At 51.7% G+C, this 57,671-nt stretch carries 56 protein-coding genes, 1 rRNA gene, 1 pseudogene and 1 riboswitch; of the genes and pseudogenes, 2 read left to right on the forward strand and 56 right to left on the reverse strand.

What is annotated here, in order from left to right; genetic code table 11:
* The 40 genes from NNL21_RS33740 to pth form a co-directional block, all read right to left on the reverse strand.
* Positions 1-254 (reverse strand): 16S ribosomal RNA (locus NNL21_RS33740); the annotation flags it as partial.
* 388 nt (positions 255-642) lie between these two features.
* Complete coding sequence (gene lysS / locus NNL21_RS33745) at positions 643-2,148, reverse strand: lysine--tRNA ligase (protein WP_373567631.1); 1,506 nt, start codon at positions 2,146-2,148, stop codon at positions 643-645.
* Between the two features lie 214 nt (positions 2,149-2,362).
* Entirely contained in the window at positions 2,363-2,839 is a 477-nt protein-coding gene (gene greA, locus NNL21_RS33750; protein ID WP_204822628.1) for a transcription elongation factor GreA, read from the reverse strand.
* A gap of 268 nt (positions 2,840-3,107) precedes the next feature.
* Positions 3,108-4,139 (reverse strand): tRNA dihydrouridine synthase DusB, encoded by a 1,032-nt coding sequence (dusB, locus tag NNL21_RS33755; protein WP_204822627.1) that lies wholly within the window; start codon positions 4,137-4,139, stop codon positions 3,108-3,110.
* Between the two features lie 105 nt (positions 4,140-4,244).
* Positions 4,245-4,460: a helix-turn-helix domain-containing protein gene (locus NNL21_RS33760; RefSeq protein ID WP_204822626.1), complete on the reverse strand. Its 216-nt coding sequence runs from the start codon at positions 4,458-4,460 to the stop codon at positions 4,245-4,247.
* Entirely contained in the window at positions 4,412-4,969 is a 558-nt protein-coding gene (gene folK / locus NNL21_RS33765; RefSeq protein ID WP_204822625.1) for a 2-amino-4-hydroxy-6-hydroxymethyldihydropteridine diphosphokinase, read from the reverse strand. Before folK ends, NNL21_RS33760 begins: the two co-directional genes overlap by 49 nt.
* Positions 4,970-5,335: a dihydroneopterin aldolase gene (gene folB, locus NNL21_RS33770; RefSeq protein ID WP_204822624.1), complete on the reverse strand. Its 366-nt coding sequence runs from the start codon at positions 5,333-5,335 to the stop codon at positions 4,970-4,972.
* Positions 5,336-5,382: 47 nt separating this feature from the next.
* Positions 5,383-6,237: a dihydropteroate synthase gene (gene folP / locus NNL21_RS33775; protein ID WP_373567632.1), complete on the reverse strand. Its 855-nt coding sequence runs from the start codon at positions 6,235-6,237 to the stop codon at positions 5,383-5,385.
* 46 nt (positions 6,238-6,283) lie between these two features.
* Entirely contained in the window at positions 6,284-7,186 is a 903-nt protein-coding gene (locus tag NNL21_RS33780) for an aminotransferase class IV (RefSeq protein WP_204822623.1), read from the reverse strand.
* Positions 7,183-7,764 (reverse strand): aminodeoxychorismate/anthranilate synthase component II, encoded by a 582-nt coding sequence (gene pabA, locus NNL21_RS33785; RefSeq protein ID WP_204822622.1) that lies wholly within the window; start codon positions 7,762-7,764, stop codon positions 7,183-7,185. The genes NNL21_RS33780 and pabA overlap by 4 nt, the downstream gene beginning before the upstream one ends.
* A gap of 187 nt (positions 7,765-7,951) precedes the next feature.
* On the reverse strand, positions 7,952-9,526 hold the full coding sequence (locus NNL21_RS33790) for an anthranilate synthase component I family protein (protein WP_204822621.1): 1,575 nt from the start codon (positions 9,524-9,526) through the stop codon (positions 7,952-7,954).
* Positions 9,527-9,528: 2 nt separating this feature from the next.
* Entirely contained in the window at positions 9,529-9,660 is a 132-nt protein-coding gene (locus tag NNL21_RS33795; RefSeq protein ID WP_256555664.1) for a hypothetical protein, read from the reverse strand.
* A gap of 101 nt (positions 9,661-9,761) precedes the next feature.
* Positions 9,762-10,700, reverse strand: a complete 939-nt coding sequence (gene cysK / locus NNL21_RS33800) for a cysteine synthase A (RefSeq protein WP_204822620.1) — start codon at positions 10,698-10,700, stop codon at positions 9,762-9,764.
* 106 nt (positions 10,701-10,806) lie between these two features.
* On the reverse strand, positions 10,807-11,760 hold the full coding sequence (locus tag NNL21_RS33805; protein ID WP_204822619.1) for a peptidyl-prolyl cis-trans isomerase: 954 nt from the start codon (positions 11,758-11,760) through the stop codon (positions 10,807-10,809).
* A gap of 15 nt (positions 11,761-11,775) precedes the next feature.
* On the reverse strand, positions 11,776-12,669 hold the full coding sequence (hslO, locus tag NNL21_RS33810; RefSeq protein ID WP_204822618.1) for an Hsp33 family molecular chaperone HslO: 894 nt from the start codon (positions 12,667-12,669) through the stop codon (positions 11,776-11,778).
* Between the two features lie 96 nt (positions 12,670-12,765).
* Entirely contained in the window at positions 12,766-13,533 is a 768-nt protein-coding gene (locus tag NNL21_RS33815; protein WP_204822617.1) for a type III pantothenate kinase, read from the reverse strand.
* The gene (nadC, locus tag NNL21_RS33820) at positions 13,530-14,429 is read right to left on the reverse strand and encodes a carboxylating nicotinate-nucleotide diphosphorylase (protein ID WP_204822616.1); all 900 of its coding nucleotides are present in this window, start codon (positions 14,427-14,429) and stop codon (positions 13,530-13,532) included. The genes NNL21_RS33815 and nadC overlap by 4 nt, the downstream gene beginning before the upstream one ends.
* Positions 14,404-16,044: an L-aspartate oxidase gene (gene nadB, locus NNL21_RS33825; protein WP_204822635.1), complete on the reverse strand. Its 1,641-nt coding sequence runs from the start codon at positions 16,042-16,044 to the stop codon at positions 14,404-14,406. The genes nadC and nadB overlap by 26 nt, the downstream gene beginning before the upstream one ends.
* Positions 16,045-16,084: 40 nt before the next feature.
* On the reverse strand, positions 16,085-17,023 hold the full coding sequence (nadA, locus tag NNL21_RS33830; RefSeq protein ID WP_204822615.1) for a quinolinate synthase NadA: 939 nt from the start codon (positions 17,021-17,023) through the stop codon (positions 16,085-16,087).
* A gap of 403 nt (positions 17,024-17,426) precedes the next feature.
* The gene (ftsH, locus tag NNL21_RS33835; RefSeq protein WP_204822614.1) at positions 17,427-19,436 is read right to left on the reverse strand and encodes an ATP-dependent zinc metalloprotease FtsH; all 2,010 of its coding nucleotides are present in this window, start codon (positions 19,434-19,436) and stop codon (positions 17,427-17,429) included.
* A gap of 139 nt (positions 19,437-19,575) precedes the next feature.
* Complete coding sequence (hpt, locus tag NNL21_RS33840) at positions 19,576-20,115, reverse strand: hypoxanthine phosphoribosyltransferase (RefSeq protein WP_204822613.1); 540 nt, start codon at positions 20,113-20,115, stop codon at positions 19,576-19,578.
* Positions 20,105-21,616: a tRNA lysidine(34) synthetase TilS gene (gene tilS / locus NNL21_RS33845; protein ID WP_204822612.1), complete on the reverse strand. Its 1,512-nt coding sequence runs from the start codon at positions 21,614-21,616 to the stop codon at positions 20,105-20,107. Before tilS ends, hpt begins: the two co-directional genes overlap by 11 nt.
* 24 nt (positions 21,617-21,640) lie before the next feature.
* A complete protein-coding gene (locus tag NNL21_RS33850; RefSeq protein WP_204822611.1) occupies positions 21,641-22,561 on the reverse strand; it encodes a protein kinase domain-containing protein in 921 nt (306 codons plus the stop codon).
* The gene (locus NNL21_RS33855) at positions 22,545-23,270 is read right to left on the reverse strand and encodes a VWA domain-containing protein (RefSeq protein ID WP_204822610.1); all 726 of its coding nucleotides are present in this window, start codon (positions 23,268-23,270) and stop codon (positions 22,545-22,547) included. Before NNL21_RS33855 ends, NNL21_RS33850 begins: the two co-directional genes overlap by 17 nt.
* A 281-nt stretch (positions 23,271-23,551) precedes the next feature.
* Positions 23,552-24,502 carry a phospho-N-acetylmuramoyl-pentapeptide-transferase gene (gene mraY / locus NNL21_RS33860; RefSeq protein ID WP_204822609.1) on the reverse strand — a complete coding sequence of 317 codons (951 nt, stop codon included), beginning with the start codon at positions 24,500-24,502 and terminating at the stop codon, positions 23,552-23,554.
* Between the two features lie 201 nt (positions 24,503-24,703).
* Positions 24,704-27,199, reverse strand: coding sequence for a stage II sporulation protein E (gene spoIIE, locus NNL21_RS33865; protein ID WP_204822608.1), 2,496 nt, complete (start codon positions 27,197-27,199; stop codon positions 24,704-24,706).
* Between the two features lie 518 nt (positions 27,200-27,717).
* Positions 27,718-28,287, reverse strand: a complete 570-nt coding sequence (locus NNL21_RS33870) for a S1 domain-containing RNA-binding protein (RefSeq protein ID WP_204822607.1) — start codon at positions 28,285-28,287, stop codon at positions 27,718-27,720.
* A 166-nt stretch (positions 28,288-28,453) separates the two neighbouring features.
* On the reverse strand, positions 28,454-28,762 hold the full coding sequence (locus NNL21_RS33875) for an FtsB family cell division protein (protein ID WP_204822606.1): 309 nt from the start codon (positions 28,760-28,762) through the stop codon (positions 28,454-28,456).
* A gap of 37 nt (positions 28,763-28,799) precedes the next feature.
* The gene (gene yabQ, locus NNL21_RS33880; protein ID WP_256555665.1) at positions 28,800-29,432 is read right to left on the reverse strand and encodes a spore cortex biosynthesis protein YabQ; all 633 of its coding nucleotides are present in this window, start codon (positions 29,430-29,432) and stop codon (positions 28,800-28,802) included.
* Positions 29,429-29,713, reverse strand: coding sequence for a sporulation protein YabP (gene yabP, locus NNL21_RS33885; protein WP_204822605.1), 285 nt, complete (start codon positions 29,711-29,713; stop codon positions 29,429-29,431). The genes yabQ and yabP overlap by 4 nt, the downstream gene beginning before the upstream one ends.
* A gap of 72 nt (positions 29,714-29,785) precedes the next feature.
* Positions 29,786-30,823, reverse strand: a complete 1,038-nt coding sequence (locus tag NNL21_RS33890; protein WP_204822604.1) for a hypothetical protein — start codon at positions 30,821-30,823, stop codon at positions 29,786-29,788.
* Positions 30,824-31,025: 202 nt separating this feature from the next.
* Positions 31,026-31,304, reverse strand: coding sequence for an RNA-binding S4 domain-containing protein (locus NNL21_RS33895; RefSeq protein ID WP_204822603.1), 279 nt, complete (start codon positions 31,302-31,304; stop codon positions 31,026-31,028).
* Between the two features lie 3 nt (positions 31,305-31,307).
* A complete protein-coding gene (locus NNL21_RS33900) occupies positions 31,308-31,580 on the reverse strand; it encodes an HU family DNA-binding protein (protein WP_204822602.1) in 273 nt (90 codons plus the stop codon).
* 337 nt (positions 31,581-31,917) lie between these two features.
* A complete protein-coding gene (gene yabN / locus NNL21_RS33905) occupies positions 31,918-33,468 on the reverse strand; it encodes a bifunctional methyltransferase/pyrophosphohydrolase YabN (RefSeq protein WP_204822601.1) in 1,551 nt (516 codons plus the stop codon).
* Between the two features lie 123 nt (positions 33,469-33,591).
* Positions 33,592-35,169 carry a polysaccharide biosynthesis protein gene (locus NNL21_RS33910; protein WP_204822600.1) on the reverse strand — a complete coding sequence of 526 codons (1,578 nt, stop codon included), beginning with the start codon at positions 35,167-35,169 and terminating at the stop codon, positions 33,592-33,594.
* Between the two features lie 267 nt (positions 35,170-35,436).
* Positions 35,437-35,979: a stage V sporulation protein T gene (gene spoVT / locus NNL21_RS33915; protein ID WP_204822599.1), complete on the reverse strand. Its 543-nt coding sequence runs from the start codon at positions 35,977-35,979 to the stop codon at positions 35,437-35,439.
* A gap of 278 nt (positions 35,980-36,257) precedes the next feature.
* Entirely contained in the window at positions 36,258-37,433 is a 1,176-nt protein-coding gene (locus tag NNL21_RS33920) for a peptidylprolyl isomerase (protein ID WP_204822598.1), read from the reverse strand.
* Positions 37,420-40,947 carry a transcription-repair coupling factor gene (gene mfd, locus NNL21_RS33925; RefSeq protein ID WP_204822597.1) on the reverse strand — a complete coding sequence of 1,176 codons (3,528 nt, stop codon included), beginning with the start codon at positions 40,945-40,947 and terminating at the stop codon, positions 37,420-37,422. Before mfd ends, NNL21_RS33920 begins: the two co-directional genes overlap by 14 nt.
* Before the next feature lie 202 nt (positions 40,948-41,149).
* Complete coding sequence (gene fin / locus NNL21_RS33930) at positions 41,150-41,380, reverse strand: anti-sigma-F factor Fin (protein ID WP_204822596.1); 231 nt, start codon at positions 41,378-41,380, stop codon at positions 41,150-41,152.
* A gap of 54 nt (positions 41,381-41,434) precedes the next feature.
* Positions 41,435-41,995, reverse strand: coding sequence for an aminoacyl-tRNA hydrolase (gene pth / locus NNL21_RS33935; RefSeq protein ID WP_204822595.1), 561 nt, complete (start codon positions 41,993-41,995; stop codon positions 41,435-41,437).
* Between the two features lie 210 nt (positions 41,996-42,205).
* Here pth and NNL21_RS33940 point away from each other — a divergent pair, with 210 nt between their 5' ends.
* Positions 42,206-42,406: a hypothetical protein gene (locus NNL21_RS33940; protein ID WP_204822594.1), complete on the forward strand. Its 201-nt coding sequence runs from the start codon at positions 42,206-42,208 to the stop codon at positions 42,404-42,406.
* 113 nt (positions 42,407-42,519) lie between these two features.
* Here the strand turns inward: NNL21_RS33940 and NNL21_RS33945 are convergent, their stop codons facing one another.
* The 14 genes and pseudogenes from NNL21_RS33945 to NNL21_RS34010 form a co-directional block, all read right to left on the reverse strand.
* Positions 42,520-43,170, reverse strand: coding sequence for a 50S ribosomal protein L25/general stress protein Ctc (locus tag NNL21_RS33945; protein ID WP_204822593.1), 651 nt, complete (start codon positions 43,168-43,170; stop codon positions 42,520-42,522).
* Between the two features lie 226 nt (positions 43,171-43,396).
* Positions 43,397-44,797 (reverse strand): bifunctional UDP-N-acetylglucosamine diphosphorylase/glucosamine-1-phosphate N-acetyltransferase GlmU, encoded by a 1,401-nt coding sequence (glmU, locus tag NNL21_RS33950; RefSeq protein WP_204822592.1) that lies wholly within the window; start codon positions 44,795-44,797, stop codon positions 43,397-43,399.
* A 274-nt stretch (positions 44,798-45,071) separates the two neighbouring features.
* Positions 45,072-45,356: a septation regulator SpoVG gene (gene spoVG / locus NNL21_RS33955; protein WP_018759486.1), complete on the reverse strand. Its 285-nt coding sequence runs from the start codon at positions 45,354-45,356 to the stop codon at positions 45,072-45,074.
* Between the two features lie 130 nt (positions 45,357-45,486).
* Positions 45,487-45,879, reverse strand: a complete 393-nt coding sequence (locus NNL21_RS33960; protein ID WP_204822591.1) for a RidA family protein — start codon at positions 45,877-45,879, stop codon at positions 45,487-45,489.
* Between the two features lie 17 nt (positions 45,880-45,896).
* A complete protein-coding gene (purR, locus tag NNL21_RS33965) occupies positions 45,897-46,721 on the reverse strand; it encodes a pur operon repressor (RefSeq protein ID WP_204822590.1) in 825 nt (274 codons plus the stop codon).
* A gap of 83 nt (positions 46,722-46,804) precedes the next feature.
* The gene (ispE, locus tag NNL21_RS33970) at positions 46,805-47,659 is read right to left on the reverse strand and encodes a 4-(cytidine 5'-diphospho)-2-C-methyl-D-erythritol kinase (protein ID WP_204822589.1); all 855 of its coding nucleotides are present in this window, start codon (positions 47,657-47,659) and stop codon (positions 46,805-46,807) included.
* A 318-nt stretch (positions 47,660-47,977) separates the two neighbouring features.
* Positions 47,978-48,151: pseudogene (locus NNL21_RS33975) on the reverse strand (small, acid-soluble spore protein, alpha/beta type); the annotation flags it as partial.
* 176 nt (positions 48,152-48,327) lie between these two features.
* Complete coding sequence (veg, locus tag NNL21_RS33980; RefSeq protein WP_204822587.1) at positions 48,328-48,600, reverse strand: biofilm formation stimulator Veg; 273 nt, start codon at positions 48,598-48,600, stop codon at positions 48,328-48,330.
* Between the two features lie 150 nt (positions 48,601-48,750).
* The gene (gene yabG, locus NNL21_RS33985) at positions 48,751-49,632 is read right to left on the reverse strand and encodes a sporulation peptidase YabG (RefSeq protein WP_204822586.1); all 882 of its coding nucleotides are present in this window, start codon (positions 49,630-49,632) and stop codon (positions 48,751-48,753) included.
* A gap of 192 nt (positions 49,633-49,824) precedes the next feature.
* A complete protein-coding gene (gene rsmA, locus NNL21_RS33990; protein ID WP_204822585.1) occupies positions 49,825-50,700 on the reverse strand; it encodes a 16S rRNA (adenine(1518)-N(6)/adenine(1519)-N(6))-dimethyltransferase RsmA in 876 nt (291 codons plus the stop codon).
* Complete coding sequence (gene rnmV, locus NNL21_RS33995) at positions 50,697-51,266, reverse strand: ribonuclease M5 (protein ID WP_204822584.1); 570 nt, start codon at positions 51,264-51,266, stop codon at positions 50,697-50,699. The genes rsmA and rnmV overlap by 4 nt, the downstream gene beginning before the upstream one ends.
* Positions 51,267-51,379: 113 nt before the next feature.
* Positions 51,380-52,528, reverse strand: a complete 1,149-nt coding sequence (locus NNL21_RS34000; protein ID WP_204822583.1) for a resuscitation-promoting factor — start codon at positions 52,526-52,528, stop codon at positions 51,380-51,382.
* A 223-nt stretch (positions 52,529-52,751) separates the two neighbouring features.
* A riboswitch (cyclic di-AMP (ydaO/yuaA leader) is annotated at positions 52,752-52,959 on the reverse strand.
* A 184-nt stretch (positions 52,960-53,143) separates the two neighbouring features.
* Positions 53,144-53,911, reverse strand: coding sequence for a TatD family hydrolase (locus NNL21_RS34005; protein WP_204822633.1), 768 nt, complete (start codon positions 53,909-53,911; stop codon positions 53,144-53,146).
* A 25-nt stretch (positions 53,912-53,936) separates the two neighbouring features.
* Entirely contained in the window at positions 53,937-55,241 is a 1,305-nt protein-coding gene (locus NNL21_RS34010; RefSeq protein ID WP_256555667.1) for an HD domain-containing protein, read from the reverse strand.
* Positions 55,242-55,575: 334 nt separating this feature from the next.
* On the opposite strand from NNL21_RS34010, the gene NNL21_RS34015 reads away from it, so the two are divergent.
* Positions 55,576-55,830, forward strand: a complete 255-nt coding sequence (locus NNL21_RS34015) for an AbrB/MazE/SpoVT family DNA-binding domain-containing protein (RefSeq protein ID WP_204822582.1) — start codon at positions 55,576-55,578, stop codon at positions 55,828-55,830.
* A gap of 128 nt (positions 55,831-55,958) precedes the next feature.
* Here the strand turns inward: NNL21_RS34015 and rsmI are convergent, their stop codons facing one another.
* Together rsmI and NNL21_RS34025 are read right to left on the reverse strand one after the other, a co-directional pair.
* On the reverse strand, positions 55,959-56,867 hold the full coding sequence (rsmI, locus tag NNL21_RS34020) for a 16S rRNA (cytidine(1402)-2'-O)-methyltransferase (RefSeq protein ID WP_204822581.1): 909 nt from the start codon (positions 56,865-56,867) through the stop codon (positions 55,959-55,961).
* 8 nt (positions 56,868-56,875) lie between these two features.
* Positions 56,876-57,640 carry a tRNA1(Val) (adenine(37)-N6)-methyltransferase gene (locus tag NNL21_RS34025; RefSeq protein WP_256555668.1) on the reverse strand — a complete coding sequence of 255 codons (765 nt, stop codon included), beginning with the start codon at positions 57,638-57,640 and terminating at the stop codon, positions 56,876-56,878.
* Between the last annotated feature and the right edge of the window lie 31 nt (positions 57,641-57,671).

Raw genomic sequence — 57,671 nt, forward strand, 5'->3', positions numbered from 1 at the left:
ATGCGCCGCAGGTCCATCTACAAGTGGCAGATTGCTCCGCCTTTCCCAATTCCCTCATGCGAGGAAATTGCGTATCCGGTATTAGCATTCGTTTCCGAATGTTATCCCAGTCTTGTAGGCAGGTTACCTACGTGTTACTCACCCGTCCGCCGCTAACTCCATTGAAAGCAAGCTTTCAATGAAATTCGCTCGACTTGCATGTATTAGGCACGCCGCCAGCGTTCGTCCTGAGCCAGGATCAAACTCTCCATAAAAGTGCGATCCGAAAATCGACTATTGAGATAAGCTTGTTAGCTCATTACTTGTTAAATCTTTGCTTGACAGGTCGCTCATTGTTCAGTTTTCAAAGAACAAATACTCGTTTGTTTCTTTCGTTTGTCGTGCCTCTCAGCGGCGACTTAAATAAGATACCATATATGAAACTAGTATTGCAAGCTTTTTTTATATATTTGTTTCAACTTAATTTTTACACATAAATCACTATGGTTTAAACAGCTTGTTTATCGGCTTATTGGCATCTCTACAAGGATGCTATTTATAAAGCGTGACTGCTCTTATATGTGCTGCACATTATACCCTTAGACTCGCATGTAATAAAAAGAACCGTTATGGAGCGAGCGCCCCTTAACGGTTCTTGCCTTCTTATTCTCCTCCACGATCCCGCATGTGTGGGAACAAAAGCACGTCGCGAATCGATGGCTGATTCGTAAGCAGCATGACCAGACGGTCGATACCGATACCCAGACCGCCTGTAGGCGGCATTCCGTATTCAAGAGCGCGGATGAAGTCCTCGTCCATCTCATGGGCCTCATCATTGCCCTGCTCACGTTCCAATAGCTGGGACTCGAAACGCTGACGCTGGTCGATCGGATCATTGAGCTCCGTAAATGCGTTCGCATGCTCACGGGCAACGATAAACAGCTCAAACCGGTCCGTAAACCGCGGATCGCTGTCATTCTTCTTGGCCAGCGGCGAAATCTCAACCGGATGTCCCGTCACGAACGTCGGCTGGATCAGCTTCTCTTCCACAAACTCTTCGAAGAAAGCGTTGAGGATATGACCGAATGTCATATGCGGCTCAACCTTCACATTATGTTCTTTGGCGATGCGATGGGCCTCTTCGTTGCTCATTTGCACACCAAAGTCTACACCTGTCGTTTCTTTGACCACATCTACCATCGAGACACGGCGCCATGCCGGAGTTAAATCCACCTCTTGCCCCTGGTATTCGATCTTCGTGCTTCCAAGCACTTCCAGCGCAATATGTGCAACTAATGATTCTGTGAGTGCCATAATATCTTTATAGTCGGCATACGCCTCGTACAACTCAATCATCGTAAATTCCGGGTTATGCCGCGTGGAGATGCCTTCATTCCGATATACGCGCCCGATCTCGTATACTTTCTCCATCCCGCCGACGATTAACCGCTTCAAGTGAAGCTCGATGGCAATCCGCATATGAAGCTGCATATCCAGTGCATTGTGATGCGTAATGAAAGGACGTGCGGCTGCACCTCCAGCTATGGAATGCAGTGTTGGGGTTTCCACCTCCAAATAGCCTAGTGAATCCAGGTGACGTCTCATGGATTGAATAATCCGCGAACGCAGAATGAAGGTTTGCTGTACGTCCGGATTAACGATCAGATCGACGTACCGCTGACGGTAACGAAGCTCGACATCTTTAAGTCCATGATATTTATCAGGAAGCGGCAGCAGCGATTTGGAAAGTACCATTATTTCTTCTGCCTTAATGGAGGTCTCGCCGGTATTCGTCTTAAACACCACACCGCGCACCCCGATGATGTCCCCGATGTCGAGTAAATCGAATGCCTCGTATTGTGTCTCAGGTACCGTGTCTTTACGTGCGTAGATTTGAATTTTGCCGGTCAAATCCTGGATATGGGCAAAGCTCGCCTTGCCCATGCCGCGTTTTTGCATAATCCGGCCTGCGACTGCGACCTGAACATTCTGTTCATGCAGATCTTCCTTCGACGTATTCTCGAAGGCATCCACGATTTGTTTGGCCGAATGCGACCGCTCGAACTTCCCTCCGAAGGGATCAATGCCCAGTCCGCGCAGCTCGTCCAGCTTGTCCCTGCGAATTTTTAGCAACTCACTTAATTCTTGTTCTTGCGACTGATGCTCCACAACCGTCAACTCCTAAAGGTTTTCTGTATGATCCACGATTATCCCCCTATACTGCCGAGACTCCCGTTTTAGAAACACACATCTATTGGATAACTAAAGTGACATACGTGCGTCTAGTCTTCACGCGGCTATTCCCTTGCAATAAGGTTGCCCAAGGACCTTAAATGATGAAAAAGCTTCCAGAGGGAAGCTTTCGCAAAGGCAGGTCTGGGTCTTACTTTCTGATGTCGACAATTTTATATTGGATAATGCCGGCAGGTACATTGACTTCGACAACCGTGCCTTTCTTCTTGCCGAGAATCGCTTTGCCAACCGGACTTTCATTCGAAATCTTGTTTTGCAGCGGATCAGATTCAGCCGTACCTACGATCGCATATTCCATCGTATCGCCATACTCTAAATCTTCAACGACTACAATTGCACCGATACTCACTGTATCCGTGTCGATATCATCATTGTTGATGATTCGCGCGTTGCGCAGCATTTTTTCCAGCGTAATGACACGGCCTTCGATGAATGCCTGCTCATTCTTAGCATCCTCATACTCCGAGTTCTCGCTAATATCGCCATAACCAATTGCAACCTTAATCCGTTCGGCTACCTCGCGGCGCTTAACGGACTTCAAATTCTCCAGCTCATCTTCAAGCTTTCTGAGCCCTTCCTGCGTCAGAATAATCTCTTTATCGCCCATCTTTCCTAATCTCCTGTCGTGTGATATTTTTTCATACCACGTATGAATTCACTGTTACTTTATCTATTGCGTTCAACAGCATTGATGACATACCGCGCAGATCCAGTTGTATAGAAGGTGTAAAGTCTAGATGGTTCAATCATCATATTCTGATTATTGAAAGATTATATTTCAAATTTGCCCCAAATGTCAACGAAGCGGTCATCTGCTGAAAACGCTTTACCCGTTCTTACGACAGGAGCGACCTGCAAAGCAAGTCGCAACCTTGTTAACCGTAGGCCACTTCTTCCGGCTCCGATGCCTGCGCCGCTACCGGCACTTCGCTCTCTTCACCGAGGGAGGCAATATATTGTTCCAAAATATCGACCATGTTGTCGCGGCTCGTTTCTTCCATGATGACGTCTTTAATGCGCGCTGCTCCGGGCAGGCCTTTGAGATACCAGGCAAGATGCTTGCGCATTTCACGTACGGCGACCGCTTCGCCTTTGAGCTTGGCAAGCCGATCCATATGGAGAATGGCAACTTCCATCTTCTTGCGCGGCGTCGGATCCGACAGGAGCTCACCATGTGTAAGGTAGTGAACCGTGCGGAACAGCACCCACGGATTGCCTAACGCACCGCGGCCGATCATCACGCCGTCACAACCGGTATGGTCGAGCATACGCTGGGCATCTTCTGGCGCAATGACGTCGCCGTTGCCGATGACTGGAATTTTTACTGCTTGTTTAACATCCCTTATAATATCCCAATTCGCCTTACCGGTATACAATTGTTCCCGCGTCCGTCCATGAACACTGACCGCACTGCCGCCCGCGCGCTCAACGGCCTGGGCGTTCTCTACCGCGTACACATGCTCGCTGTCCCAACCAATCCGCATCTTTACTGTTACAGGCTTGTCGACAGCCTCAACGACGGCAGAAACCATCTCGTAAATTTTGTTCGGATCGAGCAGCCATCTCGCACCTGCGTCGCATTTAATGATTTTGGGCGCCGGACAACCCATATTGATGTCGATAATGTCAGCATTTGTCTGTTTATCGACAACTTTCGCCGCTTCCACTAGCGATTCTCGGTCACCGCCGAAAATTTGCAGACTGAGCGGTTTTTCCCGTTCATCCACGTACAGCATCTCGAGAGTCCGTTTATTTCCGTGCAGGATTGCTTTGTCACTAACCATTTCTGCGCATACGAGTCCGCAGCCAAATTCTTTGGCTATCAGCCGAAAAGCCGGGTTGCACACACCTGCCATGGGGGCAAGCACAACCCTATTTTTCATCTCAATGTTACCAATCTTGAGCATGACGCTCCTCACTTCCTTCCGATTCCTATGCGAGGGCGTCCGCTAATATGCGTTGATCTGGCGGTCTAGCACGCCACGCCCCTGCTTTCTTGTATCGTTATTTGTTTAGTTTCGTTTATAGGTTTCCGTCAGTTCTTCATAGCTGATACCAAGCGTCTCCGAGATGCGTTCCAGCAGCTTAGGGTCCGGTTTTCGTGTTCCCCGCTCCAAGGAGCCGAGGACGGCTACGGAAATCTCCAGCCGCTCCGCCAACTGCTGCTGCGTGTAGCCCTTCAGCTTTCTGAAGGCGCGGACGCGTCCTGCCAATTGATCGTATTCCATAACGCGATGCCTTCCCCTCCATCCTGTAACGCACGGTTCGCCGCTTGCGAGGCCTGTTCCTGAAGTGAATGCTTAGGATGCAGTACGTCACGAAGCGGAACAAGCACAAATGCACGCTCCATCATACGCGGATGGGGCAGTATCAATTCATCCTCTTCCATTCGCACATCTTCGTAGAGCAGCAAATCCAAATCAATCGTACGGGGACCGAAGCGAACATCCCGCTTCCGACCGAGCTGCTGCTCGATCAGGAGCATCGCACGCAATAAAGGCATCGGCTCCAAAGTCGTCTCCAGTGCCGCGGCCATATTCAAAAAAGAGGATTGGTCCGTATATCCGACTGGATCGGTCTCATACACGTTCGATACACGAAGCACATCGATCGACGCATGCTCCTGAAGCAAACGGAGTGCTTCTCGCAGCATCTGTTCCCGGTCTCCCATGTTGGATCCGAGCGCGATGTAAGCCTGCGAAGTTGTCTGCGGTGAAGCTTCCATTCCGCTACTCATCTATGCTTCCCGCTTTCTGCTAAGTTCCACCGTGACCCCGTCAAAATGAATATCGAACGGCGGGTTAGGCTTCGTTACGCGGACCGTCACTTCGTTTACACTAGTATAAGCGTCGAACAGCCGTGATGCAATATGACCGGCTAAAGCCTCAATCAGTTTGAATGGCGGCCCTTCAACGATGAATTTAACGAGCGCATGAACCTCCGCATAATTGATGGTTGCTTCAAGTTCATCATTCTCCGCGGCTTGCGTCAAATCTAGACGCAAATCGACATCGACTATAAATTTCTGCCCTAGCTTGTTTTCTTCTGGAAATACCCCATGGTAACCGAAGAAGCTCATCCCTTTGAGCATCATTAAATCCATACTCTAACTCCTCCTCACTTGGTTTTATATAGACTTAAGGATGAATCTCATCGATAAATAATGGCATCTGCCACTAAAGCATTCTGTTTCATCTCTTGTATGTCGTGGACGCGGACAATCTGGCAGCCTTGTGCAATACCGAGCGTAACGGTCGCAGCCGTACCGTAAGTGATTTGATCAACAGGCAGCTGCAGCGTATCGCGAATGAACTTCTTGCGGGATGTCCCCAGCAGCACGGGGTAGCCCATCTCGGCGATTTGATTCAAGTGGGCCATTAAGTGCCTGTTGTCTTCCGTAGTCTTGGCAAAGCCAATACCCGGATCAAGCCAGATGGATGCATCCGCAATGCCAGCCTCTTGTGCGATTCGGATACTTTCCTCAAGGTCCGCAATTACATCCGGCACAAGCTCGTTATAATTCCGGGCAGGTCGATTGTGGCTGAGAATGACCGGACAGCCAAATTGCGCGGCGATGGCCGCCATCTGGACATCCCCCTTCAATCCCCATATATCGTTTATGATGTGTGCGCCCGCTTCCAAGGCTTGCCGCGCTGTCTCTGCTTTGTAGGTGTCAATAGACAGCGGTACATGAGGCAGCGCCTCGCGAACGGCACGGATAACCGGTATTACGCGCTGCAATTCTTCTTCGAGTGGAACAGCCTCACTGCCGGGCCGCGTCGATTCGCCTCCAATGTCAATGATGTCTGCGCCTGCATTCACCATTTCACGGGCGTGTTCGACGGCAGACGCGATAGTGCGATTGCGTCCCCCATCTGAGAAGGAATCCGGCGTCGTATTCAAAATTCCCATAATGAGCGTATGTTGACCCAGCTCGAGCGTAACGCCCTCAGCTAAATTGTAATAACGCTGATACGGTGCGTTCTTCATATTTGATGCTAACATAACTGTGCCCCCTTCCTTAGTGGTAGTTATTGTCGCCGTTCTTCATCTATTCGTCCGGGAAGCTGGAGGCGATCCCCGCTTGATCTCGGTAAGCCGCTAACAGACGCAAGGTAACAGGCCCTGCAGTGCCGTTCCCAACCATGATTGTTTGCCCATTGACACTGCGGAGCGACGTCACGGGCACAAGCTCCTGTATCGAATTCGTTACCCAGGCTTCCTCTGCTTGAATCAAGTCCTCCCAGCCGTAGAAATCCTCAATGACAGGCATGGTTAGATCAGCCGACCGTGCAAGCTCCATGACATACTGGCGGGTAATTCCAGGCAAAATCCCCGTCTCCAGCGACGGCGTACAGACGATGCCATTACGCACAAAAAACAGGTTGCTGACAATTCCCTCAGCCAGCCAGCCCTCACGGGTGAGCATAAGCCCTTCTGCTCCCGGAGCCGCACCACTTCCCAGTAATTCACGCTTGGCCATAATATTATTCATGTAATGAAGGGATTTGAACCGGGTATTCCCCTCTGGGGTGTTGCGGCATGTCTTTAAGAGCACCAGCTCTTTGCCTTCACGGTACAGCCGCTCGCTTGGCTCTGGGAGCGCCTTGATGAGAAGCACGACGTTGGGTTCAGCGTAATCCTCCTGCGGCAATCCCAGTCCGGCCTCGCCTGCTGTCACCGTCAGTCGTACATAAGCCTCCCGGAGACCATTGGCTTCCATCAGCCGGGCAAGCCATTCATGAATGGCATCCGCATCTGCTTGATAGCCGATTCCCAGCTCAAGACAGCCTGCCCTAAGCCGTTCCAGATGGCGCTCCAACAGCCAAGGCTTGCCGCCATACGTGCGGAATGTCTCGAATAATCCCATTCCATATAAAAAACCGTGATCGTAGACTGAGATCACGGTTTCCTCCGCTCGTTTGATTAATCCATTCCAGCCAACGAAGGTCATTGTGCCGCTCCTACCCGTTTAGCCAAGAAATTACGAAGCAGCGTCAAACCATGCTCGGTGATAATCGATTCCGGATGAAATTGTACGCCCTCGATCAAGTATTCCTTGTGCCGCAAACCCATAATCTCGCCTTCCGCTGTCTCCGCGCTTATTTCCAAGCAATCCGGCAGCGTCTCTCTCTTCACAATTAGTGAATGATAGCGAGTGGCCGTAAATGGGGATGGAATGCCCGCAAAGATCGATTTGCCGTCATGAAAAATCTCAGAGGTCTTCCCATGCATCAGCTTCTCAGCTCGAACAACATCACCGCCGAAAGCTTGTCCGATCGATTGATGCCCCAAGCACACGCCGAAGATCGGAATTTCCCCTTTGAAGCGTTCGATCAACGATAGGCTGATTCCCGCTTCATTCGGGCTGCACGGGCCTGGAGAGATTAGAATATGGTCAGGAGCGAGCGCTGCAATCCCTTCGAGGTCAATTTCATCGTTGCGTTTGACGATGATTTGTTCGCCAAGCTCACCTAAGTACTGTACTAAGTTATACGTGAACGAATCATAATTATCAATGACCAGAATCATGTAAAACCCTCCTAAAAGTTTTGTGGAATCATCGCTTCCGAAGAAGCGAAATGGAACAAAACTTACTTCGAAAGCATAAGCTTAGTTTTTGCGCGGCTTCGCCCGACTTTCTCGAGCATAAACTAGACTTCCTAAGCATCCGTTCCGTATAGCCGTACTTTTAGTTCCGAAGATATGAACCGGGTTGCTATCCCAGCTGCGGCTTGCGGCCGGTAGCTCCCGCCGACTGCTCGCTATATTGAATGGCCTTCCACAACGCCTTCGCTTTATTCAGCGATTCGTAGTATTCACGTTCCGGATCAGAGTCGATGACGATTCCCGCTCCCGCTTGAATGTGAACCATCCCGTCTTTAACGGTCATCGTTCTAATAATAATATTAAATTCCATATCCCCGTTATAGTCAATCCAACCAAGCGACCCTGTGTAGGTTCCCCGCCTTACCGGCTCTAGTTCTTCGATGATCTCCATGGTCCGCACTTTGGGCGCGCCGGTTATCGTCCCTCCCGGAAACTTCGCTGCGATAACATCATAGGCATCCTTGTCTTCCGCCAGAATGCCTTCTACCTGCGAAACGAGATGCATGACATGGCTGTAATACTCCACGACCATGAGCTCCTTCACATTCACCGAGCCATAGGCCGCGATTCGGCCGAGGTCATTGCGTTCGAGATCGACGAGCATAATGTGCTCCGCCCGCTCCTTCTCATTGGACAGCAGCTCCTCAGCCAAGCTGCGATCCTCCTCCTCCGTCCGGCCTCTTCGCCGTGTGCCTGCAATCGGCCTCGCTGCAAGCTTACCATCACGAAGCTCGACCAGCAGCTCCGGCGATGCGGACACCAGCTGAAAATCAGGACAACGCAGAAAACCCATGTACGGTGAAGGATTGAACAGCCTCAGCCATTCATAAAGCTCCTCCGGCGGCGTTACAACCTCGCGGCTCTGACGGAGCGACAAATTCACCTGAAAGACATCGCCCTGCGTGATATATTCACGAATCCGTTGAACCGCATCCATAAACGCTTGCTTCGAGAAAGGGGAGGATATCCCGTCTATCGCTTCAACATCAATATGAAGCGATCCATTCTGGATAAATCCCGCTCGATCTATGGAGCTCACTTGCACATCGTCGCCAGCAAGTTTCCCGGTAAACGCCGTCCACGCTCGCATCATTCGTTCGGCGCGTTTGTATGCCTTACCGTATTCGTCCTTCAGCAATGCTTCTGCAGCGTCCGGCGATATCGGCATATGAACCGCACAATACAGCTCCTGCTCCTTATGATCAATGATCCACAGCTCGTCCATGCGGAGAAACAAATAATCAGGCAGGTCCAGATCGTCGCTCGCCATCTCTGGAATCCGTTCAATAGACCGGATAACATCGTAGCTCCAGTAGCCCGCACATCCTCCTGTGAACTTGGGCGCACCTGGTACATGCGGTGATCTTTGGTTCCCCATCCAAGCACGTACCGTGTCGAGCGGGCTCCCGTTATAGGATGTGCTCTTCCCCGTTCTGCAGTCCGTACTCTCGGCATCCGCCCCTTTACCCCTGATGATGCTCTCCGGTTCCAATCCCAAATACGTATACTGTCCATCCTTACCGCTCTCGAGAACGAAAGCATAGGGCGAGGCTTCTTGCCATGCTCTCTCCCAGGTATCCGGCCGGCCTTCTCCGCTTGCGAGCTTACGCTTAAGAAGCAGAGGTAACGTCGTATATCCTTGTTCCTGCCATTGCAGCCATTCCTTAAAGGCTGTCTGAGCCATGTTCAGCCCTCCGCTTGTCCACCCGACTTCTTCCACACGATAAGAAGCAGATCCGACGCTCCATTTTTCAAGCTAGTATACCGAATCGTCGGCAAAAAGAAAAGAGCTGTCTTGCACGCTTTCATCTCACCCATTCGACAGGCTCCGGCACGCTTGAGGAAAGAAAAGTAAGAAGGGACTCCCTCGCTTAAGAGGAAGTCCCGGTCAGCCGCCTTAGGCAGGCAGCATCGCTATATTAGTTATCGAAATTGAACAGCGGCGTGGACAGGTAGCGCTCACCGTTGGAAGGAACGATCACTACGATACGCTTTCCTTTACCGAGCTCTTTGGCCACTTTCAATGCGGCATAAATCGCAGCGCCTGAAGAAATCCCGCACAGGATGCCTTCTTCTTTGGCTGCTTGACGAGCCGTTTCGAATGCTTCTTCATTCTCAATCGTGATGACGCCGTCATAAATTTCACGGTTCAAGATATCCGGGATGAAGTTTGCGCCGATACCTTGAATTTTATGAGGGCCTGGGCCGCCGCCTGACAGCAATGGAGATGCTGCAGGTTCTACCGCATAGATTTTAATACCCGGGAAGTTCTCTTTCAGCACTTCGCCTGCACCGCTAATCGTGCCGCCCGTACCGATCCCTGCAATGAATGCATCCAGCTTGCCATCGAGCGAGTTGATCGCTTCCACGATTTCCGGTCCAGTCGTCTCGCGGTGTACCTTCACGTTCGCTTCATTCTTAAATTGCTGTGGAATAAAGTAGGACGGGTTTTCCTTCTGCAGCTCTTCCGCACGTCGAACCGCACCGTTCATGCCTTCCGATCCCGGTGTCAACACAAGCTCAGCACCGTATGCACGAAGCAAGTTGCGGCGCTCGATACTCATCGTTTCCGGCATAACCAGAATCGCTTTGTAGCCTTTTGCGGCAGCTACCATGGCAAGACCAATTCCCGTGTTGCCGCTCGTTGGTTCAACAATGGTATCGCCTGGCTTAATACGGCCTTCCTGCTCTGCAACTTCAATCATGCTGATGGCAATCCGGTCTTTTACGCTTGCACCTGGATTTTGGTATTCCAGTTTCAAGTAAATTTCAGCGCTATCTTCCGGCACGAGGCGGTTCAAACGAACAAGCGGCGTATCGCCGATAAGTTCAGTTACATTTTGGACAATTTTAGCCATGAAAAAGCAAGCCCCCTTATTCCGACTAATTCAGTTGGTATTGTATATATCTTAACAATGTCCACCAGTCGTTGTCAATAGATAGTTTTGGCTCCTGTAAAGATTTTCATGACGTCGGCGTTATCGTTGCATTATATTTCTTAAGCAGCGCGTCCTCAATGCTCTGAAGGGAGTCCGCCTTCGACAGTGCCAGCTGTTTACGCGCAATTTCTCGTATCTGACTAGCGTCCAATAGCTTCGATTCCTGCTTTTCCAGCAGTTGTATGACAGCCTGTCCGTCTTGAACGGGAACGGGTCCGGCCATCTCGCCGATATCCAGCTCCTCCGCCGCTGACAGCACGTCACTCTCGAAGAAAGGATCATCGGCGTCGACTAAGCCCAGATCGCCTCCGTCATCAGCTGTATCCTGATCGATCGAATACGTTCTGGCCATCAGCGCAAAGTCTTCCCCTGCAGTCAGCTTCTTCAATACATCATTTGCCTCCCGCTTGTTCTCGGATACGATCCATGCCAGCCGGTATCGGGTTTGCGGGGCAAACTCGGCTTTGTTGGCTTCTATATAGTCATCCACCTCAGCATCTGTAACATGAATCGGACGTATGGCGATTTTCTCCAGAAGGAGGCGATATTCCGTATCTGCACGAATGGCCTCCGGGGTCAGACCAAGCTGGTCCTTCATTGCAGTATAATAATGCTCTTGATCCTCATAACCAGCCATCATGGCATCAAGCTCCTCTTGCAGCTCGGCTGGCTCGATCACAAGCCCGGAAGCCGCGGCTTCCAGCCGTATGGCGGCACGTACCATTAAAGTACGCAGCATGGCATCGCCATATTGGAGCCGAAGCTGCTCCTCGAGATCCGCTGTTAGAACCGGATCTCCACCAACGGTAGCCGCAACTAACCGAGCATGACTGCCCGGCTCACCGCCATCGTCTTTATCGTTATCTGCTGGCGGGCTGTCGGCGGGGGACAGCACCCTTGTTATGACAACGACGGTTAATACGATCATACAAACGGCCTGAAGCATCACAACGCTTCTCAATACCCGGTCCTTCTTCATTATGCCAACCTCCGACTATCGCATCGGTTTCGGCTTCGCTTGATCGAGCAGCAGTTCTAGCTGTGGGCGGTCAAACACATACGTTTCGTTGCAGAAATGGCATACAACCTCAGCGCGTCCGTCATCTTCGATTAACTGGTTTAATTCATGCTCCCCCATGCTGATGAGCGTCTTCTCGACCCGTTCGTGCGAGCATTTGCATTGAAATACAATGTCTAGTGTATCCATTAGCTGTAAATCATCGCCGACAAGCCGTCTAAGCACTCCCTCCGGCGTTTCACCTTGACCGAGCAGCGTAGTCACGGACGGCATGACTGCTACGGCTTGCTCCAGCCTTGTAATTTCTTCATCGGTTACACCAGGCATTAGCTGAACAATGAAACCGCCAGCATGAAGGACCGATCCATCCGTATCGACAAGCACACCTAGTCCGACAACGGAAGGCGTCTGCTCCGATGTGGCAAAATAGTACGTAAAGTCCTCGGCAAGCTCTCCTGAAATAATCGGAATACTGCCCCGATAGGGTTCCTTCAGACCAAGGTCTTTAATGATGTGGATGTAGCCGCTGCGTCCAACTGCGCCCGCAACATCAAGCTTTCCCTGCGCATTGCTGGACAGCTGTACCTCTGGGTTATCCACATAGCCTCGCACTTCGCCGTGTGCATTCGCGTCGATGACGATTTGCCCGGCTGGCCCATCGCCTTTAACCTGAATCGTTATTTTCTCTTCACCCTTCAGCATAGCTCCCATCATAGCTCCTGCCGCTGCCGTTCGCCCAAGCGCAGCGGTCGTAGTCGGGTACGTGTCATGACGACGACGGAGCTCATCGACAAGCTGCGTGCTCCGGACAGCGAATACACGGATTTTTCCACCCCATGCCGTTCCGCGCACCAGTATATCCTTATCCAATGTTAATTCCCTCCTTATGATTAAACAGCTTCGGCTGTCTAACAGAAATCAGACAGCCGGTCAGCTAGTTCGATATTAATTTCGTCGTATATCCGACTACTCTTGATTGCGTTCGTATATAATACGAAGCCCTTCGAGCGTAATCAAAGGATCCACCAGCTCAATCGTCTCCGATTCGCTGGCGATCAGCTCCGCTAGCCCGCCGGTCGCAACGACACGCGGCGTTACCTTAAACTCGCGGCGTATTCGGCCTACGATGCCATCAACCTGCCCGGCATAACCGAATATAATGCCCGCTTGCATCGATGTCACCGGATTACGCCCGATAACGCTCTTGGGCTTCACGAGCTCAATGCGCGGCAGCTTCGCCGCCCGCTGGTATAACGCTTCCGTCGAAATGCCGATGCCCGGTACGATAGCCCCGCCCATATAATTGCTGCCCGCATCAATATAGTCGAAGGTCGTCGCTGTACCAAAATCGACGATAATAAGCGGTGAGCCGTATTTCTCAATACCGGCCACGGAATTGACAATCCGGTCGGCCCCGACTTCCCGCGGATTCTCATACCGGATGTTCAAGCCTGTCTTAATTCCAGGCCCGACGATAAGCGGCGCTTTGCCTAGATACTGGTGGCATAGCTGCTCCAAGGTCCGCATTAATGGAGGAACGACGGAGGAGATCACAACACCCTCCATCTGATTAAGCGTAACGCCGGCTATGTGAAACAGATTGTGAATCATAATACCGTACTCGTCCACCGTAGCGGACCGGTTCGTGCTCAGCCGCCAATGATGCAGCAGCGTCCGCTGCTTATAGATGCCGAGAACAATATTGGTATTGCCCACATCCACGACTAGAATCACGCCGTCGGTCCTCCCTTTTTCTCGTTCAAGTCCAGGCTGATATCCAGCGATTGAAACGAATAGGTAAGTCCGCCTACGGAGATCACATCCACGCCGCATTCTGCAATTGAGCGAACCGTATCGAGCCGGACGCCGCCCGATGCCTCTACGATGACATGAGGAGCGCGCGATTTGATCCGATCCACAGCTTCTTTCATTTGCGCAAGCGACATGTTGTCGAGCATAATAATGTCTGCCCCGCAAGCTAATGCTTCGTCCACCTGCGCGAATGACTCCGTTTCCACCTCGATTTTCATCGTATGGGGAATTTGCCTGCGGGCACCTTGTACAGCTTGCGTAATGCCACCCGAGCCTTTAATATGGTTGTCTTTAATCATGACCGCATCATATAGGCCGAATCGATGATTGGATCCCCCGCCTATGCGCACAGCATACTTCTCGAGAATCCGGTGTCCTGGCGTCGTCTTCCTTGTGTCCGCCAGCCTTACGGGCAGTCCGCCGAGAGCGTCGATGAAGCTGCGCGTTTTCGTAGCGATACCGGACAACCGTTGAAGCAGGTTCAGCGCCAGACGCTCGCCTGTCAGCAGACTGTGCGTGCTGCCTTCCACCTCTGCAATGACGGTTCCCTTCGATACCTTCGTACCATCCGATACAAGCTCATGGAAAGTAAGCGCTGGATCAACGACGTCGAAGACAAGTCTGGCAATAGGCATACCCGCTAAGACGCCGCTCTCTTTCACATGGATGACTGCTTTGGAACGGCTGCCCGCCTGTATTGTCGTCCAGCTCGTTATATCGCCTGTCCCAATATCTTCAGCAAGCCAAGCCCGTATTTGTTCACGGAGCGCGCTCTCGGTACCTCCGACTGCGCTAATTCCCGCCTTGTCCAGAACCATTCTCGATCAGCTCCTCCGTTACCCCATACTCCCGGTGCAATACTGTATGCTTCCGCCATTCAACATCATTGCGAAGGGGAAAGTCTTCCCGGTAATGCGCTCCCCGACTTTCCATCCGCGAAAGCGCCGCCTGCGTCGTGAGCATCGCACATGTAAGCAGATTGGCAAATTCATATTCTTCCCGCTGTTTCAGTACCGACTGGAAAATCGGAAGCTGGCGCTTAAGCTCCTCAAGCCCCTTCTCCAGTCCTTTTCCATCACGCCGTAAACCCGCATAGCGCAGCATAACCTTCTGCAGCTTCAAGCGTTTCTCCACGACAGCCTGCATAGGTGCGCTGCTTCTTGCGCGCTCGCGGGAATCGCCCCAATTTCGCGGCTTCAGAGCCAGTGGTTCGAGCTCGTGAATTCGCTCTACGATACGGCGGCCGAATACGATCGCTTCCGACAAGGAGTTACTCGCCAGCCGATTTGCCCCATGGACACCTGTAGATGAGCACTCGCCGCACGCAAACAATCTGGCAATATTCGTCTCGCCGCTCAAGTCGGTTTTTACGCCACCCATCATATAATGCGCAGCAGGCGCTACTGGAATCCAGTCCGAAGTCAGATCAAGACCATAATTCAGACAGAACTCATATATATTCGGAAAGCGGTGCTTGACCATATCTGCGGATTCATGCGTAATGTCTAAATAAATGAAAGTGGAACGCGTTTCCTCCATCTCGCTTACAATCGCTCTGGCCACGACATCACGCGGTGCCAGCTCCAGCTGCTCATGATACCGCTCCATGAACCGCTCACCCTTAATATTGCGCAATACCGCACCTTCTCCACGCACGGCCTCCGAAATGAGGAAGCGCGGCGCACCAGGGTAACAGAGCGATGTCGGATGAAATTGGATGAACTCCACATCCTGAATATACGCCCCTGCGCGATATGCCATCGCGATTCCATCGCCTGTGGCGACATCAGGGTTCGTCGTGTACCGATACAATTGACCGGCGCCGCCCGAACATAGAATCGTTGCCTTGCCTCTTACGAATAAACGCTGCCCGTCCGGCTTCTGTACGATTGCACCGCAGCACTCTCCCTCTTCCGTGACCAGATCGATCACAAAGTGGTCATCCCACACTTCAATCCGCGGATCGGCCTTCGCTCTCTCGGACAATGCACGAACGATTTCAAAGCCCGTAGCATCCCCATTCGCATGCAAAATACGACGCTGGCTGTGCGCGCCTTCCTTCGTCAGCGCGTATGCACCGTTCTCTTGATCGAACTGGGTGCCCATATGCACCAAATCCTGTACCCCTGCCGTCCCTTCATGCACAAGGACGTCAACGGCCTCGAACGAGCAAAGTCCAGCACCGGCTACCAGCGTATCCTGACGATGATAGGCAGGAGAATCGTCTTCGGAGACGACCGCGGCAATACCGCCCTGGGCGTAGCGCGTGTTGCTGTCGAGCAGCGATTTCTTGGTAATCATGAGGACATTATCTGTAGCGCTTACTTTCAGCGCCGTAAAAAGACCGGCAATGCCGGCCCCGATAACGATGACATCCTTCTCAATGACTGGAAGATCATCTATCGCAACATCTATTAAATATCGAGGAATCATCGCGTCGACTTTCCTTTCTTCGGAAAGAGAGTAGCGCATGCTACTTCACCTGTAACATGCGCTCCAAGGATAAACGGGCTTGATCAGCAACCTGCTGTGGAACATAAATTTGTGGCTGCATCGTTTCCAAACACTTGACGAGCTTCTTCAAGTTGTTCACTTTCATATTCGGGCAGACCAAATATTTGGTGGCAAAATGGAATGTCTTGTCTGGGCTGTCCTTACGCAGCTGGAAACCGGTGCCGTCTTCCGTGCCGACGATAAACTCTTTACCTTCCGATTCCTTACAATATTTGATGATGGCGGTTGTGCTGCCGACGAAATCGCCAAGTGCGACGACTTCTGGACGGCACTCTGGATGGACGACGAACTCCGCATTGGGATATTTCGCTTTCATCTCTTCTACATCTTTGACGGTTAACATGTCGTGGGTGTTGCAGTAACCTTCCCAAATAATCATTTTTTTGTCGGTATTCTGCTGCACGTAGTGCCCCAGATTCTTATCCGGTACCCAAATGATTTCGTCCGAATCGACCGAGTTCACAACGCGAACGGCATTCGCCGATGTGCAGCAAATATCGGTCTCCGCTTTAATTTCAGCCGAGGAGTTGATATACGTAACCACTTTAGCATTCGGATGCTGTGCCTTCAATTTACGCAGGCCATCCACGTTAACCATGTCCGCCATCGGGCAGCCGGCACGCTCATCAGGAATAATGACGGTCTTGTTCGGCGCCAGAATCTTCGCGCTCTCCCCCATGAAATGGACACCGCAAAATACGATTACATCCGCATCCGTCTGTGCCGCTTTCTGGGCGAGCAGGAATGAATCCCCGCGGAAATCAGCCACCTCTTGAATTTCATCACGCTGGTAATAATGAGCAAGAATAATGGCATTGCGTTCTTTCTTCAATTGCATCAGGCGATCGCGCAGCTCGCGGTTTTGCTCCGCTTTACGCTCCATTGCCAATGCTTCCATGGACAAATCTCTCCTCTTGTTTACGTAATAAACATGACTTTGTGAACAGAAGCACAATCTTGTCGATACAGGTACTTATAGTGTGGACCATAGGTTGTGAATTCATTAATTAAGAATAAATTTACACGGGTGCCGGGTACCTGTCAATAAAGACGGCGAAAGAAAAACCGCCATACACCACGGAAAGGGTAGCATGAGGGGGCACAACGCGCAGAATGGACCAATTTGAGCTGTTTTGATCTTCATACGCATATAGCAGGAAAGCGCCCACTTATTCGTGCATTATTCTATATTTCTACAGGAGAATGTCCTGCCGCTTCGACATAAAAAAGCTGCTCCCATCTCCTTATACACGGCTGCATATAAGGAGGTGTGAACAGCTTTGCTCATCTATTGCGTTTCATTAACTCTTATTATTATTTGACCCATCGTCATCATTGCCGCTATCCGGATCAACCGGAGGTGTCGCTTCACCTGGCTCGCGGGTTTGGATGCGAACCTTTACTCCGCCGATCGTATCTACAATCGGTTCTGTCGTAGGCTCTTCCGGCGTTTCTCCGTCAGAGGAGTCGCCGCCTTCCAGTGTACCATGATCGATCAAGCGCTTGATTTGTTCAAGCTCAAGCGTTTCTTCAGCAAGCAAGGTTTGCGCGATGAGATGAACTTCCTTGCTCTTCTCCGTCAGCAAGTTCTTCGCACGCTCATAACATTGATTAATGAAATTTTGCATTTCTTGATCAATCTCATACGCAATGGCGTCGGAATAGTTCTGCTCATGCCCGATATCGCGGCCCAGGAAAACCTGCCCCTGTGAGCTTCCGAACTGCATCGGTCCAAGCTTGTCGCTCATGCCGTATTCCATAATCATGCTGCGTACGATGCTCGTCGCGGACTTGAAGTCACTGTAAGCGCCTGTGCCGATTTCACCGATAAACAGTTCCTCGGCGACACGTCCCCCCAGCAGCCCGGTCACTTTATCGAGCAGCTCTTGCTTGGTTGTCAGCATGCTGTCTTCTTTTGGAAGCATGATGACATATCCGCCTGCGCGTCCGCGCGGGATAATGGTTACCTTATGAACCGCATCCGCATGCTCCAGGAAGTAGCCGATAATGGTGTGTCCTGCTTCGTGATAAGCGACGATGCGCTTCTCACGGTCGCTGATGACACGACTGCGTTTCTCGGTTCCGACGATGACACGATCGATCGCTTCATCAACCTCGCGCATCGCGATGTCCTTCTTGTTGCGGCGTGCCGCCAGCAATGCAGCTTCGTTCAGCAGGTTCTCGAGATCGGCACCGGTAAAGCCGGTCGTCCGCTTCGCAATAACATCCAGCTTCACATCCTTCGCCAGCGGTTTGTTGCGGGCATGAACCTTCAATACGGCTTCGCGGCCTTTCACATCTGGACGGTCAACCGTAATTTGACGGTCGAAACGGCCTGGACGCAGAAGCGCCGGGTCAAGAATATCCGGACGGTTGGTTGCCGCCACAATGATAATACCTTCATTCGCACCGAAGCCGTCCATCTCAACGAGGAGCTGATTGAGCGTTTGCTCCCGTTCGTCATGACCGCCGCCGAGTCCGGCGCCGCGCTGACGTCCCACAGCATCGATTTCATCGATAAAGATAATACATGGAGCATTCTTCTTCGCGTTCTCAAACAAATCGCGTACGCGAGAGGCACCGACGCCGACAAACATCTCGACAAAATCGGAACCGGATATACTAAAGAAAGGCACGCCTGCTTCACCTGCAACTGCACGTGCAAGGAGCGTCTTACCGGTACCTGGAGGTCCGACAAGCAGAACGCCTTTAGGAATGCGCGCGCCTACAGCTGCGAATTTACGCGGGTCTTTCAAAAACTCGACTACCTCGACGAGCTCCTGCTTCTCTTCATCTGCGCCTGCCACGTCCTCGAATGTGATCCGTTTCTTCTCTTCGTTATACAAGCGTGCCCGGCTCTTGCCAAAGTTCATGACTTTGCCGCCGCCGCCCTGCGCTTGATTCATAAGGAAGAAGAACAGAACGAAGATGATCACGAAAGGGATGATCGACGTTAAGAACGTCAGCCAGATGCTTGGCTCTTTCATTGGCTTGTTGGTAAGTTTGACCTGGTTCTTCTCTGCGAGATCGTGAATTTCTTTAACGACGAATTCTTCTACGTTGGTGTGTGTGTAGAAGCTAGTCGATTTCTCATTCTCGGGATTTGTTTTATATTCACCAGTGACCAAGTAGGAATAGCCGTCAAATTGATAATTCAGCTCGTTGACATTGTTGTCAACAAGTGCCTGCTTCAGCTGGTCGTATCGAATTTCGACGGTTGTATCATTTTGGCTGCTGATAAATTGGAAGATCCCGACGGTCACTAAAAAAATGATCAAATAAAATCCAGTGTTGCGGATGATCCGATTCATCCCCTACCTCCTCTCAAGACGCTTAAGATATTTTACCATAGCATGATTCCCCACTACAAACGGTTTGATGAGGGAGGTACATCTACAGTGAATCGCATCCTTCATGTATTGTATGGCTTAGCCAGGGCGGACAATTCCGCTACTTCTCGTAGACCTCCGGCTTCAAAATGCCGATGAATGGCAGGTTGCGGTATTTCTCCGCGAAGTCTAGACCAAATCCGACGACGAAGGCATCCGGTAGAACAAACCCTTTGTAATCCGCCTCCAATTCGACCTTGCGTCCAGCCGGCTTGTCAAACAACGTCACGAGTGTGACCGATTTGGCATTGCGGCGCTCCAATACATCAATCAGGTAGCTAAGCGTCAATCCGCTGTCTATAATATCTTCGACAATGAGTATGTCCCGTCCTTGAACAGGTGTGTCCAAATCTTTAATAATTTTGACAACGCCTGACGTCTTCGTGGACTGACCATAGCTCGAAACCGCCATAAAGTCGATTTCAAGCGGGATTGTGATTGTTTTAACCAAATCAGACATGAAAATAAACGCGCCTTTCAAGACGCAAATGACGAGCGGATTCCGCCCTTCAAACTCTTGGCTGATGGTCTCGCCAAGTTCTTTCACTTTCTGCTGAATCTGGTCGCTGTCGTACAGAATTTCTTGAATATCATTCAGCAATGCCGGGCCCTCCTACGTTTTTACCTATACTATGAATAGATGAGTGCGTCTTATTCGAGCCAATATCGTCCTCCGACGTGAATTCCGCCCGAATGCGCAGAACGCGTCGTGTGGAGCTGGAAATTTGCGCGGACGCTCCTCTCCTTACACCGGGAATCCACAGAATATGTCCGTTCGCATCAATCAGAAGCGGAATACGCTCCCGTCTCGATGGGGCGATTCGATCGTCAACGAACATATCTTGCACTTTTTTTGCGCCGTTTAAACCAAATACTCGCATCCGGTCGCCAGGACAGCGGTTGCGCACGGTGAGCGGAAACGCCAGCTCATCTGCATCAAACACCGCTTCCATACGTCCGGATCGCATGCTGCCGTCTTCAGGAGCTTCGAGGGTAAACGTTAAGATGGCATCCGCTTCCGGAACGGCCAGCCGTTTCGTCATCTCCTCTACGCCACAGGCTTCATACTCGTACCTGACCGGCTGAGCGTCATTCACTTCGGTACCGGTGTGCAAAAAGCGCATGGTATCGTATTCCCTTAAGCATCGGATCCCCCCGCCTACATCAGCGCTCCACGTCGAAGCGGCACCATCACCAGCAGCCGTTCGTATCGTTTCTACCCCGTCAAAAGAGGTGGTTTCCGTTTCCAATCCCATATAATTTAATATTAGTTTAATCAATCTCCTTTGTAAAGCGACATGCAGGTCAAGCATCGCTTTGCGGTCGATTTGGCATCCGCCCTGTACAAGCTTGACGTGGCGGCCATATGACGCGCGCGTCTCGGCATTCATCCATTCATCCTCAGCAGAGGCAAGCTCTGCCAAACGAACTAACGAATCCGATAGCTGCGGATTGTACTTCGTCAGCGCCGGCAGCACATCAAGACGAATTGAATTACGAAAATAATGGCGCTTCGCATTGCTGCTGTCTTCGCTGTATGTCAGATCCCGTTCTTCGCAGTAGCGCAGGATGTCTGATTTGTTCATACGAAGCAGGGGACGGATTAGTTCCACGTTTTTTTCAGTCCGTCGAAGCGAAATGCCGGCCAAGCCGCTCGGGCTTGTCCCCCGTATGATGCGCATTAGCACGGTTTCCGCCTGATCATCCGCATGATGGGCGAGTGCGATGCGCGATGCAGCGTATTTCTGGGCGATTTCGTGAAGAAATAAATAGCGCTTCTCACGAGCCGCCGCTTGCGCGTTCATACGCGTTTCTTCTATAAAAGCAGGTATATCAATAAATGCAGCCTCGAATCGGACACCTAGCCCCTCGGCAAACCTTCGGACAGACTCCGCTTCCAGCGCCGATTCTTCACCTCGAAAGCCATGATCGACATGCGCGGCGACAAGCGAAAGGCGCTGTGCCTGGGAAAGACGTTGCAAGATATCGAGCAGCGCCGTCGAATCCGGGCCGCCCGATACCGCAACGACGATCGTATCACCCGGCTCCCAAAGCCTCTCCCGGGCCGCGGTATCCGCGACCTCTTTCATCAGATCCCCCATATGCTTCCTTCTCTCTTCGCTTGGCTATGAATTAAGCAGCCAATATATCGTTGTTGCCAGAAGCGCAGCAGATGCTACGAACAGCCCTTTCATCCAGCTTGGTGCGGGAGTCGCATGCCGCTGCCCAGGCCGATGCATCCATTGCCGCCAGCTGCCGGCTGCTTCCCGGGCATCCTTGAACTCGCCGTTCAACGCTTGCCGCAGCCAGCCTGTCAGCGGTTTAAGCCGCGGATTCGCATGGGCAAGCTTCAGCAGCTCCTCGGGCATCCGATTCTGCGGCAGCAGCGAGGCGGTCAGCTGTGCAAGCCGCTGGCTTTCATGCAGCTGAATACAAAGCACCCCGAACGAAAACAGATCATAACGGGCGTCTGCGGTCCGGGAGCCCGCGTTCCAGTAGCCGCGATCGTAAATCTCGGTAAACTGCCGGACGCTCTTGCCCATCGCGGTTACCCCGCCGTAATCGACCAGCTCTACGCGCCCGTAATCGGCGACCATGACGTTCTCCACCTTCACGTCACTGAATGTCCAGCCGCCGTCATGCAGCTCGGCAAGCTTGCCGAGCAGGCTGTAGCCCACCACAGGAAACCAATCCATCCCCTGCTTCATCAAATAGTCGGATAAGGTGGCACCCCGTATGTAACGCATAATATAGAATGGATATTCCTTCCCATCCAATGCCCGCATATCGTCGACTTCAACCAAGTACGGTTCTGCGCGAGACCCCTTGCGCTGCTTCGCGATCGACTGCAGGACGTTCACTTCGGACTGCAAATCGACGGTATCTGCACCTATTTTCATCGCGTACCAGCTGCGCTGGCGCTCCACTAAAAATACTTTGCCATTGGCCCCTTCACCGAGAAGCCGCTCCACGCGGTAGCTATTCCGCTTCCACTTTCCTTTAATAACCGTGCCCCGCGGAAGGGTCCATTCAAACGACGTAATCACTCATCATCCCGTCCGTTTCGTCATTCTTCCTATTACCATAATCGGCTTTTCGGTAAAAATCAATGACATGCATGAGCGCCGGCCCTGTCGGCGTCGTTCCTTTCATCTGCAGCCGAGGCAAGAATTGCGTCATTCCGCCCACATTCGTCGTCCAGTCGAGATCGAGCGTGCAATCATCACCATATGCCGATCCGGGAAAATGAAACACGGCTATCTCGCTTTGGCCTTGTCTGGCTTGGAGACTAAGCGCCAGGTCGCGAATGGCTTCCTCCACGGCATGGAGCTTAGGCTTCATACTGGCACTTCCGTCGATAAGCAGCGCCACCCGCAGCTTGCTCGTCTCACCGAGCTCATCGATCACACGCACCACTTCGCCGCGCTTGTCCGGCGGCAGCGACTCGATCGACGAAGTTCCAAGCACCTGCTGCAGCTCCCGATGAACGGCTTGTTGAATGGTTTGCGCAACCGTCTTGCGGGTCAGCATCTGAACCGTCTGAGCCAGCTGCCTCGTATTTACAAGCCGGCTGAGTCCGCCGCCCGCACGAGCCACTTCCTCGATTTCAGCCGATCCGAACTCGCCTAGATCGCCTTGGTCGAGCACGCCGACCACATTAACCGTAATACCTTCCGCCAATGCCTGCGCTGCGGCTACAACCGGACTTACGCCCACGTTCGAGCAACCGTCTGTGATAAGCAAAATTTGTTTCACGCTTCATTCCCCCAAATTATGGAATCTATCGCTAGTGTCCCTACCAGCGTGCCCAGATTCAAGAGAATTTAACCGTTTCAAGCGAACAACTCGCTTGTACATTAACCAATCCCGGCCCTTCCGAATCGATGCAACAGCCCCGGCTCAATAGACTCTAGTACGCTAACGGCCCGTTCATGGACAAAATTTCGTCTTCCACGTTTTCTAACTGCCTTGGGCCTGATAGGGCCGCGGGACAAAAAAAAGCCTGCCAACCGGCAGACTTCGACACCTCACATCCCCTAAAAAAGAAACCGCCATAACAGCCAGCTCAGCAGTGCGCAGGCCCATGACACCATGCCGAACACGATCACGATCGTATTCTCGCTCCATCCGTACTTCAATCGAAAATGATAATGGATCGGAGCCATTCGAAACAGACGCAGCTTGGTCTTCTTGTAATACCATACTTGTAAAATAACCGACAGCTGTTCAGCAAAATAAATCAGGAACAAGAGCGGTATAAAGATCTCGACCTTCTCGAGAATGGCCAGAAAGGATAAGGAGCCTCCAATGGCTAAGGAGCCGGTATCGCCCATGAAGGCTCTTGCCGGAAAAATGTTATATATAAACAATCCGAGCAGACACGCAATCATGACCAGGGAGAACGTCTTGACCTCGGGTCGTTCCGATATCATAAAGAAGAAGAAATAGGTCGGAATCGCTACATTGATGAGCAAGCCATCCAATCCATCGGTAAAATTAATCGCATTGGCCGATCCGACAATAAATAGCATCATCAGAACGACATACAACGAAAGCGGAAGGGCGGCTGAATAGCCTTTGAAAACCGTAATGACCGGAGATAATGAGAACTGGTCTATTAGAATGAATAAGAGGATGCCCGTAAACCCAAATTGAAGAACAAGCTTCATCTTGCCCGAGATGCCGGACGGATCTTGATGCGCCGCTTTCTTATAATCATCCAGAAACCCGACCACGCTGAAGAGAACGAACGTCGAGCTCAGAAACAAGGCAAGGGGGTCCGGACGGAACAGGGTCGAGGTAAGCGCGCCGATAAGCAGAATCAATCCCGCCATCAACGGCGTTCCCCGCTTGGCCTGGTGATCAGGAGGCAGCTCCACCCGGATCGGCTGCGTCAGCTTCAGGGTCCGCAGCGTGCGTATGAGCACGGGAGTTAGTGCTGCCACAAGAAAGAAGGATAATAGGGTTATACTCCATAATGAATTCATCCATGGACTCTCCATTCAACATGAATATTAGCTGCCATCATGCCATCATCATCACAGCCCGCCATTGGACAGGCCGATCGTTCATAGTCTATCACATGGACTGGATGTATGTTCTAAAACTTTACTTAAAAGGGAATAAGAGCGCCCTCCTGACCCTTGTCATGGAAGGCGCTCCTTGATTGTACGTTATGATGCCAGGAATCAGCTCACCGTCCTTGGGCGTTCAACCTTAGAGAGGCCCGGCCACCGAAAGGTCGCCCATTCAGGCTGATGCTTCTCCACGCGGGCGACGACGACCGTCATATCGTCGAGGATTTCGCCTTTGTGATAGCGCACCACGGTCTCCAGGAGAGAGTCGGCAATCTCTTGCGGACTATCCGATTTGATTTCTTGAATGACCCGCTTCATCCACAGCTCCTTATTGACGGCATGTCCGGGGGCATCGTAAATACCGTCGGTCATCATGATCAACGTATCGCCAGGCATCAGCTGGACCCGAATGAGATCGACATCGATTTCCTTCAGAATGCCAACTGGCAGGTTATTCGCCGAGATGGGAATCACCTCGCTGCCCCGCTTGATGAAGCTGGGCGTCGAGCCAATTTTGAGAAACGTCGTCTTTGCGGTATACATATCGATTAACGCCACATCCACCGTCGCGAACACCTCGTCCGACGACCGCAGCAGCAGCACGGAATTAACAGACTTGATGGCAAGCTTCTCATCCATGCCCGATTGAAGCAGCTGCTGCAATATCGTTAGCGCAGTGCTGCTCTCCTGCTTGGCCCTCTCGCCGTTGCCCATCCCGTCACTGATGGCCACCGCAAATTTGCCATTGCCGAGTTCAACCGTGCTGAAGCTGTCTCCCGACAGCAGGTCTCCTCCCTTGGCCACACCGGCAATGCCGGTCTCGACCTCATACGCCTTCGCCGAGCCGAATATCACGAGCGCCGGCTCACCGGGTTTATCCGGGAACTGCTCGGACATCACGGCAATCGATTCGCCTAAAATATCTGTCAGCAGTGGAGCAATTATTTTTCGGCATTCATCATACCCCTTTCCGAATCTGTGATACACTTCAATTTCAACATTTCCCTCCTCCAAGTTGACAACATCAATGCCTTGTATGGATAAACCGAGCCCTTCTAGCGCCTCTCGGATCTGCTCTTCTTGTAAATGTAGCTGCTGGCCCTCCCGCCTAATCTCCCGCGCCAAGTCCTCCATCACCTGCGATACGCCGGACAGCTGCTCGGCCACGAGCACACGGGAATCGTTTAATTGCTTGCGCCAATGCTGGTCATGCTGGAACAATTCATACTGCTGCTGCATCACGCCCAGCACCTGCTGCGATTTGGAGCAATGGTTGCTCCATTCCTTCGGCACCTCCCTTGGACTCGGCCGCTTCCCTCCTTCAACGGCGGTCATCATCTCCGTCATCATCTTATACGTCTGATAGAACTTACCGTCCCAGCACAGCTCTTTCTTGTGGCAGGTACTGCATGTCTTCTCACCTGCCGCGTTCATGAAATGCTCCACAACTTCGTTTCTCTTCTCACTCTCGCTTCTTACTCCGCTCACTTGGCCGAAGCTGCGCGAGAGCTGCCTGAACACCTCCGAAAATTGCGCCACACGCTGTGCCGTCACATCACGGACCCGCTTGGCGTACTCATACTGTGATTTCACATGCTCTTGCGTCCCCGGCACGTACTTCGCGATTGTCCGTACAAGGGAGCGTGGTGTAAGCAGAAACAAAGCGACTGCGACAATCGACTCCCAGGTAGATGCCATGACATCCGTCTGATTGCCGATATAAATAGCTAGAATGGAAGTGCCGAGCAGCATTCCGAAAGCGACTGCCATTTTGCCGCCTTCGCGAAGCAGACCGGCCAGCAGACCGGCGAATGCCAGCAGGCTCATCTGGACAATCGCGCTCAAGTCCGCCAGGCTCAGTATAAGTCCTGCGACGACGCCGACCGAGGCTCCAAGAGGCGCCCCTCCGACAAGCGCGAACAGCAGAAGCATATAACGCGACATGATATGTTCAATCGATAAACCATAGACGACCCAACCGACCGCCCCGGTCATCACAGAGGCAAGCATGATCATTAGACAAATAATTTCCTCATTCTTGAGCGCCGATGTCCGCCTCGTCATCGTTAACACCGGTACGGCTTGTACGAATACGAGGGTGAGGACGAAGCCCAGCGCAGCTTCCACCCCGACCATCGTGAGCCGGTACCAGTCTAAGGTGTCCGCGATCACAACACCGAATAACCGGACGACTAAGGTGGATAGAAAGACAAGGAGCGGCGCATATGATAATTCCGCCCGCTCATAGGCCTCTAATCCTTTCATGAGCAGGAAGACGACGGCGAGCTCCATGGCGACCCAGATCGGATCAGGCGCAACGGCCAGCCAGCTGCCCGCCACGATGGACAAGGCTACCGGTAAATAAGCATCTCGCCTTAAGAAATAGACCACTGTAAAGTAAGCAACGGCAAATGGAGTAAGCGACTCCAATATAACCGCTCGTCCTAATAGAAACCCGACCGCCATCAGCGCGAACGTCCATTTCTTTGCTGATATCAGTTGTACCACACGGCGCGCCATCGCCCAGTCTAATCCTTTGCGAACTGCCGTCTGCACGATGCTTGTCTTCTGAACGCCTGGAAACATAACCACATTGTGCTTGTCCATAATATTAAAACACCACCATTCCCGAGTTAGTGTGGTTCTAATTATAGGAGCAGGATTTCATAAAGTTTGTCAGAAGGCGTAACCCGCTCTAAAGTTTTTTCCGACAAACAAGCAAGCGCTTTCGAAGAGTTGTCGCTTGGGCGCGGCCTCATGGCACACATGGCTTTGAGGATGCTGGGGACGGTCTCTCCGACCTATCGTTCAACAAAAACTGTTACAGCTGCAGCGGTCCATTCGGGGCGAAACGCCGTCCGAACCTGTCGGGAATGGTGGAGAAGACAAGAAAAGTTTTTGATTTAGGGGGGAATATTCGAGGTAAATGAGAATATAATTTTACATTCGGGTCCTTTTTAGCCGGTACAAGCAAACCATTCCTATATAAATCATATCCTTCGCATACGAAGTCATCCTATTCATCGACATTCGGATTGTCGTCTTCCGGTGCTGCAAGGCTGGAAGCTCTCGATTGGACATAGAAAAGGCAGAGCCTGCATGGCTCTGCCTGTATATTCTATTCATCAAACGCGCTTCGCGCCGCGTCCGCCTCGTTTACCTTCAGTGTTCTTCTTCAGGGAGGAAATGCGCTCTTCACTATCTTTCAGGAAGCGGGACACTTTATCCTCGAAGGACGGTTTGCCATAGGCCGGTTTACCCGACTGCGATTTGAATGGACGTCCGCCACCACCGCCGCCGCTCGGTCCACGATTGAATCCGCCGCCGCCACCACCACTTGGTCCGCGGTTGAAGCTACCACCACCACCGCCGCTACCGCCGCCGCTTGGTCCACGGTCGCGATTAAAACCGCCGCCGCTTGGTCCGCGATCGCGCTGAGGCGGTGCAGAACCTTCAGGCCGGTCGATGGCTTGCTTAATCGAAAGTCCGATCTTCCCGTCTTTATCAACATTAATGACCTTCACTGTAACGACATCTTCCAGCTTCAAATGGTCTTTAACATCCTTGACGTAATTATCGGCAATTTCTGAGATGTGAACGAGCCCCGTGACACCCCCCGACAAATCGACGAATGCTCCGAAATGCGTAATGCCTGTCACCTTGCCCTCTAACTTGGCGCCCACTTCAATTGCCATAGATAAAAATGTTCCTCCCTAACCGTTATGAGAAGCAGTTCATGCTTCAATGGAAAAGACTCTGAGCGATTATATGACGTGAATGCCTCTAAAATGCGATTCCTATCGTGATTATAACCGAACCAGAGAAGCAAGGTCAACAGACGTATACCCGATTGCGAGCCTATTACTTGACCCGAATCGGCTTCTCGCCCTCTCTAACCAAGTTCAAATCTTTCGTTGCCAATTGCGCAATATATTCAGGATCGTTCAAACGGTCAACCTGCAATTGCAGTTCGTCCATTTGTTTGTTCGCTTCCTCGATTTTCTGTTGGACCTCGGCTAACCGAAGCTCAGCATCTCCCTGTTTTCCCACCTGGGTATATAGCGTATAAAGCGCCCAGCCCATGAATAGCGCGACAATAACAAACCAGATCTTCAGCCGGCGTTTCGTGCCTTCGTATACGTTTGTTTTGTTCGGTTGCGCTGCGGCCATAGCTCATGGACCTCCTGACGTCAAAGTATGATCGTCATTACCCGTCTTTGGATCGTTTGAAAACATACTTCCAACATTTAATTATAAACCGGGTAACTTTATCGCCTCGTTCCTTCAAACGCCATCGCGCGGCAAGCGGTCTCAACCAACTTGTCATCCATCTGCCGACAGGTTGAACGATTGGCCTGGTCATCCATCGGACCAGCACCCAAAGCGGACGAAGCAATTGTAACACAATTCTAATTAGGAATATAGTAAATGCAAGTAAAAATGCAAGAATCACCTTCGCAAGTTTATAAAGGAGCTGCAGCGGCCGAATGATAAGGAGTACGAAAGCCCGTATCATAAATTGAATAATCGCCCGGGTCGCTTGGATGATCCCATGCACCAGCCTGACGACAATCCGGCTAAACAGCCAATAATAACAGCCGATACCAAGCAGCAGCCCCAGAAATACGTATGTCCGCACCTCGCCCTCGTTGCTTGCGGACAGCACTTGAAACACGATGACCGTCGCCGCGATCCAATAAAGCAGATCGAATACGGGAATCCACCAGCGGTTGACCTTCAGCTCGTCCGACACGACACGGTAGCCGTCGAACACGACCCCCATGCCGATGCCCGACAGCAGCATCATCGCCATTGTCAACCACTGCACGCTCAGGCTCACTTAAACAGCTTCCCTAGAAAGCCTTTTGATTTGGCTGCCGTATTCCCGTCCAAGTAGGCGAGCGAATGGACGAGCCCTTCGATGGCGACAAGACCTTGCTCCAAGCTTAAATGCTTCATATGCAAATTTTGCCCGCGAATCGTCAGAAAACCGAGTTCCGTTTCGAGCAAAAATTCTTCGCTGTCAAAGCTCTCCACATTCATAACGCCGGTGACCTCGAGTACCTTGCGGTTGAGCATCTTCACTTCCTGGCGCTTCTGAGCTTTCCCGTTCTCCACCATTGCCCTTGTCCCCTCCTTTTATCACTAGACTATGGGGAGGGGACAGGTTTTAGAACATTTCCGTTCCGGCCCTTATCCGGAAATGCCGGCTGACCCGGAACCCGATTCCGCGGACGGGGCCGACAAGGTATACAGGGCATAAGATACGATGGCGCTCAGCACGACCGCACCGCCCAAAGTCTCAGCCGGCCACCATACCCCTTCCAGCAGAGCCAGCACAATGAAGTAGAACCCCCAGAGCAGGATCGGCAATACAACCGCAAACAGCCTGCGGCGCTTGCCGCCCAGGAGCATAAGGTCGCCGATCAGACCGACGGCAAGGACAAGCGGCAGGATCGCCCAGCCTTCGAATGCACTCAGCATGCCGATAAACACATTGGGCAGCGTACAGAGAACCGCCACGCTGCCGAACGGCAGCTGCCATCTTTTCATCAGCCAATAAATCGGGAACAGCATCACGCCGGTCGTAACCAAAATGTTCATAATGCCGCGAATTTGCAAATCCTGCAGCAGCAGCTCCTCGCCTCCTGAGGATATCGGGATAAACTTCGACAAATACCGGTCATGCCACATTTGGGCCGGTACCATCTCGCGCAGCTCCCAGGAATACATGAGGAAGAAGCCCATCATAGCCGCTGCGAAGCTTGCGGATAACAGCACGGGGATGAAGGAGCGAAACGATGGCTTGGCATAGGGAGAGAGCGTCCAATATTGGCGAAGCGGGCTCGTCACAATCAGCAGAATGCCGACCAGGAGCAGCAGATGGCTCGGGCTGAGGAGCGCGGCGATATCTTGCTCGATGCCGAAAATTTCATGCCACGTCAGATCGCCAATACCTCCAAGCAGGAAGACGGCGACTCCGAGAAGTCCCCCTCCGTAACCAACCGGAATGGCTTGGAGAATGGGCTGCCTGGTGAGCCGAACGTTACGCCACACCAAATAAAGCATCCATGCGGCGGAAGCGCCAAAGCCGGAATACAGCATCGCATGCCATGGGGTGAAGAAGGATTCCAGCACATCGGTCTGATGGTGATAACCGTCGATAAATACTCCCACGATTAGCCAAAGCGCACACAGCATCGTGGTCATGTTCTTGCCGGTGGTAAGCAAGGCGACTCCTCCTCTTCTTGCAGTTGAATGATAGCCATACATATGACGCGTTCTGGGCGACTAGAAGATCTATCGGTTCATCAGGCATTGCCGTAAGCCGCTCTGACGCACAAAAAATCGGCCTCTTCTGTCTATGTCAGAAAAGGCCGATCGGTTTGTATGGCGGTGCTGCCCGAGCATAAGCAGCCATCCGAATGTTTGTTTACCAGCCGAGCTTATCCTCGGACTGGCGGCTTTCTTCCTTAAGCAAAGTATATAAGCCGCTCGCCTCGTCCTTCTTGGTCGTTTCCGCTAGCCGCTCGACGCGGACGGTCACGATCTTCTGGCCGAATTGAATTTTGAGCTCGTCGCCGACTTTGACGGTGCTGCTCGCTTTGGCTTCGCGGTCATTGATCCAGACGCGACCTTGATCGGAGACGTCTTTGGCAACTGTGCGCCGTTTGATCAACCGCGATACTTTAAGGAATTTATCCAGACGCATGGATTACTTAATGGCGTCTTTCAGTTTATTGCCGGCTTTGAATGCAGGAACCTTCGATTCCGCAATCGTAATCGGGTTGCCCGTCTGTGGGTTACGGCCCGTGCGGCCGGAACGTTTGCGCGTTTCGAATGTGCCGAAACCGATCAGTTGTACTTTCTCGCCGCCTGCAAGAGCATCGGTGACTTCACCCATGAAACCGTTCAATACGGCTTCTACGTCACGTTTAGTCAAACCGCTCTTTGTTGCAATGTTGTTGATCAAGTCTGTTTTGTTCATAATTAGTTGGCCTCCTAATATTCCTTATTCATCATAGACGGCATGATGCCGCCAGACTCTGACGCGCCCGTCACTGGACACACAAAGCGGTTAATGCGCTGCATCTGCTGCTTTGCTTTTTGTTGTTGCTTGTGTTGCTGCTTTCGTTCGCTACTACTAATTCTGCCTGTTTCTAAAAAAATCCTGCCCAGTTGGTAAATTTTTTTGCGAAACTTGCATTTTCAAGACGAATTTTGACGGCAGTGAAGAAGAAATAGACAGCTCATCATGTGCGGCTGGCGCCTGTTCATTCCTCAAACAAGTACATCCAGACATCTGACGCACCTTGAATATGAACCTAGCGAATTCGCTTGGCTTCCTCCCAGAAACGATCCATTTCTGTTAAATCAGTCTGGTCAAAGGTTCGCCCACTTATACGGAGCTGGTCCTCAATATATGAAAATCTTTCTTTGAATTTGCGATTCGTCCGCGTAAGCGCCTCTTCCGGATCGGCATGGATGAAGCGCGACGCGTTAACGGCGGCGAATAGGAGATCCCCTAGCTCGCCTGCTTGCTCCTCGGCGTCCTTGGAGGCGATCGCTTCCCGCAACTCATCGAGCTCTTCTTGAATTTTGTCCAGTACCGGACCGATTGCATCCCAATCGAATCCAACCTTCGCGGCCTTCTTCTGAATCTTGTAAGCTTTCATTAGGGCTGGCAGGTCCGGCGGTATGCCATCCAGCACGGATTGACCCGCAGCATCCATCCCTTTGCGAAGCTTCTCTTCCGCTTTCATCCGATCCCAGCTCTGGAGAGCCTCCTCCGCATTGCGGGCCCCTGACTCGCCGAAGACATGCGGATGGCGGAACAACAGCTTCTCGTTCAAGGATTGAATGACGTCATAAACGGAGAACGATCCGACCTCTTCTTCCATCTGGCTGTGCAGCATCACCTGTAGAACGACATCCCCGAACTCCTCGCGCATGCCGTCCGGATCGTCGTTATCCAGCGCTTCCAGCGCCTCATACGTCTCTTCGATAAAGTTCTTGCGGATCGATTGATGGGTCTGCTCGCGGTCCCACGGACAGCCCTCCGGACTGCGTAATATCGCTACGATTTCATGCAGCCGCTCGAATGATCGATTGCGCAGCTCGTCATCATTTGACAGTGGAATCCATATGAGCGACAAATTTCCGAAGCCCTCCATCCGGTCAAGCTCATACAAGGGAACCGTATGAATCTGCTCCTCGCCGGGCACACCGAGCGCATGTCCGATCACAACCGGATGTTCATCCGGATAACGCTCCATAAGCGTTAGCTTTACGTCGGATGCGATAAACGAATCATACACCTGGCCGATTACGGTATGCAGCTCGGGACGAAGCAAGGAAGGCTTTAATTCCGTACCATCCAGCAGCTGGAACCCCTCGATCGGGTCAAACCCCAGCCGCGTGAAGGCTTGGTCCAGAAAGCTTTCCCCGCCGATAATCGTCAGTGTGATGCCTTCCTGAGAGCAGCGCTCACGCAGCAGCTGCACCGTGCGCTCCGCCACCATGGGATGACCCGGAACGGCATATAGAACACCGTGAGCGGGCAAGCCGGCGGTGCTGGCCGATGCGGACACGTTCGGCTCCTCTGCCGCCGGTGCGCTGGACGCCAGCGCCCGGGCTTTATCCATAAGAGAAGCCGCGATGGCTTCATAGACATCCGGGAATGAATCCAGCTGTTCGTACAAGCTGTCGAATGAGGCATAGGTCATGTCATTCTCGGTGAACAGGCGCATCATGGGATGCTTGTCCGTCCGTACATAACGGTGTGCGGCGGATTGGAGCTGACGCCAGACGCCCAAGGTAAGCTGATCAGCGTCACCGGAGCCAAGTCCGACGACCGTAATTGCAGGTTTGTTCATGGGGTTCACCCTTTCCTATGGTGTATTTCTAAGAGCGCTGCCGAAGCCGGCGCTCCTTCGTAGATTGTCGTGTCCGCCCTTCTACGCAAAGCGGCAGGGCGGGATGGCTGCGGAAAGCCGCGGCTAATCGCCGGGCGGAAGCAGCCGCCAGCGGCTTAGGCGGGCGGCAATCGCCCCGCCGCCCGGAAGCACGCGCAGCTCGCGCGCCGTGAGGCCGCCAAGGCGCAGCCCGGCGGCGGCAAACAGCGCTGCGCCGAGGGCGGAGCCCCCGAGCGCGAGCGCCGCAGCTGCCGCCCGTGGCGGCAGCGCCTCGCCGAGCAGCGGGGCGAAGCCGCGCTCGGCCAAGACGAGCGCCGCGGCCATGACCGCGAGCGCGAGTCCCATGCCCGCGGCGCTCCGCGCGGGCATAGCCGCACCGCAGGTGCGGCGGACGGCGCCCGCGGCCAGCAGGGCAGCCGCCGTGAGCGCCGCGATGCCGGCGCAGGCCGCGCCGGCGATGCCCAGCGCCGGCACGAGCGCGGCGTTCAGCGCGGCCTTGAGCGCCGCGGCCGCGAGCATGAACAGCGCCGGCGCCCGAACGGCACCGAGCCCCTGCAGCACTGCGGCGGCGATTGCGTTCACGGTACCGGCCAAGGCCGTGCACCCGATCAAGGCGAACGTGAGGGTGCCCGCATGGTCCGCGTACAGCATCATGTTCATGGGACCCGCGAGCAGCGCGATCCCGACCGCAGCGGCACCGCCGATCCACCAGGCCCCGCGCATCGCGAGCGATGCATGCAATTGCGTGCCCGCTTCATCTCCACGGGCACGCGCGGCTACCAGGGCAGGCACGAGGGCGGCGCCCATTGCTCCGGCAACCATGATAACCAGCTGAACAATTGGCTGACCGCGGCTGTACAAGCCAAATTGCGCCATGGCCTCAGCTTCCCCCAGCCCGTGTCCACGCAGCAAGCGAGGTACCGTGAAAGCATCTACGACACCCAATGCAGGAACGACAAGCGCGCCCAGTGCCACTGGCAGCGCAATGACTGCCAGACGCCGCACCTGGCGCAGCATGGCGATAGCGGCTTCTGAATTCCCTCGCCGACCCGGTCTACGGTCGCGCAGCCAAATAAACAACATTACAGCAAGCCCTGCCAATCCGCCGACGGCTGATCCTGCGGTCGCTCCTGCGGCGAGCTTCTCATCCGCCCATCCCAGCCTCCAGCCAATGGCAAGCAGCGCAAGCATGGCCGCGACGCGTATCACCTGCTCGGACAACTGAGAGACAGCGGTTGGCAGCATCCTGCCGAGACCTTGATAATAGCCGCGCAGCGCGGCAAGTATGGGCATGGACCACAGCGCCAGCGATGCCATCTTGATTGCCGGTGCGGCAGCCGCATCCCCGATCCAGCCCGCCGTCAGCTCTGCACTGAACCACATGAGCAGAAATCCGGCAGCTCCTGTAATCGCAAGCAGCAGCGTGCTCGCGCCAAGCACCCGCCGTGCACCATCACGATCGTCTTCTGCGATCCGTTCCGCAACGAGCAAGGATACCGCGACCGGAAATCCAGCCGTAGCCAGCACGAGAAACAGCTGGTAGAACGGATACACCGCATTATAGATCCCGAATACGCGGTCGCCGGCTATATTTTGTAACGGAATTTTCTGAAGCGTGCCGATCACTTTGCTTATGATAACTGCGGCCCCCATCAGAGCCATGCCCTTCCAGACCGCCGATGATGGGGACTTCCCGATCTTAGGCGCCTGAGGGACCCCGTCCAGCCGTTCCTGCGATGTATCGCCTAACCCGCTCCCTAGCGGCTGGCGTGGATCCGATCCCCTCAACAAATTGCTTACACCTGCCCATCCTTACTCATGCTCCCATTATACCCCAAAGCGCGGTCATGTGAATGTTGGCGGTTGTACGCGCGAATAGAAAAAAAGCTTCCTGCAGAGCATACGCTCCAAGGAAGCTGTTGATCAACCTTACTGCTCCATTTGTTTGGCTAGGAAGCCGGCAGCGGTTTCTGCCATCTTCACTTCCATTTGCGCCATCTTGACGGACTCCTCTTTGCTGAGCAGCACGACCGTTCCAATGGGATCTCCGCCAGCGACAATCGGTGCTGCGACGAAGGAGCTGAAGCTCTCCTCGGTATCCTTCACCACTTCGAAGGATCCGCCACCCGACTCCATTACGGTCTTCCGGTTCTCCATGCAAGCCTCCAGTATGGAGCCGATTTGCTTCTCCATATAGTCTTTCTTGGATGCGCCGGCAACCGCAATGATATTATCACGGTCGGAAATCAGCGTAATATGGCTTGTACTCTCAGAGAGCGACTCCGCATATTCTTTGGCAAAATCACCGAGCTCACCAATTGGCGAGTATTTCTTCAAAATGACTTCGCCGTCCCGGTCGACGAAAATTTCCAGCGGATCGCCTTCGCGGATACGCAGCGTTCGACGAATTTCCTTAGGGATAACAACCCGGCCAAGATCATCGATACGACGAACAATTCCAGTTGCTTTCATGTTCTAGTTGCCCCACTTTCAATTAAAGGTTTTGAATTGGACTGGATGGGTTTTGCAGCTTGTCTATGCTCAAGAGGAGTGAATCCTTGGCAAGAAGTGATTTCGAATCTGACCATAGTATTCATCCCCTCCCATTTTCTTATGCACGCGACTAACGTCATATCCTGACGCATTTCGGGTGCCTGGAATCAACTGCCGTTCGCAGACTTCTCGCGGTGGCAGAAAAGGACCTATCCGATTCTAAATCGGACAGGTCCTCAAGCACCGTGGAATCCACGTTATTTGGTTTCTTCCTTCTTATCGTCTGTTGGCGCCTCATTCGTTTTGCCATTGTTGGTTGCGCCACCGTTTGTTGTACCGCCATTGGTCGCTCCGTCATTAGCGGCTCCGCCATTCGTTGCTCCATCACCAGCCGGCGCTTCTTCCTGCGGCAGGTCGATCTTCGTAATGAGACCAGGCAGCTCCGTGGTCATGAAAGCATTCAGATTCTCGGAAGCAACGGTTTGTTTAAGCGTCAGCTTCTTCTCATCGGTCAGCTTATCGAACGCAGTCGATTCGCGCTTCTCAACCTTGATGACGTGATAGCCATAGTCGGTTTTGACCGGTTCTCCAATTTTGTTGATTTCCTGCTTGTTGGCTGCGTCTTTAAATTCAGGAACCCATGCCTTGGCTTCTTGACTCTCGTACAAGCCGCCCTTTTCCTTCGAGCCGCCGTCATCGGAGAATTCCTTGGCAAGGGCATTCCAATCGCCGCCTGCGTCGAGCTTCGCCTTGACATTTTTCGCGCGCTTGAGCGCTTCCTCTTCCGTGCGCAGCTCTTCACCTGTCGAAGCATCGGCCGTTGCAACAAGGATATGTCTTGCCGTTATGACATTATAGTCGTCTTTCGTTTTCTCGAAATACGTCTTCACTTGGTCATCCGTTACTTTGCTTTCTTCGCTCTTCATGATCGCCATGATCATGTTGTAGAAGTATTTGATATCGGCCTCGGTCAGCTTGGCATCGTCCAGCGTCTTCTTCAATTCCGGATTCTGCTCCATGGCTGTCTTGACTTGGGTATAGAACGCATCGGTTTCTTCCTGCGTTTTCTTCTTCTCTTCATCTGTCGGAGTCAGGCGTGAGCTTAAAACTTTGTAACCGATATATTCCCGCAGAAATTGTTCCTTCAGCTGTGGAATGGAAAGGTACATCGCGGTTTGTGGATTCACAATTCCGAAGAACGACGTATACTTGTTGAATTCACCGTCCGTAATCGTGCCGTCCTTGTAGGTCGCAATCACTTTGCCTTCTCCTTCGCCCGGTGCCTTCGTCTGCCCGGTTGCGGGCTTCTCTCCGTTAGTGCCTCCGTTATTAGGCGTCTCTTCCTTCTTGCCGCAGCCTGCCGCCAGTACAATGACGAGGACAGCCGTTAGCGCGAGCAATATCCCTTTTTTCAATAGTTTAGTGCGCAACATCTTGTAGTTCCCCTTTCGATTGAATGGTGTCCTTGTATTGCATCAAAAAACGCTCCAGCAGCTCCAGCTTTTGTTCGATCTCCAATCCCTTACCCTTCAGTTGAATGAACGGATACGATTCCTGACCGGTCGAACGCATAAAGCGGTTCTCGAATTGTAAGCAGAGCAAATCGATTTTCTTCGTCTCGAATCGCTTCTTCTCACGTTCTGCAAATTTCAGGATGAGATCGTCACCCCGCTGGCTAATCTGTTCGATCCCGCATGCCGCACCGAACACTTTCAATCTCGCCACTGCGAGTAAGTTGTCTACTGCCTGAGGCAAATCGCCGAAACGGTCGATAAGCTCCTCACGCAAATCTTCAGCTTCTTCCAATGAACGTGTAACCGCCACTTTTTTATAAATCTCTATCTTCTGTATGCTATCGTAAATATACGCCGAGGGCAAGTACGCGTCTATGCTCATGTCGATCACGGTGCTTACTTCCTTCAGCGGCGCCACCTCGGCACCTTCCATGCCCGCTTTGCGCTGGGCAATCTCATCGGCCAGCATTTGGGAATAAAGATCAAATCCCACCGAGGCAATAAAGCCGTGCTGCTCCGCTCCAAGCAGATTGCCCGCACCGCGGATGGCCAAGTCCCTCATTGCGATTTTGAAGCCCGACCCCAGCTCCGTAAATTCTTTAATCGACTGCAGCCGTTTCTCCGCAACCTCAGTGAGCACTTTGTCCCGCTGATAGGTGAAATACGCATAAGCGATGCGATTCGAGCGTCCGACACGTCCACGAAGCTGGTACAGCTGCGACAAGCCCATCTTATCCGCATCGTGCACGATCAGCGTGTTTACGTTCGGAATATCAACGCCTGTCTCAATAATGCTCGTGCTGACGAGCACATCCGACTCCCCATCGAGAAAGTCCAGAATCGTCTTCTCCAGCTCCTGCTCCGACATTTGCCCATGTCCGACCGCAACGCGGGCCTCCGGCACAAGCATATTAATCTGCTCCGCCATCTGGTAGATACCCTGCACGCGATTGTACAGGTAATAAACCTGACCGCCGCGCGCCAGCTCCCGCTCGATCGATTCACGGACAAGCGCGGGACTATACTCGACCACATACGTCTGCACCGGGAAGCGGTTCTCCGGCGGAGTCTCGATGACCGACAGATCGCGCACGCCGAGCATCGACATATGGAGCGTACGCGGAATTGGCGTTGCCGTAAGAGTCAGCACGTCCACATTCGTCTTCAAGCGCTTCAGCTTCTCTTTATGAGAAACGCCGAAACGCTGCTCTTCGTCAACGATGAGCAATCCCAGGTCTTTGAAAATAACATCCTGCGACAACAGCCGGTGTGTCCCGATGACGACATCGACCGTCCCCGCCTTCAGCCCCTTCATCGTATCATTCTGCTCCTTCTTGGAGCGGAAACGGCTGAGCACTTGAATATTGAACGGAAAGCCTGAGTAGCGCTCACGGAATGTCTCATAGTGCTGCTGCGCGAGAATGGTCGTCGGAACCAGAATCGCGACCTGCTTCCCTTCGATTGCAGCCTTGAAGGCAGCGCGCACCGCAACCTCCGTCTTGCCGTAACCGACGTCGCCGCACAGCAGACGGTCCATCGGCCGGCCTGTCTGCATATCCTGCTTAATTTCGGTAATCGCACGGAGCTGGTCGCGCGTCTCGTCATACGGGAACATGGCTTCGAATTCCTGCTGATAGGACGTGTCCGGACCGAATGCAAATCCGGTCGTCGACTGCCGGTCCGCATACAGCTTAATAAGCTCGTCGGCAATGTCCTTCACGGAGGTACGCACTTTGTTCTTGACGCGCGTCCATTCGCTGCCGCCCAGCTTATAGACCTTCGGTTCCTTCTCTTCGGAGCCTACATACTTCTGAATCAAGTCAATTTGCTCGATTGGCACGGACAGCTTATCGCCGCCCGCATACAGAATATGAATATAGTCCTTGTGAATACCGGCGATCTCCAATGTGCCAATACCGACATATTTGCCGATCCCATGATTCTGGTGAACGACGTAATCGCCGACCTTCAGCTCGGTGTAACTCTTGATCCGCTCGGCATTATCAACTTTCTTGTCGACGCGCCGCGCCTTCCGCTGCTTCTGCGAGAACATCTCGCCTTCGGTGATTACAATCAGATGGATGGACGGCAGCTCGAAGCCCGACTGAAGATTGCCCTCGATGAGCTGAGGCGGCTCAATGCCGTAGTCCTGCAGGACGCGGCGCATCCGGTCCATCCGCTCGGCGTTGCCCGCCAGCATGAGTACCTGCGCCCCTGCCTTCTTCCACCTCTCCATCTCGGCCTTCAGAACATTCATTTGACCATGAAAGTTTTGCATGGCCCGGCTCACGACATTCAGAATGTTCTGCGGCTGCGTATGCGGGATTTGTCTTAAGAAAAGCGATAGAAACAAGGTCGGATAAGGACGGTGGTACAGCACGTCCTCCGATGGTCTGGCAAGTGAGAAGCCCGGAAGCGATTTGCCATTCTGGAGCAGATGCGTTGCCCATTCGGCCTCGTCCCGCTCCAGCTGGCGGCCCGTCTCGATGAGTCTCGTAGGCTCGTCATAGATGAGCAGCGTATCCTGGGGCACATAGTCGAAGAGCGTCTGGCGCTCAGGGTAGAGCAATGCAATATATTTATAGATTTCAGGAAAGTAGGTGTGCTGACGCAGCTTCTCGATCTCTGCGCCCATCTCCGTGCGAAGCCGGTCCTTGGCCGTGCGGTCCGTCATCTTCTCCAGCTGCTGTTCCAGCAGTACGGATGCCTGCTGGGCCGCATTGTCAAACCGCTGGGAATCCGCCAGTATCTCCTGGCATGGCGGTACAACGTAGCTGTCCAGCTTATCGATGGAGCGTTGATCCACCGGATCGAAAGTACGGATAGAGTCTACTTCGTCATCGAACCATTCGATTCGGTATGGATGAACAGACGTAAGCGGGTAAACATCGACAATGCCGCCGCGTACACTCATTTCTCCCTTACCCTCGACTTTGTCCACACGCGTATAGCCCAGCTCTACCAACTGCCGTAAGAACGCTTCCAACGGCGTTGTTTCACCGACCTTCAGCCGGGCGTGGGCTGTTGCCATCACTTCCGGGATCGGCAAATAGCGCCGGACGCCTGAGAACGGCACGACAATGATCCCGCGATACCCTTGCGATAGGCGGATTAATACATCCATCCGCTGGGCAAGCGTCTCGGGGCTCGATATGGCTGCTTCCGCAGCGACTAATTCATTGGCTGGATATAACAGCACATCATTTGGCGACAAACATTCAACTAAGTCCTCGGCAATCTTCTGCGCCGCGAACATATTGTGGGTGACAACAACCATCGGCCGGTTCAGCTCTTGCCCGAGTGCCGCGATCATAACTTGACGCGACGAACCCGCAAGACCGGAGATGAGCTGCTCGCGCATCCCTTTCTGTATTCCGGACACGACGGTTTGAAAATCCGTATCCGCAGCATAAGCCGCTAGTAATGCTTTCAACGTACAGGCACCTCGTTTCAATTCCACAGACGAACGATCAGATAGGGAGAGTTACACAGAAAGAAGAAAAAAGCATAGCGACATCCTATACTTTGTTGCAAATGCCACTTTCACGCATTACTAAAACTAAATTTTGATCCTGCACTCACAAAAGGAGCCTCGGACTTACGCCAAGACTCCTGCGTTTGTTCCACAGGCACCCTTATTGCAGCGGATTGGCCACCAGAGACAGCTCTGGATTCGCTTCAAGCGCCTCGCGACAATAGTCGCAGATCACTTTAACTGTGACGTCCCCGTTTGGGTTATACGCTATTATATCGCTGCGTTCATCGGGGGTCAAGAAATGGAAACCCAGCTGTAATTCAGATACCTGCGCGTTTTCAATCGACCCGATTGCCGTCTTGCAGTGACGACAAATGTAGTTTACAGCCATAGTATGCCTCCTGAAGGTACGTTATACCCTCAGTATGCCCGGTTTTACCGAAATCTAACGGTTATACCGGGCCATCGTCTGGTCAAACGGATGCTTGAGCGCGTATTCAATGGCATCACAGGTCTGGTCAATCATAGAAGCGACCTGATCCGTCTCGCTCTTGGGAAAGTTGGATAACACATAGTCTGCGATTTTCATGCCAGGTTGCGGCCTTGATATCCCCATTCGTACCCGATTGAATATTTGCGTCCCCGTATGTTGAATGATGGATTTGATGCCATTATGTCCGCCCGCGCTTCCTTGGTAACGGAGCCTGATCTTACCGATCTCGGTATCCAGGTCGTCGTAGACGACAATAAGATCGGCAAGATCTGCCTTGTAATAATCCATGAACCCCCGAACCGATTCGCCTGACAAATTCATAAAGGTCATCGGCTTGAGGAGCACCACCTTCGTGCCTGCTATATTGCCTTCCCCGAGCAGCCCCTTGCTCTTGCTCTGCGTTACGCTGATGCCAAACCGTTTGGCCAGGGCATCCACGGCCATAAAACCGACATTATGACGGGTATTCGCATATGCCGTGCCGGGGTTGCCTAATCCGACAATCCATTTCATGCGGCTATCTTCACTCCTAAACGGCCGATCGGCCCCCCTTATTGTGGGAAAATCCGAGCAGCGGCCTTTTTTATTTTGTAAGGTGATGGATGTTAAACCCAAAAAACTTGTAAACTTTTTGTAATTATGCAACGAATCATCTTCGCCGATTGTCATATGTATAGAAACGGCTGAGTGCCATTAATCTTTAAGGTAAAGGAGCGTCATCGAATGTATGCGAACGGTCAATTGATATTTGCCGATTTACACTTCAAGGATCATCACGAGCATCAAGTCCCTATTCAAATTTATTACGGCAGAGAGCATAGTGACATCGGCTACGTAGAGCAGTATTCGGAAGGCTTCATCAAGGTTAATAATGTGTTCTACAACCGTATGCAATTTACCTTTGTTTCCCGCCCCGGTTATTAACTATAATATTACCTATTCTTACAACGAACGCAAGGCTGCCCCTAGGGGAAATCTTTCTGCGAGCAATTGAAAAGGGAAGTACTGCTAGCTTAGCAGCACTTCCCTTATTCTTCTTACTCTTTGTCGACTTCATCCCTCTGAGCTTCCTCGGCGCGCTCACTGGCTTCGTTGGCCTCGACAGCAGCATCCTCGGCTTCCTCTTCGGACAGCTCCTTCTGCGGCGCCAGGACGGCTACCACAACGTTTTCTCCGTCCACTCTGGAGGTTACACCCTCCGGCAGCTTCAAATCGCCCACCAGAACATTCTCCCCGACGGCAAGGCTCGAAATATCCACGTCTACCGATTCCGGAATTTTATTCGGCAAGCATTGTACTTCCAGCTCGTGAAGCATCACCTGCAGGATGCCGCCTTCCTTCACGCCCGGCGACTCGCCTGTTACGTCGAGACGAACGGCCGTTTTTACTTCTTCGTTCATATTAATTTGATGAAAATCGATATGGAGCACGGTCCGGGACAGCGGATCGCGCTGTACCTCGGTCATCATAACCGGTTGTTTACCCCCGCCCGTGACATCAAGCTCAATAACTGCGTTTGGATGGGAACGAAGCATATGAAGCAGTTCCTTCTCTTCCACTGCAATACTGAGTGGTTTTGTTAAGTTTTTTCCGTACACGACACCAGGAATGCTGCCTTGCTTGCGTAATTGGTTTAGTTCTCCCCGCGTACCTGTAGTCCGTTCTGTGGCCTTAATCGCTAATGCCATAATGGAGACCTCCTCAAAATTTTCAGCGAATCCTCGATGAAGCCTCAGCAAAAAGGCGACATGCTAGTGAAGCATTCGCTTCCACTTCATAAATTGATATCCATATATTCTTACCCCTTTGTCCGCCTTATTAAACAACAAAGTCCGGCCAGCGGATGGTAACTACCCGCTGGCCGGACTGCCGGACTCTTCATAAACTACACGCTTGCGCTGCGCTTAGCTTGGATTAATTTTTCTTCGCATTCTCTTTCTTCGCCTTCGCCCGGCCGCGAATTTTTTCTGCGTAACCGGTTTTATTCACCTGGCGTTCGCGAGCAATTGCCATATCGCCTGCGGGAACATCCTTGGTGATGGTTGAGCCTGCAACGATATAGGCACCTTCGCCGACCTTCACAGGGGCGATTAGATTGACGTTACTGCCGACGAATGCGTCATCGCCAATCTCCGTTAAGGACTTGTTAAACCCGTCATAATTCACCGTAATTGCGCCGCAGCCGATATTCACATCTTTGCCTACCTTGGCGTCACCAACATAGCTCAGATGCGACACCTTGCTGCCATCGCCAAGCTCCGTATTCTTCAGCTCCACGAAGTCCCCGATTTTACAGCCTGCGCCAAGCTTAGAGCCGGGACGGAGGTTGGCAAACGGGCCTACTGCGCTCGTATCACCGATTTCGGATTCTGCGATGACAGAATGCTTCACGGTAACCCCGCTGCCGATCGTGGTGTCGGTAATATCCGCATTCGGACCGATTACACAGTCTTCGCCAACTTTCGTCACGCCGCGCAGGTAAGTACCCGGATGCAGGACCGTATCCGCTCCAATAACAACATCTGCCTCGATGTAAGTAGACAACGGATCAATGACCGTTACACCTTCCACTTGATGCCGGCGCACGATACGCTCACGCATTAGCTGCTCGGCCTCAGCTAGACCTACGCGGTCATTGACGCCAATCCCCTCGGCAAAGTCCGGTGCACAGTAGGCCTCGACAGTCTCGCCTGTTTGGTTCAATATTTCCAAGACGTCCGTCAAATAATATTCGCCCTGTGCATTATCATTGGTCACCAGCTTGAGTGCTTCGAACAGCTTACGATTATCGAAGCAATACATGCCTGTGTTGATTTCGTTGATGGCCGTCTGCTCTGGTGTGCAATCCTTCTGCTCCACAATACGTTGGACACGGCCTGCTTCGTCACGAATAATACGACCAAGTCCATGCGGATTTGGCATGATCGCCGTTAATACGGTCGCAGCCGCTTTCGTACGCGCGTGAATGTCCAGCAGCGCTTGAATCGTACCGGACGTGACGAGCGGCGTATCGCCGTATAGAAGAACCGTTGTACCGTCCTCCCCTGCGAGCAGCTCTTCGGTCTGCATTACGGCATGGCCGGTCCCCAGCTGCTTCTCTTGCAGCACGAATTCGGCACTGCCGCCAACATATGCCTTCACGGCTTCTGCTCCATGGCCGACTACAACGACAGTCCGCTCACATTCCGCTTCACGAACGGTTTGCAGTACATGGCCCAGCATGGGCTTGCCGCATACCTGATGGAGTACCTTATATAATTTCGATTTCATCCGCTTGCCCTGTCCCGCAGCGAGGACGATTGCCATAACTTTCATGATTCATATCCCTCCTGGGTAGACCAACAATAGGCCTGTGTATCCTAGAACCAACTACGCCCTCAAATGATAGCATGAGCCGTTTCTTCTTGGGAAATTCTCTACAAACTATAGCGTATTCGTACACAAAAGAAAAGAGAGCCTAAAGGCTCCCTTTTCCTCAAGCGCAATACCAGTCTGGGCTTAGCCCTTTCTCAGCATCGCTTTGTAACCGCATAAACATACTCGCACGCCTAGGGCGTTCGGACTGTTTATGGTACCCCACTTCCATCACTTACGCTCCTTCTTCGATCACTTCTTCCTCCGTGGCGGCGCGCTCGTATTCTGCGAGTACGGCTGCTTGAATCTTCTCACGGGTAGTTGAAGAAATCGGATGCGCGATATCGCGGAATTCCCCATCCGGAGTACGCTTGCTTGGCATTGCTACGAACATTCCATTGTTACCGTCGATCACGCGTATATCGTGAACGACAAATTCGTTGTCAATGGTAATCGAAGCAATAGCCTTCATGCGTCCTTCGGAATTTACACGGCGGAGTCTGACATCGGTAATTTGCACTTGTGTTCACCACCTTTGCCTCATCGAAGACTTGGTGTATAATTCCACATTGCAATGCAAATCCCTTCATGTTTTTGGAAAATAAGTCGCTTCTTTTAAAAAAAATTTTTTGTGTTAATATCTTTCGATTTTATTCGACTTTTATCGATGCAATTAGCTCAATTTCGACAAGAACATCCTTCGGTAAGCGAGCAACCTCTACCGTTGATCGTGCCGGTTTATGGTCTCCGAAGTAGGAAGCGTAGATCGCATTGATCGCTGCGAACTGATTCATATCTTTAATAAATACCGTTGCTTTCGCCACATCAGCGAACTTCGCGCCCGCTTCAGCCAGAACCGCTTCAAGGTTGCGGAACACCTGATGCGTCTGCTCCTCTACGCCGCCCTCGACGAGTACGCCTTCGGCCGTCAGCGGAATTTGCCCCGAGGTAAACAACAGGTTACCGAGCTTCATTGCTTGCGAGTATGGTCCGATAGCGGCAGGAGCCTGATCGGTGGACACGATTTGGAGTTGATGCTTCATGGGTGTAACCCTCCTATTTAGTCAAAGAAATTACCAGGTACGATCGTCATCTGTTTCGTTCTCAGATCGACGGAGGTCAGCTTAGCAAGCGATACATAATCCTCCAGAAGACGCTCTTCCGTTCCAAGCTCTCCGGATTCCACGAATACGCCGACACCAGCCACCTTCGCATTGAACTCAAATAATAAATCCATCATGCCTTGGACCGTTCCCCCGGCTTTCATGAAATCGTCGATAATCAGAACCCGGGATTGCTCCTTCAGCGCGCGGCGGGCAAGTGACATCGTCTGAATCCGCTTCGTGGACCCTGATACGTAGTTGATGCTTACGGCCGAACCTTCCGTTACTTTATTATCCCGCCGAACGATAACGACTGGTAAGTTCATACAGGAGGCCGTGGCATAAGCCAGCGGGATCCCCTTCGTCTCAACCGTCATAATGACATCGATATCGCGACCAGCGAAAGCGGTTGCGAACATTCGTCCCACATCCGCCAGAAGGCCTGGCTGTCCAAGCAGATCAGTAAGATACAAATAACCGCCGGGCAGCACTCTCTCAGGCTGTTCCAATTGATGGCAGACACGCTCAATAATGGTCTTGGCTTCGTTCTTATCCATCTTGGGCATGTACTTTACCCCGCCAGCCGCACCCGCCAGCGTATGAAGCTCGCCGAGGCCCTCTTCTTCGAATACCTCTTTAATAATAGCAAGATCCTCACTGATGGACGACTTGGCCGATTGGTAACGGTCGGCAAACGCTGTTAGCGAAATTAACGTATGGGGGCGCATAAGCAGGTACTGTGTCATCTCCACTAACCTTGCACTTCGTTTCAATTTTTTCAAGGCGCTACTCCCCTACCTAAATCCGAATATTATAATGATAATATATCATTTTTATACGGATTTAATCAAGAACAACGTTGGGTTCATGTCAGCATTCTTACCACATACACTTCTTTGCAGTATCCTCTTAATCCATTATAGATGCGGGATACCTTCGCTTCCTTGCTTACGAGGCCGAACACGGTTGGGCCGCTGCCTGACATCAACACGCCATCGGCGCCGAGCCGTTCCATGCTTTCTTTCAGCTGCAGCACCTCCGGATAGAGCTGTAGGGTAACCGTTTCCAGTACATTTCCGAGGTTTTCGCATATGTCCGTGAACGATCCGTGTGAGATCGCATTAAGCATATTCGCTTTGGAAGGATGCTGCTTCAACTCGTTAGCGCGAAATTTACCATATACGTCCGCGGTCGATACGTTGATTGGCGGTTTGGCGAGCACAACCCAGCACTGCGGCGGGTTGCTGATTCTTTCCAGCTTCTCTCCGCGTCCCGTAGCGATGGCTGTACCTCCTGTCACACAGAACGGTACGTCAGATCCTAGCTCTGCGCCAAGCACGCACAGTTCAGCCTCGGAGATTCCCAGGCCCCACAGCCGGTTCAATCCCCTCAGCGTAGCCGCCGCATCGCTGCTGCCGCCAGCAAGACCGGCAGCCACGGGAATCTTCTTATCCAAATGAATGTACACGCCTTTGCGCACATCGTACCGATCTTTAATAAGCTTGGCCGCCTGGAATGCCAAGTTCTTCTCATCCAGCGGAATATATCCGGCTTGGCTTGATATCATAATGCTGTCCCGGGGCAATTCTTCCATCTCCAGGCGATCCGCCAAATCGACCATGGTCATAATCATTTCCACTTCGTGAAACCCGTCTTCGCGTTTACGCAGAACGTCGAGGAGCAGATTGATTTTGGCCGGGGCTTTCTCATAAATTTTCATTTGTCGTCTTCACCCGTTCGTTAACGTTGACTTATCCATATAGACTAACCCCTATTTTAACAAAAGGCCATAAGAAAAGCTAAGACGCATTCGAAGCATATGCAAAATGCCTCGCTTGACGTCTTAGCTTATTGTCTGTCTTATCCGGTTTTGGCAGCTGAACGCTCCAATTTAGAATGACCTTCGTCCGGTGTTAGGACTAGGTATGCCGTTAGAGGACGCTGGTACGTATTGGCTCTGCTGCGGCTGCACATAGGTCGATTGCATAGACTGCTGTGTCTGCGGCACATAGGCAGCCTGTTGGCCAGGCTGAGCCGTCTGCTTCGCTGCTGCTTGCTCAGCCATCTGAATCGCCCGCTTCACCATATTTCCAGCATCCTTGGCACGAATACCGCCCCAGCCCTCTTTTTGAACGGTATCATAGAACCCTAGATCTTTGGCCAGTTCGTATTTTAACTGTTCGCTCATGATACTGCGACGTCTCCGACTCATTGTGAGAAGGCCTCCTTCACGCTATAGATTATAGTTAGTATGCGTGAATTCCATTTCCTCATGCGGCTTGTCCAATGGCAAAAAAAAGAACACGGTCGTACGTTAAGCGTTATCTCCTGCCAGCGTTACAACCCTGGTTGGTTAACGTTTAATGCACCCGCGCTCGGTTATTTCGTCTATTGCAAATAAGTAATGCGAACCTGTCCGTCATCGCTATCCACGGTCACTTCAACCGATTCGGTTAAGATGTCCGCATAGCTGTAGGAGACACGCTTGAACGCATGCTGTTCCTGATCAAGTTTCACAATAAAAACAGAAGGGTAGATTTCTTCCAGTACACCTGTTCGTTCGATGGTCTTTCGGCGGCCTCCGTTAGCTCGAAGACGTATCTTGGAGCCAACATGGGCCTCCAAACTGCGTTTGATCTCCAACAGCGCATTTTTTGCCATTGTCCACTACCACCTCTTTCCTTGTCCATTATAACGCGAGTGAGGTGGTTTGTCAAAATTTTATATTATAACAGCGAAGTAAACAAATTGTCAACATCCAATTAACTATTTTTATTCGAATTATGCATATTTCATTTCTTTTGCCGCATATTAAACAGTTGGCTTCACACTCGTCAGCGTTTTAGGCTTCGGTAGACCGACTCGATATTTACCCAATGTCTCGATTCCACCCATTCCATCGATCCCGCTAATCGTGCCGTTAATGACATCCGAAAGGTTGATTGTATCGCGAATGGACGTGTAACTTGCTTTGATTGCGACGTAAACCGGGTCCAGCGCGTGGATCAATACACGCCCTGGAGAACTCGCGAAATTCGACCCTGACTGTAGCAGCGCTTCAAAGTGTGACTGGCAGGCGCCAGCCACCACAATGAGCCCGTCACGGCTCTTCTCGTAATCACGGGCGATTCTTACCGCATTGACGAAGTTTTGTGAATTCTTGTAGCTGGCCAAGCTGTATAAATCGCTCGGTTCACGGCTCTTGAGCACTCCATCATGCCCAGTTATCACAATAATATCGGGTTTCACTTGCGGCAGAAGACGGTACACCAGATCAGGCATTTGTGATTCGTGGGCATAAATACCATGCGCGGGCACTCTCATCTGCGTATACAGCTGCATGCTTTTTTTCAAATAGTTGGCATCCCCGTCCAAATGCAGCACTTTGCCGGGTACTTCAAAATAAGGCGCGCCCTGATTCAATGCACGCCTAAGCTCCTCTTCATCCTTCTGCACCTGCTGTTGCCGCTGCTCATGCATTCGCCGCATCGATTCATTCACTTTGATTCTCACTTGCTTGGCCGCACCCGTAAACTCGGGATCACGCACGACGGACAAGTCGGGAATCGGCGCGTCTGCAAGCAGCCGGTAATCCGTGCCCTTTAGCGTAGCGAATTGTTGGTTCATGATGGCAATACGAAATAGCACGTCCCCGCCATACGATTTGCGGACGACCAGGTCCCCCTGCTTCATGGGCAAATCACCTCTTCGTCTATCCTATGGGCGGACATGGCTGTTGGTGCCCCCAAGGTACGCCCAAAACCCTTAGAGGGCAAATATGGAGCTATGGTCCCTATGTAATCGGGTATTCCTGCTATCTGATCTATATAGTGAAAAAGAGCCAATCCCCATGGCTGGAGATTGACTCATCGTCAAAGCTTGCATTTAGAAGCCTGCTTGCTGCAGCGCATGACTAACTGCAGCGAATTCCACAATCGATAACGTCTCGCCGCGGCGGGCCGGATCAATTCCGCAGCCCTCAAGCAGCGGAACCACCTTGTCGCGATTGGCTTTGCCAATGAAGGCCGACAGGTTATTGGCGATGGTCTTCCGCCGTTGAGCGAAGCTCGCCTGCACAGTACGGAAGAAATGATCCTCATCCGCTACTTCAACAGGCGGCTTGTCCCTCAGCTTAAGCTTAATCACCGCCGAGTCGACGTTCGGCTGTGGGATAAACACCGTATGCGGCACCGTACAGACCAGCTCAGGCACGCAATAATACTGAACAGCGACGCTCAGGCTGCCATACTCTTTGCCGCCTGGCTTTGCAGCCATCCTTACTGCCACTTCCTTCTGGATCATAACGACGATATTCTCAAGAGGCAGCTTCTCCTCCAGCAGCTTCATCAGAATAGGTGTCGTGACGTAATAAGGCAGGTTCGCCACAACGCTCACTCCGGTCAGTCCTACGAATTGCTGCTCCAGCAGCCCACGCAAGTCCAGCTTGAGCACGTCGCCATGCTCCACGTGAACATTCTCTGTCCCTTGGAATACATCATGTAGAATCGGGATGAGCCGCTGATCGATTTCTACCGCAGTCACACGGCCGGCCGTCTCGGCCAGATGCTGTGTGAGCGCACCGATTCCCGGACCAATCTCAAGTGCACCCTTCGTCTTGTCGAGCTCCGCTGCTTCAACAATATTCCGCAGAACATTTTGATCGATCAAGAAGTTCTGTCCCAGACTTTTCTTAAACGAGAAGCCATACTTTGCGATAATATCCCGTGTTCGTTTAGGCGTCGCTACATCTGCCTGTGTCATGACCCGCTCCCCCCGATCTCCTGCTCCATTCGCGATAACGCTAATTGGAATTCTTCGCGCGTTATCCGGAACATGGTACAGCGCTTATAGAACTGCTTCCCATTCGCATATCCGATACCGAGTAAGTTGCCCATTCTGAGCCGCCGGTCCGATGCTTGAGCGTTCACAAGCAGACCGGCCTTCATCAAGTCATCCCAAGTAATCTCGGGTATTACTTCCGCTTGCCCTTCAGCGATTTCTGTGCGCACATTCGCGAGCGCCCGTCTTATCGCTTCCGGCGAAGCATTCTCTACCCCGATGTCCCCTTTATAGAGCGCCTCTTCCTGTGGCAGAAACGCATGCTTGCAGCCCGGCACCCGCTGTGCGACGATTTTACGGATTCGTTCTCCTGCATGATCAGGGTCCGTAAAGATGATGACGCCTCTGCGCTGCTGAGCGAGCGCAACTCTTCTCAATACGTCCTCACCGACCGCAGAACCGCCTGTCTCAATCGTCTCTGCTTCAAGTGCGCGCTTAATGGCAACTGTATCGTCTTTGCCCTCCACGACAATGATTTCCTTGATCATGCCGTTCCTTCATCCCCTCTAGACAAACATACAAAAAGAAGAGGCATCGCCTCTCCCTTATGATGGCATATTTCCTTTTGAAATACGATAAAATTTAATCACAGCTGCGAAAGTTAGATCGCTTCCGGCTTCTTCGGACCCAGTACATACACCGTGAAGCCCTTCTTCCGTCCGAATCGATCGGCATACTTCTCGCTGTCAAAATAAACGTCGATCTTATTGCCTTTGATCGCGCTGCCGGTGTCTTCCGCACGGCGGAAGCCGATCCCTTCGATATAGACCCACCAGCCAATTGGAATTACCTTCGGATCGACCGCAATGGTACGTCCTTCCTGAACGCGTGCGCCAGAGGCTGTAATTCCATACTGTGGATGTGTCTTACTCTTGCCGGTTGATTCTACTCCCGCTGTATAAGCGGTTAACGTCACATTCTTTAAGACTTTCTTCGACTTAAACGTAACGCCCTTCTTCGTCATCGTCGCCATAGTCGGCGACTTTGCGGACAGCACCGTAACCTTCGGCTCCGGTTTCTTCGTTCCAACGGCCACGACCTGATTGATAGCCGTCGCTTGCGTCATCTTCGAAACGAGCGTATGCGAAACTAACTTCCCGTCCGCAAACACCTTCTCGTAACGCTTTACAACGGTACCCTCTTTGCCGACCTGCATTAACTTCTGTTTTCCTTGCGGCAAGGCAGGGTCTTCCTTCTTGACGACCGTGAACGGCACTGTGTACGCATTCTGCGCGAGGTGCTTATCGATCCGAACGACCGTAACGGTCATATTCGGCTTGATCGTCATATCCAAGGAAGGGAGCACCTTGTCTTGACTGCGAATCGATATGTTAGCCTGATCGATCGCTTCCTGTACTGTTCTTTCTGTCGTGTACAACGTTCTTACCTTGCCGTCAGCCTTCACGGTAAGCGGCACCGCATGATCAATAACAATACGGTCGCCGTCCCTTACGCCTGCATTCATAGGCATGGACACTTTATCGTTCGGTCCAATCGTGATGGCTTGTTCATCCAGTAGGCGTTGAAGGACCCATTGTTTAGTTTCAACAATGTTTTCTTGTCCATTCACTACTACGGACACGCGCTTGTCAGCCGTCCCGTACAACAACACCAGAAACATGAAAGTCATAGCGATTGAGATCATAGCGCTTAGAATGATTAAACGCAAGTTCTCATGCTTCCATCGCAATGCGAAAGACATGCTGGATGATCGTTTCCCATGGGTGTCCTTAAGCTGGAGTTGGCCCACTTCATCGGTCCTCCTTACATAGCCCCGCCGTCGAATTATGCATGATTAAATTTGACGCGACTAGTTAGATTTAGCGTGCACGCACGCTCTTCCCTATGCCCACCTCCATGATACACCCTATGTCGTCAGTTTACGCATTATTCAAAATAAAAAGAAGCCGACGACAGAGGATCTGTTTCGTGGCTTCCCCAAAATACAGGTAGCATGGAATGGATGCACGAGGTTGATCTCTCTATTTACGCTTGCGAGGTTAGCTGTCGGGTTCGGGCAAGAGAGTCGCCCTATTCGCACTTCGGCACTTCACACCACAAACGCGCCGCTGCAAAAATTCACCCCAAGAAGAATTCAACAGACATACGCTAAAAAATAACCTTGAGCGTACGCACTTGGTTCCCCCGCTCTCCATACTGGAGACTAAGCGTTATTGGAAAAGGAATACAATGTTTCAAAAGCTCTGAGATGAATGATACCGTCTTTTGCTCCAAATTGTAAAGAAGCGATTAATGACGATTTTAACGAATTTTATGGATAAACTCATGAAAAACTGGCGATTTCTTGATCGAAAATTAGTTTTTTCGCAAGATTAGTCCCAAATCCTTACTCTCAGAGCTCTTTTCACCTGATGTTAAAACATCTTAATGCATTCTCAGTCGTAATTTTGGATATTTCTTCCAAAGATTTCCCTGTTATTTCCGCTGCGGCCTCGGCAACCAACCGTACATATGCCGATTCATTCCGCTTTCCACGATAGGGATGAGGTGCCAAATATGGGGAATCCGTTTCGATGAGAAGACGGTCCAGCGGCACGCGTGCGAGCACCTCTTTGGGGACCCGTGCATTCTGAAAAGTGACCGGTCCCCCGAACGAAATATAGAAGTTCATATCCAGGCATTGCTTGGCCGTTTCCCAGCTGCCGGAGTAACAATGCATGACGCCGCCGACCTCTGCGGCACCCTCTTCTTTCAAAATACGAACGACATCTTCATGAGCATCGCGGTTATGAATCACGATTGGCAGCTTCTTCTGCTTGGCCAACTCAATCTGCTGCCGGAAAACCCGCTGCTGAACATCCTTCGGAGACGTATCCCAGTGGTAATCAAGGCCGATTTCGCCGATCGCCACGACCTTCTTATGCTCGCAGAGCGAGGCGATCCAATCTAGATCCTCAGGAAGCATATCAATGCTGTCCACGGGATGCCAGCCGACGACGGCATAGATAAAATCATAACGTTCAGCCAGCTCCATCGTTGTCGGAATCGTTTCGCGATTGAATCCAATATTTATCAATTTCTCAATCCCGGCGGCTCGAGCTCTTTCGATGACCTCTGTGCGGTCTTCGTCGAATTTATAGGAATCCAAATGGGTGTGTGTGTCGATTAACATCAATTGTAACAAGCTCCTTTCTACATTAAAGACCAAATACATCACGGACAGTTTGCGATAAATCCGCCGCTGTTCCACGCAGTTTTTCCTCCGGGAAATACAGGTGATATTTCCCCCGGTGAAGGCCGGTAATGGAGCGAATTATATCGGATTTTGCCGATATTTCGGACAGCCGCTCCTCCTGATCGAGAAGCAGAATCGGCGGTTTTTCGTCTTTTTCTGAAATGGCCGCGCCTGGCCGATAGACATCGTAAGGCAAATCGAACGGGAAGTCGATTTCAAGATCGTACGCGGGATGGAGACCGACCGATTGCAATTCCTCACGAATCTGCTGCCACAACGTTTCATTCGCCTCGTCCATGGTGACATACTTATATAGTTTACGGTTTAAGAACCGGCGACACAAGTCGGCGAGTATCGGATCGGCTTCCTTCTGCCACTGGACGAATGCGGTTTGGACAAGCGCTTCATCAAGTGATAGATACCCATCCACATTTATTGTACCGTTAAACAACTGCTCGAGGGGTCCAATCATCCAAGCAAAGCCGTAGCTGCTTCCATAAAGCTCCTTGGCTCTGCGAAAGATTTGCCTGAGAATGATTTCGGAGCTGCGGGTAACCGGGTGAAAATAAACCTGCCAATACATCTGGTAACGGGACATTAAATAATCTTCTACGGCATGCATTCCGCTTTCCTTGACGACGATTTGCCCCTTATGAGGGCGAAGCACGCGAAGGATCCGCTCCAGATCGAAAGTGCCGTAATTAACGCCTGTAAAATAAGCGTCCCGCAGCAGATAATCCATCCGGTCGGCATCCATCTGACTGGAGACAAGACTCATGACAATGGGTCGCTCGTAGGACTTGCAAATAACCGCTGCAACCTGCTCCGGAAAGGACGGATCGACCCTTCGCAGCACTTCGTTGATTTCCGTTTCTTCTAATAATATACGACATGTCCATTCCTCGTGATGGGTATCGAATAACTCCTCGATGGAATGAGAGAACGGGCCATGACCAACGTCATGCAGCAGAGCGGCGCAAAGAGAAACAAGTTTCTCATCTTGGGGCCAATCGGAATAACCCCCCCGCTCAAACTGAGAAATAATCTTTCGTGTAATTTCATACACGCCAAGCGAATGAGAGAACCGGCTATGCTCGGCACCATGAAAAGTCAGATAGGAGGTACCTAGCTGGCGTATGCGCCGAAGTCGTTGGAATTCCCGGGTGTTGATAAGGCTCCAAATGGTTTCATCCTGGACGTAGATATATTTGTGAACCGGATCTTTGAACACTTTTTCTTCTGCCAGCGGATGCATCTTTGCATACATGACTAATCCCTCCCTACTCTAGTTAAACCTATGGAATTCCTTTATATTTTCTTTAATTGTTAGTACTTTCTACGTTCCAATAGACAAATTTTCGACACAAATTCATATTAAATGTCGAACAATGTCGTAATTTTATTTCCAAAATCAAGCTTGATGTTGTACGATAAGTATAGCTTAATAACCTTATCTCTATCACGATTGTAGCAAAGTAGAGCTCTTCCGAACGCATTTCGGTATTGACTATTTTGGGAAACGTTGGTACTATAGAGAAAAGAAATGATAGAATTTTGTCGAATTATGACGAATTATTTATGAGAGGGGACACGAATAGATTATGATGAAATCGACAGGAATTGTACGGAAAGTTGATGAGCTTGGACGTGTTGTTATCCCAATTGAGCTGCGCCGCACACTCGGCATTGGCGAGAAAGACGCGCTTGAGATATATGTAGATGGTGAACGGATCATGTTGAAGAAATACGAGCCTGCTTGTATCTTCTGCGGCAATGCAGAGAACGTTACATATTTCAAAGGAAAAATCGTTTGCAACGTTTGTTTGACGGAATTACCAACTCCCGTTACAAAATAAGAGACAAATCCGGAATTATCGGTTATAATACAATTAATGAACTTGTTAATTCTAACCTTTTTTATACTCCTTACTGCCTTCCTGAGACAAGAACCCGTCAGGAAGGCCCTTTTTTTGTCCAAACCCTCTTACTTCTGGATCAGTTCATTATATACATCCCGCTTAGGACGTCCTAGATCTATAGCCGCTTTTTTTATCGCTTCTCTGCGATCCCCCGTTTGCTCCTCATACCGCTTAACATGCTCGGCTAGCTCCATTCCGTCCCACCATGGCTTTTCCTCATCTTCATCCTGTCCTTCTCCCGCTTCCGAACGATTGAAGCCCGCAATCACTAAACAATATTCACCCAGTGCCGGATGCTCCTCCAACCATTGTAAGCATTCTGTAATTGTTCCTCTTACCGCTTCTTCATGCCGTTTCGTCAGCTCCCGAACCATTGCAATAGGACGATCGCCCCAATGTTCCCGTACAGCTGCCAACGTCTTACCTACCCGATGCGGCGATTCATAGCAAATAATCGTGCCCTCTTGCTTACGATGCTTCTGCAGCCATTGCGATAACGGCTTGCGGTCACGTGGGGGGAATCCAAGGAAGCTGAAGCGGTCCGTTGGCAAGCCCGATATAATCAATGCCGATAATGCCGCGTTCGCCCCAGGAACCGGAACGACACATATATCTTGTTCTACTGCAGAAGCAACCAAGTCCGCGCCAGGATCGGATATAGCCGGGAGCCCCGCATCACTTACAAGCGCAATTGACTGCCCCTCCTTCAACAAGCGGATCAGTTCGATACCGCTAGCTTGCTTATTGTGTTCATGATAGCTGACAAGGCGTGTCGCTATTTCATAGTGAGTAAGTAATTTACGCGTTTGCCGCGTATCTTCAGCTGCGATAATATCGACTTCCTTCAAGATGCGTATCGCTCGAAACGTCATGTCCTCCAAATTGCCTATCGGTGTTCCGACCAAATACAGCGTCCCGCTCCATCCCGTCGTTCCACCTTCACTGCCTCGTGTAAAGCTTTTTTGCACATTCATGATGGCTATTATCCCTCACTTAAGGACGCTCGTCCCCCATAGTAAATTTCCATAATTTCTTTGTTATATTGTTTTTCTTCATTATATACGATGAGTGGAGGAAGCAGCTTAACGTCAGGCTTGGCATCTCGCATGGCTTCAATAAGCACGATGTTAGCTTCTGCTTCGACACGCGGGTGAACGAAGCGGACCCGTTTCGGTTCAAGCTTATAGCGGCGCATCGTATCCACGATTTCTACAAATCGGGATGGTCGATGCACCATGGACACGCGGCCTCCGGTGCGGACAAGCTTTGCGCATGCCGCTACAATTTCCTCCAAGGAGCCATTTAATTCATGACGTGCCATCGCGTAGTGCGTATTCTCATTCTTATCTCCATTGTGGGCCGGCAAGTAAGGCGGATTCACCGTTATCGCATCATATCCCCCATGACCGCTCTGTTTGTAATATTCTCGTAAATCTGCCTCATGAATATGGATTCGATCTTGAAGTCCATTCATCGCCACACTTCGCTTGGCCATATCTGCAAGCCTCGGTTGAATTTCAACGGCATCAATACTGGCTTGTGTACGAGTTGTAAGCAATAAGGGAACGACTCCGTTGCCCGTACAGAGATCGAGTACCCGCCCCCGCATCGGGACGCCAGCGAACCTTGCAAGCAATACCGCGTCCATCGAGAAACTAAATACGTCCCGGCTCTGGATAATGGTTAGCTGATGTGTTAATAAATCGTCTATACGTTCCCCTGGTTGAAGAAGACTTTCTTTATACACGCTCTGTATACCCCCACTTTCCCCGTTTCAA

This window comes from Paenibacillus mendelii (assembly GCF_024498075.1).
In the GTDB taxonomy this organism is placed as follows: domain Bacteria; phylum Bacillota; class Bacilli; order Paenibacillales; family Paenibacillaceae; genus Paenibacillus_Z; species Paenibacillus_Z mendelii.

Bases quoted from the DNA above. Each gene is read 5' to 3' on its own strand.
- NNL21_RS34010 (WP_256555667.1), bottom strand. From the start codon at position 55,241: ATGTATGCAAAGATGCATCCGCTGGCAGAAGAAAAAGTGTTCAAAGAT.
- NNL21_RS33780 (WP_204822623.1), bottom strand. From the start codon at position 7,186: ATGACCTTCGTTGGCTGGAATGGATTAATCAAACGAGCGGAGGAAACC.
- mraY (WP_204822609.1), bottom strand. From the start codon at position 24,502: ATGAATTCATTATGGAGTATAACCCTATTATCCTTCTTTCTTGTGGCA.
- veg (WP_204822587.1), bottom strand. From the start codon at position 48,600: ATGGCAAAAAATGCGCTGTTGGAGATCAAACGCAGTTTGGAGGCCCAT.
- NNL21_RS33895 (WP_204822603.1), bottom strand. From the start codon at position 31,304: ATGCGTCTGGATAAATTCCTTAAAGTATCGCGGTTGATCAAACGGCGC.
- greA (WP_204822628.1), bottom strand. From the start codon at position 2,839: ATGGGCGATAAAGAGATTATTCTGACGCAGGAAGGGCTCAGAAAGCTT.
- NNL21_RS33945 (WP_204822593.1), bottom strand. From the start codon at position 43,170: ATGGCATTAGCGATTAAGGCCACAGAACGGACTACAGGTACGCGGGGA.
- NNL21_RS33900 (WP_204822602.1), bottom strand. From the start codon at position 31,580: ATGAACAAAACAGACTTGATCAACAACATTGCAACAAAGAGCGGTTTG.
- rsmA (WP_204822585.1), bottom strand. From the start codon at position 50,700: ATGACACAGGCAGATGTAGCGACGCCTAAACGAACACGGGATATTATC.
- NNL21_RS34015 (WP_204822582.1), top strand. From the start codon at position 55,576: ATGATGAAATCGACAGGAATTGTACGGAAAGTTGATGAGCTTGGACGT.
- nadB (WP_204822635.1), bottom strand. From the start codon at position 16,044: ATGATTCCTCGATATTTAATAGATGTTGCGATAGATGATCTTCCAGTC.
- folP (WP_373567632.1), bottom strand. From the start codon at position 6,237: ATGTTAGCATCAAATATGAAGAACGCACCGTATCAGCGTTATTACAAT.
- yabN (WP_204822601.1), bottom strand. From the start codon at position 33,468: ATGAACAAACCTGCAATTACGGTCGTCGGACTTGGCTCCGGTGACGCT.
- NNL21_RS33940 (WP_204822594.1), top strand. From the start codon at position 42,206: ATGTATGCGAACGGTCAATTGATATTTGCCGATTTACACTTCAAGGAT.
- spoIIE (WP_204822608.1), bottom strand. From the start codon at position 27,199: ATGGACAAGCACAATGTGGTTATGTTTCCAGGCGTTCAGAAGACAAGC.
- NNL21_RS33795 (WP_256555664.1), bottom strand. From the start codon at position 9,660: ATGGGTGAGATGAAAGCGTGCAAGACAGCTCTTTTCTTTTTGCCGACG.
- yabP (WP_204822605.1), bottom strand. From the start codon at position 29,713: ATGGTGGAGAACGGGAAAGCTCAGAAGCGCCAGGAAGTGAAGATGCTC.
- pabA (WP_204822622.1), bottom strand. From the start codon at position 7,764: ATGATTCTGGTCATTGATAATTATGATTCGTTCACGTATAACTTAGTA.
- spoVT (WP_204822599.1), bottom strand. From the start codon at position 35,979: ATGAAAGCAACTGGAATTGTTCGTCGTATCGATGATCTTGGCCGGGTT.
- NNL21_RS34005 (WP_204822633.1), bottom strand. From the start codon at position 53,911: ATGTTAATCGACACACACACCCATTTGGATTCCTATAAATTCGACGAA.
- folK (WP_204822625.1), bottom strand. From the start codon at position 4,969: ATGAGTAGCGGAATGGAAGCTTCACCGCAGACAACTTCGCAGGCTTAC.
- NNL21_RS33875 (WP_204822606.1), bottom strand. From the start codon at position 28,762: ATGGCCGCAGCGCAACCGAACAAAACAAACGTATACGAAGGCACGAAA.
- ftsH (WP_204822614.1), bottom strand. From the start codon at position 19,436: ATGAATCGGATCATCCGCAACACTGGATTTTATTTGATCATTTTTTTA.
- fin (WP_204822596.1), bottom strand. From the start codon at position 41,380: ATGGCTGTAAACTACATTTGTCGTCACTGCAAGACGGCAATCGGGTCG.
- NNL21_RS33870 (WP_204822607.1), bottom strand. From the start codon at position 28,287: ATGGCAATTGAAGTGGGCGCCAAGTTAGAGGGCAAGGTGACAGGCATT.
- NNL21_RS33920 (WP_204822598.1), bottom strand. From the start codon at position 37,433: ATGTTGCGCACTAAACTATTGAAAAAAGGGATATTGCTCGCGCTAACG.
- folB (WP_204822624.1), bottom strand. From the start codon at position 5,335: ATGGATTTAATGATGCTCAAAGGGATGAGCTTCTTCGGTTACCATGGG.
- cysK (WP_204822620.1), bottom strand. From the start codon at position 10,700: ATGGCTAAAATTGTCCAAAATGTAACTGAACTTATCGGCGATACGCCG.
- NNL21_RS33910 (WP_204822600.1), bottom strand. From the start codon at position 35,169: ATGGCTCTGATGGGGGCCGCAGTTATCATAAGCAAAGTGATCGGCACG.
- dusB (WP_204822627.1), bottom strand. From the start codon at position 4,139: ATGCTCAAGATTGGTAACATTGAGATGAAAAATAGGGTTGTGCTTGCC.
- NNL21_RS33805 (WP_204822619.1), bottom strand. From the start codon at position 11,760: ATGAAGAAGGACCGGGTATTGAGAAGCGTTGTGATGCTTCAGGCCGTT.
- NNL21_RS33760 (WP_204822626.1), bottom strand. From the start codon at position 4,460: ATGGAATACGATCAATTGGCAGGACGCGTCCGCGCCTTCAGAAAGCTG.
- glmU (WP_204822592.1), bottom strand. From the start codon at position 44,797: ATGAAAGTTATGGCAATCGTCCTCGCTGCGGGACAGGGCAAGCGGATG.
- ispE (WP_204822589.1), bottom strand. From the start codon at position 47,659: ATGAAAATTTATGAGAAAGCCCCGGCCAAAATCAATCTGCTCCTCGAC.
- rnmV (WP_204822584.1), bottom strand. From the start codon at position 51,266: ATGATCAAGGAAATCATTGTCGTGGAGGGCAAAGACGATACAGTTGCC.
- tilS (WP_204822612.1), bottom strand. From the start codon at position 21,616: ATGGGGGATCTGATGAAAGAGGTCGCGGATACCGCGGCCCGGGAGAGG.
- NNL21_RS33960 (WP_204822591.1), bottom strand. From the start codon at position 45,879: ATGAAGCATCAACTCCAAATCGTGTCCACCGATCAGGCTCCTGCCGCT.
- rsmI (WP_204822581.1), bottom strand. From the start codon at position 56,867: ATGAATGTGCAAAAAAGCTTTACACGAGGCAGTGAAGGTGGAACGACG.
- pth (WP_204822595.1), bottom strand. From the start codon at position 41,995: ATGAAATGGATTGTCGGATTAGGCAACCCCGGCACGGCATATGCGAAT.
- NNL21_RS33790 (WP_204822621.1), bottom strand. From the start codon at position 9,526: ATGGCTCAGACAGCCTTTAAGGAATGGCTGCAATGGCAGGAACAAGGA.
- nadC (WP_204822616.1), bottom strand. From the start codon at position 14,429: ATGGTTCTGGACAAGGCGGGAATTAGCGCAGTCGGAGGTACCGAGAGC.
- nadA (WP_204822615.1), bottom strand. From the start codon at position 17,023: ATGGAAGCATTGGCAATGGAGCGTAAAGCGGAGCAAAACCGCGAGCTG.
- yabG (WP_204822586.1), bottom strand. From the start codon at position 49,632: ATGAAGCAGGGGGACCTGGTCGTCCGCAAATCGTATGGCGGGGACGTG.